Source organism: Paenibacillus mucilaginosus 3016 (assembly GCF_000250655.1).
GTDB classification, from domain to species: domain Bacteria; phylum Bacillota; class Bacilli; order Paenibacillales; family NBRC-103111; genus Paenibacillus_G; species Paenibacillus_G mucilaginosus.
Genome location: NC_016935.1, coordinates 5,296,203 through 5,353,873 on the forward strand (window position 1 = coordinate 5,296,203; position 57,671 = coordinate 5,353,873).

The 57,671-nt window shown below is 64.0% G+C and carries 24 protein-coding genes and 1 pseudogene (2 of these 25 cut by a window edge); 2 read left to right on the forward strand and 23 right to left on the reverse strand.

All coding sequences use genetic code 11. From position 1 onward, the window contains the following. The 16 genes and pseudogenes from PM3016_RS21945 to PM3016_RS22005 all read right to left on the reverse strand — a co-directional run. Positions 1-779, reverse strand: partial view of a cell division protein FtsX gene (locus PM3016_RS21945; protein WP_014370976.1) — the 5' portion only. The gene continues 97 nt to the left of window position 1, outside the view; 779 of the gene's 876 nt are visible here — the first part of the coding sequence; it begins with the start codon at positions 777-779; its stop codon lies off the left edge, out of view. Further along, positions 745-1,416: a cell division ATP-binding protein FtsE gene (locus PM3016_RS21950; protein WP_014370977.1), complete on the reverse strand. Its 672-nt coding sequence runs from the start codon at positions 1,414-1,416 to the stop codon at positions 745-747. The genes PM3016_RS21945 and PM3016_RS21950 overlap by 35 nt, the downstream gene beginning before the upstream one ends. Then, positions 1,413-8,459 carry a non-ribosomal peptide synthetase gene (locus tag PM3016_RS36800; protein WP_014370978.1) on the reverse strand — a complete coding sequence of 2,349 codons (7,047 nt, stop codon included), beginning with the start codon at positions 8,457-8,459 and terminating at the stop codon, positions 1,413-1,415. The genes PM3016_RS21950 and PM3016_RS36800 overlap by 4 nt, the downstream gene beginning before the upstream one ends. Before the next feature lie 57 nt (positions 8,460-8,516). Further along, positions 8,517-14,513 (reverse strand): non-ribosomal peptide synthetase, encoded by a 5,997-nt coding sequence (locus tag PM3016_RS40030; protein ID WP_014370979.1) that lies wholly within the window; start codon positions 14,511-14,513, stop codon positions 8,517-8,519. A gap of 49 nt (positions 14,514-14,562) precedes the next feature. Continuing rightward, positions 14,563-16,329: a condensation domain-containing protein gene (locus PM3016_RS40880; protein WP_014370980.1), complete on the reverse strand. Its 1,767-nt coding sequence runs from the start codon at positions 16,327-16,329 to the stop codon at positions 14,563-14,565. 45 nt (positions 16,330-16,374) lie between these two features. Beyond that, a complete protein-coding gene (locus PM3016_RS21965; RefSeq protein ID WP_238540631.1) occupies positions 16,375-17,757 on the reverse strand; it encodes an alpha/beta hydrolase family protein in 1,383 nt (460 codons plus the stop codon). A gap of 10 nt (positions 17,758-17,767) precedes the next feature. After that, positions 17,768-18,442, reverse strand: coding sequence for a serine O-acetyltransferase (gene cysE, locus PM3016_RS21970; RefSeq protein WP_014370982.1), 675 nt, complete (start codon positions 18,440-18,442; stop codon positions 17,768-17,770). A 210-nt stretch (positions 18,443-18,652) separates the two neighbouring features. Then, on the reverse strand, positions 18,653-19,918 hold the full coding sequence (locus PM3016_RS21975) for an MFS transporter (protein WP_014370983.1): 1,266 nt from the start codon (positions 19,916-19,918) through the stop codon (positions 18,653-18,655). 1 nt (position 19,919) lies between these two features. Continuing rightward, a complete protein-coding gene (locus PM3016_RS21980) occupies positions 19,920-20,348 on the reverse strand; it encodes a hypothetical protein (RefSeq protein ID WP_014370984.1) in 429 nt (142 codons plus the stop codon). 141 nt (positions 20,349-20,489) lie between these two features. Further along, positions 20,490-21,461, reverse strand: a complete 972-nt coding sequence (locus tag PM3016_RS21985; protein ID WP_014370985.1) for an ornithine cyclodeaminase — start codon at positions 21,459-21,461, stop codon at positions 20,490-20,492. Positions 21,462-21,577: 116 nt separating this feature from the next. Further along, positions 21,578-22,546, reverse strand: a complete 969-nt coding sequence (gene sbnA, locus PM3016_RS21990) for a 2,3-diaminopropionate biosynthesis protein SbnA (RefSeq protein WP_014651734.1) — start codon at positions 22,544-22,546, stop codon at positions 21,578-21,580. Between the two features lie 193 nt (positions 22,547-22,739). Further along, entirely contained in the window at positions 22,740-41,513 is an 18,774-nt protein-coding gene (locus tag PM3016_RS21995; protein WP_081484341.1) for a non-ribosomal peptide synthase/polyketide synthase, read from the reverse strand. Continuing rightward, complete coding sequence (locus tag PM3016_RS36810; RefSeq protein WP_081484342.1) at positions 41,395-43,482, reverse strand: condensation domain-containing protein; 2,088 nt, start codon at positions 43,480-43,482, stop codon at positions 41,395-41,397. The genes PM3016_RS21995 and PM3016_RS36810 overlap by 119 nt, the downstream gene beginning before the upstream one ends. Then, entirely contained in the window at positions 43,379-43,765 is a 387-nt protein-coding gene (locus tag PM3016_RS41465; RefSeq protein WP_420798973.1) for an AMP-binding protein, read from the reverse strand. Before PM3016_RS41465 ends, PM3016_RS36810 begins: the two co-directional genes overlap by 104 nt. Further along, positions 43,761-49,136, reverse strand: a pseudogene (locus PM3016_RS22000) (amino acid adenylation domain-containing protein); the annotation flags it as partial. The gene PM3016_RS41465 and the pseudogene PM3016_RS22000, both read right to left, overlap by 5 nt. Positions 49,137-49,157: 21 nt before the next feature. After that, positions 49,158-49,619 (reverse strand): hypothetical protein, encoded by a 462-nt coding sequence (locus PM3016_RS22005; protein WP_013918748.1) that lies wholly within the window; start codon positions 49,617-49,619, stop codon positions 49,158-49,160. Positions 49,620-49,910: 291 nt separating this feature from the next. Here PM3016_RS22005 and PM3016_RS22010 point away from each other — a divergent pair, with 291 nt between their 5' ends. Continuing rightward, the gene (locus tag PM3016_RS22010; protein ID WP_236628525.1) at positions 49,911-50,486 is read left to right on the forward strand and encodes a response regulator transcription factor; all 576 of its coding nucleotides are present in this window, start codon (positions 49,911-49,913) and stop codon (positions 50,484-50,486) included. Between the two features lie 193 nt (positions 50,487-50,679). Then, positions 50,680-51,777, forward strand: a complete 1,098-nt coding sequence (gene rfbG / locus PM3016_RS22015) for a CDP-glucose 4,6-dehydratase (protein WP_014370987.1) — start codon at positions 50,680-50,682, stop codon at positions 51,775-51,777. 68 nt (positions 51,778-51,845) lie between these two features. On the opposite strand, the gene PM3016_RS22020 is transcribed toward rfbG, so the two are convergent. The 7 genes in view from PM3016_RS22020 to PM3016_RS22050 are tightly spaced (at most 19 nt apart) and all read right to left on the reverse strand, a layout consistent with a single transcriptional unit that may run on beyond the window. Beyond that, positions 51,846-53,009, reverse strand: coding sequence for a cysteine peptidase family C39 domain-containing protein (locus PM3016_RS22020; protein ID WP_014370988.1), 1,164 nt, complete (start codon positions 53,007-53,009; stop codon positions 51,846-51,848). Positions 53,010-53,024: 15 nt separating this feature from the next. Beyond that, complete coding sequence (locus PM3016_RS22025) at positions 53,025-53,279, reverse strand: acyl carrier protein (protein ID WP_014370989.1); 255 nt, start codon at positions 53,277-53,279, stop codon at positions 53,025-53,027. Positions 53,280-53,281: 2 nt separating this feature from the next. Further along, a complete protein-coding gene (locus PM3016_RS22030; protein WP_014370990.1) occupies positions 53,282-54,670 on the reverse strand; it encodes a peptide ligase PGM1-related protein in 1,389 nt (462 codons plus the stop codon). Continuing rightward, entirely contained in the window at positions 54,636-55,904 is a 1,269-nt protein-coding gene (locus PM3016_RS22035; protein WP_014370991.1) for a type III PLP-dependent enzyme, read from the reverse strand. The genes PM3016_RS22030 and PM3016_RS22035 overlap by 35 nt, the downstream gene beginning before the upstream one ends. Then, on the reverse strand, positions 55,895-56,716 hold the full coding sequence (gene rfbF / locus PM3016_RS22040; protein WP_013918754.1) for a glucose-1-phosphate cytidylyltransferase: 822 nt from the start codon (positions 56,714-56,716) through the stop codon (positions 55,895-55,897). The genes PM3016_RS22035 and rfbF overlap by 10 nt, the downstream gene beginning before the upstream one ends. 19 nt (positions 56,717-56,735) lie before the next feature. Further along, positions 56,736-57,548 carry an ABC transporter permease gene (locus PM3016_RS22045; RefSeq protein WP_013918755.1) on the reverse strand — a complete coding sequence of 271 codons (813 nt, stop codon included), beginning with the start codon at positions 57,546-57,548 and terminating at the stop codon, positions 56,736-56,738. A gap of 3 nt (positions 57,549-57,551) precedes the next feature. Beyond that, positions 57,552-57,671, reverse strand: partial view of an ABC transporter permease gene (locus PM3016_RS22050; RefSeq protein WP_014370992.1) — the final stretch only. The gene runs 687 nt beyond the window's last position; 120 of the gene's 807 nt are visible here — the last part of the coding sequence; its start codon lies beyond the right edge, outside the window — the gene reads right to left on this strand; its stop codon occupies positions 57,552-57,554.

Here is a 57,671-nt window from a genome sequence, read left to right on the forward strand (position 1 = left end):
CCCTGCCGGTAGGTGAAGATCCCCCCATAGGACAGCTGCAGCCTGGTATAGGCCAGGTCATAGAAGAAGTACACGGCCAGGCTGGCCAGAATGCCGCCGAAGAGGCCGAGCAGGCCCCCTTCGAAGAGGAACTGCCCGCGCACATGGCTCTCCTTCGCCCCGATGAGGAGCTTCACCCGGATCTCCTTCTCCCTGCGGAACATCGCCAGCTGCACGGCGATCGTAACGGTCAGCACGGAAACTATGAGCAGCACGAGCAGGAAGCCGAGGCCGTAGCGTTCGGAACGTTCGGACCAGATCAGCACGGATTCCGCATATTTCTGGGAGAAGATCACCTCCGTAACCCCCTTCATCCCCTCCAGCTCTTTCGCAGCAAGCGGCGCCATGGCCGGTTCCGCAAGCTCCAGTGTAATGAGATCGGGCAGCGAGTTGCTGTGCTCAAAGGCGCGGAACAGGTGCTCTTTGCCGTCAAACAGCTTCTGCAGCCGCTGCAGGCTCATCTCCTTCGTCTCGATCTCCGCCGAACGCACCCAGGAGCGGCCGCGGAGCAGCTCCGCCATCGGCTCGGCATCCGCGGCCGGGTCGATCATCAGCTTGATCTTCACCTGGGATTCCAGGTAGCCGATGACCTCCTGTACGCCGCTTCGCAGCAGGAACAGGGTGCCGGCGGCCGTCAGCGTAATGGTAATGAGCAGAACGGCCGCAAGAGAGGCGCCGGGGCTGCGGCGGAAGCCGTCGCGCGCGTCACGAAGATAATATCTCGCAAGGTTCCACCGCATCGAGACGCCCCCCATTCATATGCAGTGTTCGGGAAGGCATGGCCCGGACCAGCTCCGTGGAGTGCGTCACCATCAGGACCGTGGTTCCCTCGCTCCGGTTCAGCTCCCACAGCAGCTCCAGAATGCGGAAGGCATTCTCCCCGTCCAGGTTGCCGGTAGGTTCGTCGGCCAGCAGGATGGGCGGCCTGTTCAGCAGGGCCCGGGCGATGGCGGTCCGCTGCATCTCCCCCCCGGAGAGCTGGCGGGGGAAGTGGTCTTCTTTCCCCTCCATGCCCACCTTGTGAAGAAACTCCTGTGCTTTGGCCCGGACAGCCGCCGGGTCTGCCCCCAGCACCTCGCCGGCCAAAGCGACATTCTCCAGCACCGTCTTCCGGTCGATAAGCTCAAAGCCCTGATGGATCGTGGCCATCAGCCGGCGGGCTTCGAACCGCGGAAGGCTTCGGAGCGGCCGCCCCTGAATCCGCACCTCACCCTCATAAGATTCGATCTGACGGTTCAGTACACGAAGGAGGGTGCTTTTGCCCGAGCCGGAAGGCCCCTGCAGATACACGAATTCTCCCGGAGCGAGGGAGAGCTCGAGGTCTCTGAGCACCGTTCGGCCCCCGTACCCGAGAGTCAATCCCTGCACCCCGATCATGAAGGATCACCCGCCTGCACCAGCATGGCATCCCGCGGAGCCTGAAGCGCGGCCAGGATCACGCCGGCATTGCGGGCCGCATAGTCCGTACTGAGCATCTCGAGGTGAGCCCCGGCCCCCTCGTATTCCGTCACGAAGCCATAGGTGGACAGCGACCAGGGGATAACAGCCGCCGCCTCCAGGCTTCGGTTCTCCGAACGGATGCAGTGAAGATCGGCCCGGAGGCAGTCTTCATGCACCAGCCCGTCCAGATACTCCGCGTAAGCCCGGATGCGCCCGCGGCATTCCGCGAGGAAGCTTTCCTCCAGCTTGCCGCTGCTCCGCTCCACTTCCTGGAGCATGACGCGGACTTCTTCTTCAAGGCTTAGTTCTGACGGAGAGAAACCTGTCTCGAGATGCACGGAGTCGATCAGCACAAGATCGCTGACCACAAGCCCGCGGCGTTCGAGCTCGGCGGCGACTTCAAAGGCCAGGTTCCCGCCCGCCGAATACCCGAGGAGACGGTAGGGCCCCTCGCCCTGCAGGCTCACGATCTCATCGGCATAGCGGACAATCCGGTCCCCCGCGGGAAGGAAGTCGAAGGCATAGAGCGTGAACTCTCCCTGCAGGCATGCCGCCAGCGTCTGGAACACCATGCCATAGCCCAGCAGCGGAGGAAAGCTGAACAGGTTCGGGCTGCCGGCTTCATTCCAGAGCACCGCGCTGCCCGCTTCCGCCGCATCCTCGAAGAGAGCCGAGGCAAGCCCCCGGATCGTCGGGTGCCGCATGACGGTCCGCAGCGGGACTTCGACCCCGAAGGCCGCGGAAGCCAGCGATGCCATACGGGCCGCTTTGAGAGAGCTGCCGCCGAGGGAGAAGAAATCATCGTGCATGCCGATGCGATCCGCCTCAAGCACCTCCGCCCATATGTCCTGCAGACGCTTCTCCGTACCGCTGCGTGCGGGCTCGTATACGGTGGCGGCCATTCCCCTCCGAAGCTCCCCTTGCCCGGGGAGGGAACGCCGGTCGATTTTGCCGTTGGAAGTCAGCGGCAGCTGCTCCAGGACCACATAGAAGGCAGGGATCATCACTTCGGGCAGCCGCTGCTTCAGGTGCTCCCGAAGCTCGGCGAGGTCCAGGGGACCGGATGCCGCCAGGTAGGCGCACAGCTCCTTCTCCCCTTTCTCCTCCGCCTCCATCACGGCGGCCTGCCGGATCCGTTCATGCTGCAGGAGGGCCGATTCGATCTCGCCGGGCTCCACCCGGAACCCGCGGATCTTCACCTGCTGATCCGCCCGGCCGAGGAATTCCACGCAGCCATCCGGCGTCCATCTCGCCAGATCCCCGGTACGGTACATGCGTCCGCCGGGCGTGAACGGATCGGTCACGAACCTGTCCCCGGTAAGCTCCGGCAGCCGGTGATATCCGCGCGCTATGCCCGCTCCCCCGATACAGAGCTCCCCCGTCACGCCGACCGGCTGCAGCTGCATCGAGGCGCTGACAACGTACATTTTCATATTCGGAAAAGGCCGGCCGATCGGAACGACCCCCGTACCCGCGAAGTCCTCCGCCGGCACTTCATAGCAGCTCGACTCGATACAGCCCTCGGTCACCCCATAGCAGTTCACAATGCGCAGACGGGAGCCGAAGCGCTGGAGCAGCTTCCGGTACTCTTCCGCCGGACAGCTGTCGGAGCCGATGATGAGCAGCCGGAGCGCGCCGGTATCGAGCCCCCTCTCATGGATATACTCCATCAGGGGAACCGCCAGCGAAGGCGTCGCATCCAGCACTGTAATCTGATGAAGCCTCAGTTCTTCATACAGACGGGCCGGATCAGGCCGGGCCTCCTCCGGGCAGAGCACTAGCTCGCCCCCGAAGGCCAAGGTCCGGGCGAGATCCGCCAGAAAGACGTCGAAGGAGAAGCTGGCGATCTGCAGCAGCCGCACCGGGAACGAATCGAAGGCAAAGCGCTCACGGTAAGCCAGGATCGTATTGGCGTAGCTGCCGTGCTCGACGAGTACGCCCTTGGGCCTGCCGGTCGTTCCGGACGTATAAATCATATAGGCCAGCCGGGAGGGATCCGCCGCAGGGAGCTCCCCCCCAGCCGGCTCCCTCCCGTACGATCCTTCGTCATCCAGCAGCACGGTTTCCCCGGTCCAGCCCGGCGCCGTTCCGATCAGTGAGCGCTGGGTGAGCAGCAGCTCGGCCCCGCTGTCCTCCAGCATATAGGCAATGCGATCCCCAGGATAGACCGGATCGATGGGCACATAGGCCCCGCCGGCCTTGAAGACGGCGAGTACGGCAACAACCCAGTCCACCGACCGCTCGGCGAGGATCGCCACCATGCTCTCCGGCCGGATGCCCCGGGCGGCAAGCCCGGCCGCCAGGCGCCCCGAGCGTTCGTCAAGCTCGCGGTACGTGAGCAGCCGGTCCAGGCAGCGCACGGCGGGACGGTCCGGCGCCGCCTCGGCCTGCTGCCGGAACAGAGGTAGAAACTGAGCGTCCTCTGGCACCTGCTTGGCCTGCGGGTTGAAGCAGTGGAGAATTTGGCGCTCCTCCGCTTCGGTCAGCAGCTTCAGCTGCGCCAGGCTTGCCGAAGGGTCCGATACGATATGCTGAAGCAGCTCCCGGTAATGGCCGGCCATCCGGCGGATCGTCTCGGGACCGTACAAGTCCGTACAGTACTCGATATCGAAGATGAGCGTATCCTTCTTCAGGGCTCCCTCGAACGTCAGATCGAACTGTGCCGCCTTGTTCGGGATCTCAAGCGTCTGGAATGCCAGGCCGCTGGCCGCAAGGTCCGCCGTCTGGGTCTGGAGGGTGAACATCGTATCGAACAGCGGGTTGCGGCTGATGTCCCTTGCCGCACCGCAGCGGTCGACGAGCAGCTCGAACGGATAATCCGCATGCTCATAGGCGGAGAGAGCCGTCTCCCGGACCGCAGCCAGAAACTGCAGGAACGGAAGGCTTCTCCCCGGCCGGCTCCGGAGGGCAAGCGTATTGACGAACAGCCCGACCAGATTCGCCGTATCCGGGTGCGAGCGACCGCTGACCGGCGTGCCGACCACGATGTCCTCCTGCCCGGTATACTTGTGGAGCATCACCTTGTAAGCTGCGAGCGTCAGCATGAACAGGGTCGTCCCCGTCTCCCTTGCAAGCTGCTGCAGACGGGAGGTCAGCTCCGGCTCCAGCCGGAAGCGGAAGGTGTCTCCCGCATGGCTACGCTCGGCGGGCCGGGGGGCGTCTGCAGGCAATTGCAGCAGCGGAGGCGCCTCGCTGAACTGCGCGAGCCAGTAGTCTTCATGCCGGCGGAACGGCTCCGAGTCGAGCAGCGCCTGCTGCCATACCGCATAATCCTTGTAGTCCACTGGGCTGGGGGGAAGCGCCCCGCCCGCGTAGAGCCGGGTGAATTCTTCCGCGAGAATCCGGACCGACTCCCCGTCCGAGACGATATGGTGCATATTGAACAAGAGCACATGCCGGTCCGGCGCCGTCGTGATCAGCCCGACCCGGAGCAGCGGGGCCTGGGACAGGTCGAAGGGCCTCAGGAAAGCGGCCAGCAGCGATGGCAGCTGCGCCTCGTCCGCTGCCGTGTATTCGACGCGGAAATCAACGGCCTGGTGTACCCGCTGGAGGATCTCCCCGCCCGAGAGCTCGAAGGATGTGCGCAGAGCCGCGTGGCGTTCGATCAGCTGCTGCCACGCCCGCTCGAAGCGGTACAGATCCACATGGCCCTCCACGGCAAACATGCCGGGAATCTGATAGCCGGTCCCCTCCCCTTCGAGCTGCTGCAGAACGAACATCCGGCGCTGGGCGGAGGACACCCGGTACGCTGCGGCGGGTGCAGCCGCCGGAATCGGCGGCAGGCGGTCCCCCTCGGGCTCCTGCAGATGCCGGGCCATCGCTTCGACCGTGCCAAGCTGGAATACGCTGCGGATCGGCAGGGATACGCCCGTGATCTTGTGGATCCGGGCGATCAGAGCCGTCGCCTTGATCGAATGGCCTCCGAGCTCTATGAAGTGGTCCTGCACCCCGACCTCGCGCTGAAGCACCTCGCGCCAGATCTCAGCCAGCTTCGCCTCCGTCTCATTGCGGGGAGCCACATACGCCGTGCCGCTGCCGATGCTCCCGTCCGGCTCCGGCAGGCTCCGGCGGTCGAGCTTCCCGTTAGCGGTGACCGGCATCGCCGGCAGCCGGACGAAGTGCGCCGGGATCATGTACTCCGGCAGCGACGCGCCGAGAAACTCCCGCAGCCGGCCTACCGTCAGCTCCTCCTCCGTCACCAGATACGCGCACAGGTATTTCTCCCCGCCCGCATCCTGACGGTCGATCACCACCGCTTCCTTCACCGCCGGGTGCTTCGCCAGCTGCGCCTGGATCTCGCCCGGCTCGATCCGGTAGCCGCGGATCTTCACCTGGTGGTCGATCCTGCCGAGGAACTCGATGTTGCCGTCCGCCATCCATCTCGCCCGGTCACCCGTGCGGTACATGCGCCCGCCCTCCCGCAGGCTGTAAGGGTCGGGCAGGAACCGGGCCGCCGTCAGGGCCGGGTCGTCATAGCCGGCCGCGAGGCACTCCCCGCCGATGAACAGCTCCCCGGGAACGCCGATCGGACACGGCGCCAGGCCGCTGTCCAGAATATAGTAGCGTGCGTTCTGGATCGGCCGGCCGTACGGGATGCTTGCCCAGTTCGGATCGACCTCCCCGACCTCAAAGACGTTCGACCACACGGTCGCTTCCGTCGCGCCGCCCATCGCCAGCACCCGCACGCCAGGGAACGCCCGCTGCAGCACCCCCGGCAGCTTCAGCGGAATCCAGTCTCCGCTGAGCAGCACATGGCGCAGCGAGACGGACACCGGCTGCGGATGGGACTCGATCAGCGGGGCGAGCTGCTGCAGCGCCGCCGGCGCCGAGTTCCAGCAGGTGACCGGCTCGTCCCTCAGCAGCTCCAGCAGCCGCTCCGGCCGGCGGATGTCCTCCGCCTCCACGAGCCGGATCGTGCCGCCTGCCGTCAGCATGCCGAACACGTCATAGACCGACAGGTCGAAGGTCGGCGAAGTGACGAACAGGACGCGGTCCTCCGGGCCCATGCCGGTCGTGCGGTTCACCCAGTCGATCAGGTTGGACACGCTGCGGTGGTGGACGATGACGCCCTTCGGCACTCCCGTGGAGCCGGAGGTGAAGATCGCGTATGCCGGGTCATGGGGCCCGGCGGCCGGGACCCCGGCTTCCGCAGCGGAAGCCCTCTCCTCCGCTCCGGCCGCATCCGCGTCCTGATCCACGCAGTGAATGTTCGCAAGCTGCGGGCAGGCCGCCGGCAGCTCCTCCCACAGCGGGGACAGCGCCGACTCGCTGACCAGATGAGCCGCGCCGAGCGTATTCAGGATGCGCTCGATGCGCGCCACCGGATAGCTTGCCTCCATCGGCACATAGGCGCCGCCCGCCTTGGCGATGCCAAGCATCGCTACGATCAGGCGGTCCGAGCGGTTCAGCAGCAGGCCCACATAGGAGCCGGGTCCGACACCGGCCGACCGCAGGCGGCGGGCCAGCCGGCCGGCGCGCTCGTCCAGCTGGGCATAGGTCAGCGTTCCGCTGTCCGTCACCACCGCCGGATGATGAGGCCGCAGGCGCACCTGCTCCTCGAAGCCGTGGTGAATCAGCCGCTCCTCCGGGAACGCCCTCGCCGTGTCATTGAACTCGTGCAGCAGCTGCTCCCGCTCGCCATCGGTCAGCAGCATCAGCTTCCCGATCTCCCGGCCCGGGTCCGCCGTCACCGCTGCGGCAAGCTCCTTCAGATGACCTTCTAGCCGGGTGAAGAAAGCTGCGTCGAAGCGGGCTTCATTGTACAGGAACTTGACCGTCAGCCGGTCCCCCGGGACGAACAGCACCGTGAGATCGTAGTTCGTCTGCTCGAAGGCTTCGACCGTGCCGGGTACGAACCCGAGCCGCCGCCGAAGGAGAACCTCATCCTGGGCTTCAACCGGGAAATTCTCGAACACCAGAATATGATCGATCAACCCTGTCTTCAACAGGCTGTCGGCCTGGATTTCGTACAGCGGATAGAACTCATGGGCCGCCGAGCGGTGCTCCGAGCGGCGGGCTTCGGCCAGCAGCTCGGAGAACGGCAGCTCCGCCCGCATCCGCATTCTCACGGGAACCGTGTTGATGAAGAGCCCGATCATCGACTCGATGCCCGGCACTTCGGCCGGACGCCCCGAGACGACGGCGCCGAACATGACATCCTCCAGCTGCGTATACTTGTGGAGCAGAACGCTCCACAGTGCCTGCATCAGGGTGCTGACCGTCACGCCGGCGGTCATGCTGAGCGACAGCAGCGCCCGGGTTTCGGCTTCACCGAAAGCGAAGTCCCCTTCCTTCCGCAGATACCGGGCGGCATTCTTCACACCCGGCAAGGAAGGAAGCGCCGCCAGCTGGCCGTAGCCGTGCACATAGTCCGACCAGTATGCCTCAGCCGCTTTCCGGTCCTGCTTCTCCAGCCATTTCATGTACGTGCTGTACTGCGGCGGGGCTTCCAGGCGGACCGGCTCCTTGTGCCTCCAGGCGCCGTAGATCTGGAACAATTCCTTCATCAGAATGCCGAGGCACCAGCCGTCCAGAATGATATGGTGGAAGTTCCACAGAAGCAGGTACTCCTCCGGTGCCGTGCGGATGACCGTGGCCCGGAGCAGGGAATCCTCGCTGAGCCGGAACCCCTTCTCCAGCTCCGCGGCCTTCCATTCCCCGATCCGCTCCCTGCGCTCGGCGCTGCCGAGGGCGGACAGGTCCTCATAGGCAATCGGAGGAAAGCTTCGCTGTTTCAGGACGACCTGCATCGGCTTGTTCACTCCGTCGTGAACAAACACCGTCCGGAGCACGTCATGCCGGTCCACCAGCACCTGGAAGCTCATCTGCAGGTAGGCCAGATCAAGCGATCCTTTCAGCTCCACGGCGATCTGTTCCCGGTAGGTCAGCGATTCTTCATCCATGAGATAGTGAAACAGCATCCCCTGCTGCATGGGGGACAGCAGATAGACATCCTTGATTTGATCCTTGGTCCACTTCACGTCGCTCTACACCTCATCTCATCTCTCCAAAAGTAGGCGAAGCCTCCCCGGATCCGCTCAGCCAAGCAGGCTGAACAGATCCTCCAGGTCCTCCTGTGTCACCTGGGAGGAGCTGACATCGCTGCCCGTCAGCTCGGATTCCCGTTTGTTCACGCAGTGGTCGATCAGCTCCAGCAGATGGCGGCGGTAAGCTTCGGCTAGGTGCTGTATTCTGTCACCGCTGCAGGTCAGGGGAAGATAATCGATCTTCGCCGTCAGCCTTCCCTGCCGTATCATGGCATTGATCCCGATCCCGCTGATCCGCTCAGCCTTCGGGCTGATCTGCTCTCCCATCGGCTCCTCCGACAGGACGAAGCCGGCACCCGTTTCCTCATCCATCCGCCCCAGGTAGTTGAAGCTGATCTCCGGCTCCAGCCCGATCGCCTCCTGAAGCCCGGCGGAGTCAGCCGCCAGATAACGGAGCACCCCGTAGCCGACCCCTTTGGACGGTACGGCGCGAAGCTGCTCCTTGACCGCTATGACCGGATGCCTCGGTCCGTCCACATCGAGCAGGACCGGATACTGGCTCGTAAACCAGCCTACGGTGCGCGAGATATCGAGCTCCGGGAACAGCGCTTCCCGGCCGTGTCCCTCCAGGAGAATCAGCGAGCGGCCGCTGCCGGTCCACTCGCGCAGGGCCAGAGCCAGGGCCGCCAGCAGAAGATCGTTGATCTCGGTGCGGTAGGCCTGATGCGTGCGCTGCAGCAGATCTTCCGTCTCTTCTTCGGTGAGGCTGACCGTACAGATCCCGGCTTCGGCGGCCGTATCCCTTGCCGGCTCCGGACAAGGCGGAAGCAGCGGAGGCAGCCCGGCGGCCCGGTCTTTCTGCCCCTTCCAGAAGAAGAGTTCCTCCCGCAGCGCTTCACTGTCCGCATATGCCGTCAACCGGCGGGTCCATGCCTGGTAGGCGTCCGTTTTGGACCCGAACGCCGGGGTCTGTCCCTGGACTGCCTGTTCATAGCCGGCCGCCAGGTCTTCGAGGAGAATGCGCCAGGACACCCCGTCCACCACCAGATGATGGATGACGAGCAGCAGATAGGCGCCCTCCTCCCCCGCTTCGAACAGCCGGGCCCGGAAGAGCGGGCCTTCGCCGAGATCAAGTCTGCCCTGCACTTCATCCGCCTGACAGCGGACCGCCTCCCGGGCGGCCTGCACGGATGCGGACCGGATGACCTCCAGCGTGAAGACCGTATCTTCACTGCCGCCGGCAGGTCCCCGGTTGAACTGGCGCACGCCGTCCTCACCCTGCCCGAAGACCATGCGCAGGGCGTCGTGGTGCTCCGTCAGCCGGGAGAGCGTGCGGCGCAGCGGCTCCTCCTGCCAGCCGGTCTGCGAGTAGAGCAGCACCGACTGGTTGAAGTGATGCCGGTCCGTAAACCCTCGTTCGAAGAACCACCGCTGCACCGGTCCGAGCGGCACCTCGCCTTCTACCGGCTCCTGGGGAGCGTGACGCTTCACCGTCTGCACATGCGGAGCCAGCTCCGCAATGGTCGGATAAGCGAGAAACTCCCGTGTCCCCACCTTGTATCCGCACTGAAGCATGCGGGATGCCGCCTGGATCGCCTTGATGGAATCCCCTCCAAGGTGGAAGAAATGATCGTGAATGCCGATCCGTTCGATGCCGAGAAGCGATTCCCAGATCCCGGCGAGCACCTTCTCGACACCATCGGAAGGCGCGGTGTAGTCTGCCGAGAGGGCAGCGGCCGCATCCGGTTCAGGCAGCGCCTTCCGGTCCACTTTGCCGCTGGCGGTCAGCGGAATCCGTTCCACCGTCACAAAATAGCGCGGGATCATGTAATCGGGCAGGCTGCGTCCGAGGGCGGCGCGCAGACCGGCCGCAGTCCAGGTCTCATCCGATACGACATAAGCGCAGAGATAGGCGGAGCCGCCTTCCTCCCGGCCTGCCGTCACGACGGCCTCTTTCACCGCCTCCAGCTCCAGCAGCCGGTTCTCGACTTCGCCGAGCTCGATGCGGAAGCCCCGGATTTTGACCTGCTGGTCCATCCGGTCGATATACTCCACCCGGCCGTCCGGACGCCATTTCGCCAGGTCGCCCGTCCGGTACATCAGCCCGCCCGGTTCGAACGGGCACGGGACGAATTTGGCGGCCGTCAGGTCCGGCCGGTTCAGGTAGCCGCGCGATACGCCCTGTCCGGCGATGCAGAGCTCTCCCGGCACGCCGACGGGCTGAAGCCGGTCGTGCTTGTCGACGATGTACAGCCGCGTGTTGGCGACCGGCCGCCCGATCGGCAGGGCTGCGGCGTCCTCCGGCAGCTCCGTCACATCATGGACGGTGACGAATACCGTCGTCTCCGTCGGTCCGTAGCAGTTGACCAGCCGGCCCGGCCCCAGAAGCTCCAAGGCCTTGCGGACGTGAGGGACGGATGCTTTTTCCCCGCCGAACAGCACTTTCCTGACCCCCCGGAGGCATTCCGGCCGTTCGTCGATCAGCGTATTCAGGAGGGCTGTGGTGAGGAAGAAGACCGTGATTCCGCGCTTCTCGATGCAATCCGCCAGGAGAGCCATGTCTGTGGCGGTATCCTCTTCGGCCAGAACGAGCTCCGCCCCGTTCATCAGCGCGCCGAAGATATCAATCACCGAACCGTCGAACACGGCGTTCGAGAGCTGCAGCATCTTGTCCCCGGAATGCAGTCCCATCGTTGTCATATCATGGACGAGCCGCCCCAAGTTCGCATGGGTCGTCATATTGCCTTTCGGCTTCCCTGTGGTACCCGAGGTGTAGATAACATAGGCGAGATGCTCCGGCAGGCAGCGCTCGGGCAGACGGGATGCCTCCGTCTCATAGAGAGCCGGGTCCTCCAGGTGCAGCACCCTGCCCTGATACCCGCCCGGGGACTCAAGCCCGCTCTGTGTCAGCAGGACCTCGGCTCCGCTGTCTTCGAGCATGTAGGCCAGGCGGTCTTCGGGATAATTCGGGTCCAGCGGCACGTAGGCACCGCCGGCCTTGAGAATGCCGAGGATGCCGACCATGAGGTCGATCGAGCGCTTCGCCATCAGACCGACCGCCAAGCCCGGGCCGACCCCGCAGCCGATCAAGGTGCGTGCCAGGCGGCTCGCGCGCTCGTCCAGCTCGCGGTAGGTCAGCCGCTCCCCCCCATGGCTCAGTGCGATCCGGTCCGGTGCAGCGAGCACCACATCCTCAAAGATGGAGGTGAGCGTCCGCTCATGGATGCCCTCCACATGGGCGCCGGTCCCGTAATCCAGGAGGTCCGCCTCCTCGGCTGCGGTGACCAGGCTCAGCTCGGACAGCTTCATGTGGGAATTCTCCGTCAGCTGCTCCAGCAGGTGGAGATAATGTCCCGCAAATCGTTCCATGGTGGCCGCGTCGAACAACCGGCTGCGGTATTCGAGGGAGAACGCCAGCTCTTCCTTGCCGGGGTAGGCTTCCAGCAGAAGATCGAATTTGGCCGTTCCGCTGTCCACCGGCTCGGGAAGGAAACGTACGCCTCCGCGCTCCAGGCCTTCCACATCCAGATTCTGCAGGGCGAAGACCGTGTCGAACAGCGAGCTGCGGCTGGCCTCCTTCCGGATCTCAAGGCGGCGGACGAGTTCTTCGAACGGATAGTTCTCGTACTCGAAGGCGTCAAGCGACAGGGCTTTCACCTCCTGCAGGAAATCGCTGAAGCGCTTGTTCGGCTCGGGACGGGCCCGCAGGCAGATCATATTGACGAACATGCCGAGCACGCCCTGCAGATCGGCATGGGGCCTTCCGGCAACCGGGCTGCCGACGATCACATCCTCCTGCCCGCTGTACTTGGCCAGCAGCACCTGATAAGCGGCCAGCAGCACCATATACAGCGTGGTGTCCGTCCATTCCGTCAATGCGAGCAGACGGCCGGTCAGCCCTTCTCCGGCACGGAACGCGAGACGCGCCCCTCCATAGCTCTGTACCGCAGGCCTTGGGCGGTCTGTCGGCAGCTCCAGCACGGGAAGCTCGCCGGCGAACTGCTCCAGCCAGTACGCTTCCTCCCGTCCCAGGCTGCCCGACTGCAGCTGCTCCTGCTGCCAGAGGGCATAATCCTTGTACTCCGCCTGCAGCTCCGGCAGCCCGCCGTCCGCATACAGCTCGGCAAGCTCCCGCATCAGCACGTTCATCGACACACCGTCGGAGATCAGGTGGTGCATATCGAACAGCAGCGCCCCGTGTCCGGGAGCCGCCTTGACCAGTGAAGCCCGCATGAGGGGCGGCCGGGTCAGGTCGAACGGCCGGATGAACGAGGAGACCCGCTTCCGCAGCTCCTCCGCTCCCCCTTCGTCCGATTCCAGGGTAAAAGGCGCCTCATCGTGAATCCGCTGCACAGGCTCCCCGTCATGGAGCTCGAAACCGGTTCTAAGCGCCTCATGGCGCCGGATCAGAGCGTCGAAGGCGTGACGAAGCCTGCCCTCGTCGAGCTCCCCCTTCAGATGCAGCAGGCCCGGCATGTGATAGGCTGCCTCCGTGCCCTCCATCTGACATGCAATATAGAGCCTCCGCTGGGCGGAAGAGAGCGGGTACACTTCCCGCAGACCTGCGGACGGGAGGTGTCCCGCTGCGGCTCCCCGCTGCTGCCCGAGCCAGTCGGCCAGCCCCTCCACCGTGCGTGCGGCGAACAAGGTCCGCAGCGCCATGTCGGTTCCGAATTCCTGACGGATGCGCGAGGCCATGACAGCCGCCTGCAGGGAGTGCCCTCCGAGCCGGAAGAAATCGTCCTGCACCCCGACCTCGCGCTGAAGCACCTCACGCCAGATCTCAGCCAGCTTCGCCTCCGTCTCATTGCGGGGCGCCACATACGCCGTGCCGCTGCCGATGCTCCCGTCCGGCTCCGGCAGGCTCCGGCGGTCGAGCTTCCCGTTCGCGGTGACCGGCATCGCCGGCAGCCGGACGAAGTGCGCCGGGATCATGTACTCCGGCAGCGACGCGCCGAGGAACTCCCGCAGCCGGCCTACCGTCAGCTCCTCCTCCGTCACCAGATACGCGCACAGGTATTTCTCCCCGCCCGCATCCTGACGGTCGATCACCACCGCTTCCTTCACCGCCGGGTGCTTCGCCAGCTGCGCCTGGATCTCGCCCGGCTCGATCCGGTAGCCGCGGATCTTCACCTGGTGGTCGATCCTGCCGAGGAACTCGATGTTGCCGTCCGCCATCCATCTCGCCCGGTCACCCGTGCGGTACATGCGCCCGCCCTCCCGCAGGCTGTAAGGGTCGGGCAGGAACCGGGCCGCCGTCAGGGCCGGGTCGTCATAGCCGGCCGCGAGGCACTCCCCGCCGATGAACAGCTCCCCGGGAACGCCGATCGGACACGGCGCCAGGCCGCTGTCCAGAATATAGTAGCGTGCGTTCTGGATCGGCCGGCCGTACGGGATGCTTGCCCAGTTCGGATCGACCTCCCCGACCTCAAAGACGTTCGACCACACGGTCGCTTCCGTCGCGCCGCCCATCGCCAGCACCCGCACGCCAGGGAACGCCCGCTGCAGCACCCCCGGCAGCTTCAGCGGAATCCAGTCTCCGCTGAGCAGCACATGGCGCAGCGAGACGGACACCGGCTGCGGATGGGACTCGATCAGCGGGGCGAGCTGCTGCAGCGCCGCCGGCGCCGAGTTCCAGCAGGTAACCGGTTCGTCCCTCAGCAGCTCCAGCAGCCGCTCCGGCCGGCGGATGTCCTCCGCCTCCACGAGCCGGATCGTGCCGCCTGCCGTCAGCATGCCGAACACGTCATAGACCGACAGGTCGAAGGTCGGCGAAGTGACGAACAGGACGCGGTCCTCCGGGCCCATGCCGGTCGTGCGGTTCACCCAGTCGATCAGGTTGGACACGCTGCGGTGGTGGACGATGACGCCCTTCGGCACTCCCGTGGAGCCGGAGGTGAAGATCGCGTATGCCGGGTCATGGGGCCCGGCGGCCGGGACCCCGGCTTCCGCAGCGGAAGCCCTCTCCTCCGCTCCGGCCGCATCCGCGTCCTGATCCACGCAGTGAATGTTCGCAAGCTGGGGCAGGCCGCCGGCAGCTCCTCCCACAGCGGGGACAGCGCCGACTCGCTGACCAGATGAGCCGCGCCGAGCGTATTCAGGATGCGCTCGATGCGCGCCACCGGATAGCTTGCCTCCATCGGCACATAGGCGCCGCCCGCCTTGGCGATGCCAGCATCGCTACGATGAGACGGTCCGAGCGGTTCAGCAGCAGGCCCACATAGGAGCCGGGTCCGACACCGGCCGACCGCAGGCGGCGGGCCAGCCGGCCGGCGCGCTCGTCCAGCTGCGCATAGGTCAGCGTTCCGCTGTCCGTCACCACCGCCGGATGATGAGGCCGCAGGCGCACCTGCTCCTCGAAGCCGTGGTGAATCAGCCGATCCTCCGGGAACGCCCTCGCCGTGTCATTAAACTCGTGCAGCACCCTCCGGCTTTCCTGCTCGTCCAGGAGGCGCAGAGCGGCCAGCGGCTTGTCCGGATGAGCCACCGCGTCTTGAACGAGGCACAGAAGCCGGCTGCACAGCTGCTCGATCTCTTCCCGGCTGTAGACCTCGCTTCGATAGTCAAAATCCAGGTGAAGGCTGTCCGTTTCGAGCCGCTCCTTGATATGCAGCACGAGATCCAGGGCTTCCGCCCCGGCGAAGAAGGCTTCGATCTGGGAGGAGAGCCCGGGCTTCAGGACAAAGTCCATCGCCTGGTATTCGACCAGGATATGGAACAACCGCTCGAGGGAGCTGCTGCGCTCCTTCAGCTCCGTGAACAGGAGATCGAACGGATAGCGCTGGTGCCGGATCAGGCCCGCCTGCTCCTTCGACAGCAGCCTCAGCCACTCGCCGAAGGTCATCTGCGGATCGACTTTCATCCGGACCGGAATCGTGCTCGTGAACATCCCGAGCGTCATCTTTTCTCTTGCATTCGTCCGGTTCAAATAATTCGTGCCAAGCACCAGATCCTCTTGGGCCGTCACTTTATACAGGTACAGATAGAAGCAGGCCAGCAGCAGCGAGAACAGGTTCGTTTGGTGGTCGGCGCAGAACTGCCGCAGCTCGCGGAACAGCTCATCCGGCACACGGCGGCTGTACCGGGCCGCTTCCGTACCGGTCGTGTAGAGATCATAAGGCCTCAGGGTCGTCGGCTCGGGCAGGTCCGCGAATTTCTCCATCCAGAACCGGCGGTCTTTCTCGAACCGTGTGGAGCGGAGGTATTCCTGCTCCGCGCGGATGAACTCCGAGTAGGATGGGGGAGCCTCCTGAGAGGCCGCCGCCCCTCCCTCCTGCAGCTGCAGGTAGTGGTCGAGAATCCGGTTCACCGTCAGCACCATCGAATGGCCGTCCGAGATCAGGTGATGCTGCTTGAGCAGCAGCCACAGCTCATCGGGACCGAGCAGACAGATGCCGAAGGCGCACATCGGGCTGTTCTCCAGCGGCATCGGCAGGCGGAACTGCTCTTCGGCCCACGCTCTGGCCGCTTCCGCCCCCTCCCCGCGGAAATCCATCCGGGCCACTTCAACCGTCCCGCCGTCCAGGACCGACTGGCGGGGCATGCCGTCCTGCTCGGCGAACCGGAGCCTCAGCGCCTCATTGCTGCGGACCAGCTCCCGGATCGCTTCTTCGAACCGGTCCGGATCGACGCCCTCCGCCTGAACCTTGACGATCCCCCCCACATTGGCGAGGGGGGTGCCGGCGAACGTTTTTTCGGTGAACCAAATGCGCATCTGAGGGTGAGTCAGTTCATACGTCAGTTCATAGGTCCGCTCCCCTGTTTCATGGTTCTCTACCTGGTTCTCTACCTGGTTCTCTATCAGAGTCTCTACCTGGTTCTCTTTCCGGGTCCGTCCTTGGTCATGAATGATCATGGTTGTCATCAAGCCTTTCCCTTTTGGATAATAATGGACTGCCTTCCGTGTCAATCACTCCGCCGCACGCTTCTCGAATCGCACTCCGGTGCCGTGCGGGCCGCCTTGCTCCAGCAGCGGGGAAGGAATCTGAAGCAGATACCGGTCGAAGAATGCCAGCGTGTACCGGTTAATCTCGGCATGAGCCTCCTTCGCCGGCCGGCCTCCGGCCAGCACGGGAGAGAACAGCACCGCATCGCTGAAGCTGAAGTGGTGTGTATCCGGCAGGGTCACCCGGTAGGCATCACTGCGGCTGCCGGTATAGACCTGCTCCACATGACGGACATACCTGCGGTAATACTCCGACAAGGGGCCCGTCTGCCCCGTCTTCGCGGCCTCCGCCTGCATGCCCTGCCACGTCTGAGACGCCATAAGGAACATCACCGGCCTGGATACTCCGCTCTCCACCACCCGGCCGTACGCCGTGCCGTCCATATTCAGCCCGGCCTTGAAGCGGCTGTCCGCCGCCAAGGCCTCGAGCGCGGTGGAACCGCCGTCCGAATGGCCGAGCACGCCGGCGCGCACGAGATCCAGCCGGTCTTTCCAGAACCCGCTGTCCGTCTGATTCCACCGGGTAAGCTCATCGAGGACCGAGCTGACATCCGCCGCACGGATCCCGATCAGCTCTGCGCTCTCCCCGGCGCTGAGCAGCGCCTGGTTTCCCGGGTCCCGGGCGATGCTCCCGTCAGGGAACCGCGTCTCGGCGGCCATGTAGGAATGATCCGGAGCGGCGACGATATATCCGCGGCTTGCCAGCTCCTCCAGCTGGAACAGGCTCTGATACCTTGAAGCTCCGGCTCCGTGGGAGTACACGAGGACCGGATAGCTCTTCTGCTGCGAAGCCAGAGGCGCACCGGATACCGCATGGGTGCGGACCGCATCCCAGTGCCCCGCGAGCCAGGCGGGCACGCCGGTGTTCAGGGAGAGCACCTGCTTCATCTCCTGAGGGTACGGCTCGAACGCCGCGCCCTCCGCCGCTTCAGCCGGATACCACAGCCGTACGACCAGCCGTCTCTTATCCGAGGGGTCCGTTGTCGCGCTCTCCTCCCTGCCGGTATCGATGACCCGCTCCATCGTGCCGACCGCATACGGGCCGCCCGGCTTCGGCAGCTCGAATACCGGGAGCAGCAGCGGGAACAGGGAGCTGACGAAGAGCCCGGATAGGCCCGCGATTCCCTGCATGGCAGCCCCGGCCTTCTTCCGGCCCTGCAGCCGGGTACCCAGCGCCCGGAAGCCCAGGAAGATCAGAAGACACAGGAGCACCCCTGCGGCAAGGGTCACGGGATGGTTGTAGCCGCGGGCGATCCATACCGCTGTCGTCAAGGCGGCCAGCAGCAGGATCAGGGGCAAACGATACGTGCGGCTCTGCGCGGCGGCAGCCGTATTCGTGCTGTTCATCCTGCTCACCCTACCTCACCTTCTCCAGGCGGCTCTCGGCCTCCAGCCGGAGCAGCTGCTGCTCCAGATGCTCGATCTGCCTCGCCATCCGCTTCAGCTGTTCCTGCAGCGGATCGGGCAGCTTCACCTGGTCGAGATCGACGCTCTTCCCCGCTTCACGGAGATGATCGCCCCGCCGGCGCACGATTTTCCCTGGAATCCCGACCACCGTACTGTGCGGCGGGACCTCCTGAAGCACGACCGAGCCGGCGCCGATCTTGGAATAATCGCCTACGGTGAACGGGCCGAGCACCTTGGCCCCCGAGCTGATCACGACGTTGCTGCCGATGGTGGGATGACGTTTGCCGGTGTCCTTGCCCGTTCCCCCCAGCGTCACCCCTTGATAGATTGTGACATCCCTGCCGATCTCGACCGTTTCGCCGATCACCACGCCCATGCCGTGGTCGATGAACAGCCCTTCGCCGATCACCGCGCTCGGGTGGATCTCTATGCCTGTCAGCGAGCGGCTGACCGCGGCAACGATCCGTGCGGCGAGTCGGAATTTGCGGCGCATGAGCGCGTGGGCGACCCGGTGCAGCACAAGCGCATGGAATCCGGGGTAGACGAGGATGACCTCCCAGGCGGAACCGGCGGCCGGATCCCGGCTCAGGGCGGCCTGAATATCTTTCTTGATCGTGCTGAACATAGGGCCTCCTCTCATAAGGTCGACGACTTGTATCACAAGAACAAGCTTACTTCATTGGGTAAAACGGCGGGCGATGTCCTCGGCCGGCTGTTCCGTTATCCCAACATATGCCGAAGGGCCGGCGGTCACGCGGGCCGGGGAAGCCCATCTCCGCGCGCAGAGATGGAGCCGAAGCCGCAGCGCTCCTCCGCCTGCCTCCAAGCCGGCCCGTCAGACGGACAGCTCTGCGGCCTCTCCCTTGGGGAGTTCGGTGTCCCGGACCGAGAAGCTGCGGACGGACTTCAGGCACAGCATCACCGCACCGCAGATCACAATCAGGATGCCGGCCAGCAGGAACAGCTCGTCCACCTGCAGGCGCAGGGCCAGCGAGCCGCCGATGATGCTGCCGAGCGGGATCGCCAGATTGGACAGGGACGTCACGGAGGCCATGACCCGCCCCATCATTCTCTCTTCCGTCAGCAGCTGGATAAACGACATCTGCAGCACATTGACGACGCCGGAGCAGAGCCCGAACAGCACAATGGCCAGCACCTTCCAGCCGATCGCCTGCGGCAGCAGGAAGAACAGCAGCAGGGAGAAGCCGCTCCCGATCCAGAACATGGAGATCCACAGGCCGGTCTTGGGCAGCGCGCTGGCCGACACGGCGCCGAGGATCATGCCGAAGAAGAACGCCACGTAGATCCCGCTGTAATACAACGCGGAACCGTAAGATTCCCCCAGGGAAGGCAGCGCGATCACCAGCAGGGAAACGGAGAAGTTGGCCACGACATTGAGGATCATGAGCACCCGCAGGAAAGACTGGCTCCACAGGAACTCCAGCCCTTCCTTCAGCTCGGCCAAGTACCTGCCGGGGCTGCCGCCCGTGCCGGCGCCCTCCGGCCGGGGCTGTGCCGGAGACTTCTTCAGCCGCCGGGACAGCCCCCAGAACAGGAGAGCCCCCGTAAAGCAGGCGGCCGAAGCGACGTAGAACGAAACGCCGGCGCCGAGCCACGCCACCAGGGTGCCGCCGAGCAGGAACCCGATCAGGTTGATGAGCTGGTCGGAAGACGAGGTCAAGGCATTGCCCTGAACCAGCAGCTCCTTATCCTCCAGGATTTGCGGCAGCAGGGTCATGTTGGCCGGATAGAAGAGTGCGGAGAAGACCGACGCCAGCAGGACCAGGACCAGGATCAGCGTGAAGGACAGGATGCCCGGTCCGGCCAGCATCGGGATGAACAGCAGGATGACGCCCTGGGCCAGCATGGCTATGCACGATAAGGCGGAAGCCGAGAAACGGTCGATAACGGGTCCGAACGCGAAGCTGAAGACGGCGGCGACGGACAAGGCCGTGAACGTAAATCCGGTAAAGGCCGGTGAGTGAAATGTGGTCTGGACCACCCAGAGAAGCGCTATGAAATAAATGCTGTCCGCAAAGTTGGCCAGGGTGCGCGAGCTGAAAAAGGAAACGAAGTTCCCGTGCTTCAACAGGGTCAGCATGCTACTTCATGCCTTTCTCGGCCGTCATCGGAGGGCCCGATTTGTTCCGGAAGCGGTGAACGGCCGCCGCGATAAACGCACAGATCGTGAACAGCACCATGAACAGCAGGCCGAAGTTCAGGGCGAGGTGAGGGGGCGCCAGCGGTCCGGGTTCAATCCCGCGCAGGTGATAGAAGAAGTTGTCCCAGACCCAGCCGATCGTCTGCAGCACGGCTCCGGCCATGATGCCGTAGTAAGGCCAGAGGGTCCCCTTTCCTTTTCTCAGCAGCAGCAGTGCCGTAATAAAGAGCAATGGCGCTCCGACGAGATCCAGATAATGGGCCGGCGGAATAAAATAAAGCTCATCGTACCCGTATTTCTCGTGATACAGTGTGTCCCAGACAATGCCGGTAATTTCGATGCCCACACCCAGGGCCAGAAGCCATCTCATAGATAATCCTCCCAATGTATATAGATCGTTTGCCGAACAGGTACACCTACATGGACCCATCCCCTGCTTGCCGTGCAGCTTCACTCACACGGTGAGCTGCCGTCAGGCTTTGCCGCACCTTCGCTCCGGACAGGAGCGATCTTAGGCAGGCAGAAGCTGCCCGATGTTCGCGGCCAGCGCCTTGTCCGCATAATACCGTCCCATCGCTACGTCGAACACGGCCATGCCCATGGGATTGAACATGACAGGCTCTTCCGGCGGGAGCGTATCCATCCAGTCCCCCAGGAGCAGATCGACCAGCGTATGCGTCATTTCCTTCTGCAGGCCTTCCTGCAGGTGAAGCCGCTCGATATCCGTATTCTGGCGGCAGACCTCTTCCCACTCGTCCACGACGATCCCGGAGCGTACATGAGGATAGATGTCGTTCTTGAAATCCCGCAGCGAAATATTCAGCAGAAGAGCGCCTCCCTTGGGCGGAAGGTCGATATAGGGCTCGGAGGCCACGGTACACGTCAGGAACAGATCGGCGCCGAGGTACGCGTCCTGCCAGCGGTCCACCGTCTCGATCCGGCTCCGGTACGCTTCCGGAAGGAACTGGAGGTCCACTGGCCGCGGATCATACAGCTTCACGGTGCCGATGCGGTCGCCCCACATGGACAAAGCCATCGAGAGATGCGCCCTGCCGATCGGCCCAAAGCCGGTCATGCCGAGGGTATAGCTCTCGCGCGGGCGGTGCTCCATATAGCGCTTGATCACGCTGCCGGTGACCGAAGCCGTACGGATACAGCTGAGCAGCGCCGTATTGATGATCGCCTGGGGTTCGCCCGTCTCCGCATTGTTGAGGATAACGACACTGCTCGCGCGGGGCAGGTTCCTGTCGATGTTGCCGGGGAAGCTCGCAATCCATTTGATGCCGGCCGTGTAGATGTCTCCGCCGACAAAGGCGGGCATTGCAATAATGCGGTTGGCCGGGTTGTGATATCTCAGGTAAGGCTTGATCGGCTGGACGAACTCCCCGCTCTCCAGACAGCGGACCACCTCTTCGATCACGGCAATCGTCTCTACCCAGGGAATTCCCACCTCGTTCAGATGGCTCTCGTTCAAATAAATCATCTCTCTCAGCTCCTTAGGGTGGGTTGGCGGACCGCCATTCCCGATTTCACCGCGTCCGCCCCCCTCTTCGTCTTTTACATCCGGTCGATCTTGAGAATCCAACGATTATCCGATGCTTATCCGATGTTCAGGGCATGCACCTGATCCTGAATCATGGCGCACCAGTCCGGGTTATAGATCGTACTCGCATACCGCTCTCCCCGGTCCGGAAAGACCATCACGATATTCGGCTTTCCTTCGAACCGCCGGCCCGCAATAAACTTCCGCACCGCGGCATAGACCGAGCCGGAGGAGCCACCGACATACATGTAATGCCTGCCGAGCAGCCTGTGGCAGTGCTCGATCGTCTCCTTCTCGTCCACCAGGATAACGTCATCGTAACGGGCATACTGCAGAATGCCCGGAACCATGCTGGAGCCGATCCCCGGGATGTACCTCTTGCGCGGTGCCCCGCCGAAAATCACGGAACCGCACATATCCACCGCCACGACGCGGGCCTCAGGGAACCGCTCCTTCACCATCAGGGACGTCCCCGTAATCGTGCCGCCGGAACTGACGCCCATGAAGAGATAATCGACGGACTCCACCTCGTCGCAGATTTCCCGGCCCAGGGAATGATAATAAGCCTCGGCGTTGAGCGGGTTCGCATACTGGTTGATCCAGTAGCAGTTCGGCATCGTCTGCAGCACCTGCTGGACGGTCGCGATCCGGCTGAGCAGATACCCTCCGCTGTGATCGGGCTCGGTGACCTTGATCAGATTCTCGCTGAGCTCGCGGATGATCATCTCGTTCTCCGGCGTAATGTTGGGGTCGACCACGCACCAGAAGCGCAGACCGTAGCTTTTGCAGTAAGAGGACAGGGCCACGCCGAAATTGCCTGAGGACGACTCGATGATCACGGTGTCCCGGTTGATCCGCCCGCTGCGGAGAAGCTCCTCCAGGATATAAGCCGCGCTCCGGTCTTTGACGCTGCCTGTCGGATTGAAGCCTTCCATCTTGGCATACAGGTTGACATGGCTCAGCTCTTCTTCCTGCATATGAATCAGGGGGGTATTGCCTACTTTCTCCAAAATGGTCTGATACACGATATGCTTCGCCTCATTTCCGCAGTGTTCTGCAGTGTTCCGGCACGCCATCAGGTCAGCCGGCCTTAGAATTCCGAATTGCCACGCCTGTGCGATACACGCTGTTCCTTCCCGGGTATCCGATCGGATTCCGGGTAGAAGGAGGTGCGGAGAAGGCCATGGGCCCTCCCCGCCCTTCCCCCGGACCGGCTCATCATCCCCGGAAGTCTCCGCTTCCGAGCGGCACGGCGGAAGCCTCCGCTTCAGGCAGCTCGGAGAGCGGGCTGCCTGGGCTGCTTACCGTCAGCTTCAGCAGTTGAACGAAGCCGTTCATTAGCCTATCAAGCTCGTACGGCTTGAAGACGCCGCCGGCGTATTCGAAGAGGAGCTCAATCCCGCCGCTGCCGAGGTCCACAGCCCCGGCGGACAGGAGGGCCATCCGTTCGCCGTTCCTCTCCGCATACGGAGTCAAGAGGAGATCCCGGGTTCGCAGCCCGTCACCCGGCTGGTTCTGTACCTGGAACGAAAGATCGAACCGGGGTCTTCCGGAGGGGATCCATTCCCCGGCTTCCAGCTTGGGCAGCAGCTCCTGGAACGGATAGTCCTGGTGCTCGAAGGCCGCAAGCGCCGTCTCCCTCACCTCTTCCAGCAGGCTGAGCAGCGTTTGCCCGGCATCCGGACGCACCCGCATGGCCAGCGTGCCGCCGAGCGGTGCGATCCAGTCCGCAGTTCCCGGATGACTGCGTCCCCCGCTTGGGGCCGGGATGACGAAGTCCGTCTGGCCGGTCATCTTGTACAGCAGCGCGCTGAACGCGGTCAGCAGCACCATGTATAAGGTGGCCCCCCGGGACGCCGCGAGCTCCCTCAGCTGCATCGCAAGCTCCGGATCGAGCCGCGCGGTCAACCGGCCGTCCTCCTCCGGACCGGCCGGGTCATCGGCGCCGGCGGTCAGGGAAGTCACCGGCACGGCGTCCGCCAGCTGCTCCAGCCAGTAGGCTTCCTGGCGCAGCCACTCGGGCGACCGCACCGCGGACTGCTGCCATACCACGTAGTCCTTGTACTGCAGATGCAGCTCGGGAAGCTCCTCTCCCGCGTAGAACCGCAGCAGCTCGGAGACCAGCACACCGGTGGACAGTCCGTCGGCAATGGTGCGGTGCAGATCGATCAGAAGCAGGCTGCTGTCCGGTCCGGTCCATACCAGATCGGCCCGGATCAGCGGCGCCTTCTCCAGCCGGAACGGCCGGAGGAAGGACCGGATGACCGCGTCGAGCGCTTCCGGGGAAGCAGCCGATTCCGCCAGCTCAAAGTCCACTTCTTCGTGAATCCGCTGCACCCATGTGCCGTCCTGCCGCTCGAAGGAGGTTCGCAGCGTCTCATGACGGGCGATCACTCGGCGGAAGGCCGTCTGGAGCCGCCCGGCATCCGGCGTCCCTTCGATCCGCAGGGCCCGCATCAGATGTGTACGGGAACCCAGCGGGTCCGCCTCGTGAAGTCTGAGCTGTTCGGCCTGAGCTGCGGACACCGGATAGGTATCCCTGGCCGCTGCACGGGTCAGGGCACGATAGAAGCTGTCTCCGGCATGGCTTGCGGCCAGGTAAGCGGCCATCTCCCGCACCGTCGTGTGGGTGAATACGGCTCTCAGCGGAAGATCCGCCAGGAGCTCCCGGCCCACCGCCTCCTTGAGCTGGATGGCCTTCAAGGAATGGCCGCCCAGGTCGAAGAAGCTGCCGTCCATTCCGAAGTCGTCCGAGCCGAGCACATCGTGCCAGACCCGGAGCAGCTTCGCCTCCAGTCCCGTCTGCGGCGCCGACCATTCGGCCCGGACACCCGGCACGACCTCCTCCGGCAGCGGCAGCGCCTTGCGGTCGATCTTGCCGTTGGCCGTGACCGGCATGCTCTCCAGCCGCACGAAGTGCGACGGGATCATGTAGTGCGGCAGGCTGCCCGCAAGGTACGCGGCCAGCTCCGCCGGCTCCGGCGCCTGCGTCCCCGTATAGTAGGCGCAGAGGCGGGATTCTCCGGCACCGTTCGTCAGCGCCGTCACAACCGCCTCGGTAACCTCCGGATGGTCCGCGAGCTTGTTGTCGATCTCCCCAAGCTCGATCCGGTACCCCCGGACCTTCACCTGGTGGTCCCGGCGCCCGAAGAATTCGATCACGCCTCCCTCGCGCCAGCAGCCCAGGTCCCCCGTCCGGTACAGCCGTCTTCCCGGCTCCGGCCAGAACGGATCTTCGCCGAAGGCCAGCGCCGTCCGCTCCCCATCGTTCAGGTACCCGCGGCCTACGCCGATGCCGGATACCCAGATCTCGCCCTTGACGCCCAGCGGGCACGGCTGCCCATAGGCATCCACGATATAGATCCGGAAGCCCCGCACCGGCCGCCCGACCGGAATGGACTCCATGTCCGGCGTGCGGTCCATGATGTAGTGGGTGATGTCGTCGGAGGCTTCCGTCGGCCCGTACGCATTGACGACCGGAATCGCCGGATACAGGCGGAACCAGCGCTGCACCACATTGCGCTTGAGCGCCTCACCCGTCGCCACCAGATAGGCCAGCGAGGTCAGGGACGGACGCTCCGCCTCCAGCCGGTCCAGCAGCACGGCCAGATACGAAGGCACGGTCTCGAGAATCGTCACCCCGTCGCCCATGACCTGTCCGAGAAAGACCTCCGGCTCCAGGATCACGTCGTTCGGGTAGATCACCGTCGTCCCGCCCTGCGTCAGGGCCGAGAAGAACTGCCACACCGAGATATCGAAGCAGTGGGACGCATTCTGCGCCACGACGCTCCGCTCCGTGATCTGCAATTCCTCAATCTTGGCCAGAAGGTGGTTCATCATGCCGCGGTGCTCGACCATGGCGCCCTTCGGCCTGCCGGTCGACCCCGACGTATAGATCACGTAAGCGAGGGCGTCCGGATCATGCGGCAGCGATGCGGCCGTTTCTTCCGGAGCGGACCGCTCTTCCAGCCGGTCGAGCTCCAGCACGGTGCAGCCGAGCTCCCGCCTCAGCTCCTCGCTGAGGTGCGCGGATTCGGTCAGCAGCACGGCGGCTTCGGCATCCGCCAGCATGCCCGCGGTCCGGGCGGCCGGATACTCCGGATCGACCGGGATATACGCCCCGCCGGCCTTCCAGACGGCGAGGATGCACTCGACCATGCGCGGCGAGCGGTGCATCAGGATGCCGACCCGCGCCTCCCTGCGGAGGCCGAGCCCGGCCAGCACGCGGGCCAGCCGGTCCGCCCGCTCGTTCAGCTCACGGTAGGTCACCCGCTCTTCGCCGAAGATGACGGCGGTGCGGTCCGGATGCTCCCCGGCCCGCGCTTCGATCAGCCCGTGGATCGACTGCTCCACGGCCGGATCTCCCGGCCGCTCGTCGAACCAGGCCCCGAGCATCTCGGCCCGCTCCGCTTCCGTCAGCAGGCAGATGCTGCCGACCGTCCGCTCCGGCTCCGCGGTCATCTGCCCGAGCACTTCGAGATAGTGCCCGGCCATCCGCTCCACGGTCTCCCGGTCGAACAGACTCGTCCGGTAGCCCCAGGTGAAGCGCAGGCCTTCCGGCGTGTCCGAGGCTTCCAGCGTCAGATCGAACTGGGCGGCACGCTCCTCCATCTCATAAGGGGCGAACGTGCTGCCCTCCAGCTCGAACTCCCTGTCTTCCATGCCGCCGCCCATATTCTGGTAAGCAAACATGACGTCGAACAGCGGGCTCCGGCTCAGGCTGCGCTCCAGCCGGAGCTCATCGACCAGCTCCTCGAACGGGTAGTCCTGATGCTCGAAGGCTTCCAGTGAGTCTCTGCGGACCTCGGAGAGCAGCTCCATAACCCGCTTGCCGCCCTCCGGCGCCATCCGCAGCGCCAGCGTTCCGACGAACATGCCGACGACCTCCTGAAGTTCAGGTGCCGACCTGCCCGCCACCGGCGTGCCGACGACGAGATCCTCCTGCCCGGAGTATTTGGAGAGCAGGATGCCGTAAGCGGCCTGCAGCACCATATAGACCGTCGTGCCGCTCTTGGCGGCGAGCGCCGAGATCCGGCGGGTCAGCTCCTCCGTGCCTGCCGCCGCGAGCAGCGCTCCTTCAGCATCCTGCACGGCAGGCCGCGGACGGTCCAGGGGCAGCTCCAGGACCGGCAGCTCGCCCGAGAACCGCTCCAGCCAATACCCCCGCTGGCTGCGGATCCGCTCCTGCTCGCTGCGGCTTCCCTGCCACTGGCTGTAGTCCTTGTACTGCCGCGCCGGCTCCGGCAGCCCGGCGCCGGCGTAGAGCGCCTGCAGCTCCCGGATGATCATCTGTACGGACATGCCGTCCGCAATGATATGGTGAATGTCAAAGAGCAGAAGGGTCTCTTCCCCGCAGCGGATCAGGCCTGCCCGCAGCAGCGGGGCCGTTCCCAGATCGAAGGGCCGGATGAAAGCCTTCACGGCCTCCTTGGGTGCGTTAGCGCCAGCGCCTGACGGCACTTCCGCCTGCTCCAGCTCGAATGGAACCTCGGCATGGACCCGCTGAACGGGTTCGCCGCCGGAAAGCTCGAACGAGGTACGGAGCGCTTCGTGTCTGCGGATCAGCTCACGGAAGGCACTTTCAAGCCGCTGCGCATCCAGTCGGCCCTCCATCTTCAGGACGGTCGGCAGGTTGTAGCTCGTCTGCTCCTTGTCCATCTCGTGCAGGATGAAGAGCCGCTTTTGGGCAAAGGAAGCCCTGTACGTCTCCTGCGGTGCCGCCCTGGGAACCGGTACATACGTCCCCTTCGCGCTATCTTCCAGCAGAGCGGCCAGCTCCCGGATCGTCGGCCGTTCGAAGACGGCCCTTACCGGCAGCTCGGTGCCGTTCTCCCTGTGGATACGCGAGGCGAGCTGTGCCGCTTTGAGCGAGTGCCCTCCGAGATCGAAGAAGGAATCGTCGATGCCTACCGCCTCCGCTTCCCTGCCGAGCACCTCGCTCCACAAGCGGACGAGCAGGCGTTCGCTTTCCTTCTCCGGAGCTGCGTAAGGCGCGGAACCGGGCCGGCTGTCCGGCTCCGGCAGGGCCCTCCGGTCAATCTTCCCGTTGGGGGTCAGGGGCAGCTTGTCCATCGCGACGAAGGCCGCCGGAATCATATAGTCCGGCAGGCTCGCCGCCAAATGGGCCCGCAGCTCCGCCGTGTCCGGCACCTCGCCGGGGTGTCCGCTCCAGTAGGCGCACAGGCTGAGGAGTCCGCCCTCATCCCTGCGGTCCACCACGACCGCTTCCCTCACGCCCGGGTGCTGCAGCAGCACGGATTCGATCTCGCCCAGCTCGATCCGGTACCCCCGGATCTTCACCTGGTGGTCGATCCGGCCGAGATATTCCAGCTGCCCGTCCGGCAGCCAGCGGGCCAGGTCTCCCGTGCGGTAGATGCGTCCGCCGGGCACATCCGGACGGCTGACGAACTTCTCCGCCGTCAGCTCCGGCCTGTGCAGGTAGCCGTCCGCCAGCCCTGTGCCCGAGATGCACAGCTCGCCCGCAGCACCCGGAGGAACCCGGTTCAGGTCACGGTCCAGCAGATGGACCTGCATCCCGGCGACCGGCCGGCCGATCGGAACGGGAGAGGCGGCAGTGCGCGCGTCTCCCTCCTGCGGCCGCCACAGGGTGGTAATGATGCTGGCCTCCGTCGGCCCGTAGGCGTTCACGTACGTGAGGTGACGGCTCCATTCGTCCACCTGCTCGGCAGGGGCTTCGGAGCCTCCCGTCACCAGCAGCCTGAGGGAAGCCAGGCGGGGGATCGGCAGCTGCAGCGCATAGGCCGGAGGCAGAAGCGCCACCGTAATGCCCTGCTCCCCGAATAACCGTTCCAGCCGCACCGGGTGGTGGAGCACCTCCTTCGGAGCGAGCACCAGCGCGGCTCCGCTGAGCAGCGCGGTCCAGATCTCCCATACGGAAGCGTCGAAGGACAGGCTGGCAAACTGCAGCATCCGGTCCTCAGGACCGACGCCGTATTCCTGACGGAAGGTCTCGAGCAGGTTGGTTACGCCGCGGTGCGGCACCGGTACTCCTTTGGGCCGCCCCGTCGTTCCGGACGTGTAGATGACATAAGCGGTGTCATCCGGATCCCCTTCCGCAAAGCCGTCAGGGTTCGCCTCTCCGGACGTATCTCCGAAAGGCTCCACGTCTCCGTGCCCGATCAGCCCCCCGTCGATCCGGAGCAGGCAGCCCGCAAACCGCAGACTGTCCGGCAGCTCCTTCTCCGTCAGCAGGAACCCGGTCCCGCTGTCATCCAGGATGTACTGGATGCGGTCCGCCGGATATTCCGGATCGATCGGCAGGTAGGCTCCCCCGGCCTGGAGAATCGCAAGCAGGGAGACGACCATCTCGGCCGAGCGTTCGGCGAGCACGGCCACCAGCGTATGCCGTCCGACTCCGCGGGCCTTCAATGCGGCGGCCATCGCTGCGGCTCTCGCCTGCAGCACGGCATAGGTCAGCTTCTCACCGCCCAGCAGTACCGCCGGCGCTTCCGCATGGCCGGCAGCCGTCTCCGCGAAGACATGATGGATGAGACGCCGGCTTGCCTGCTCCGCGTCCCCCGCGCTGCCGGTGCCGCCCTGTCCCTGCCAGCCCGCCAGCAGGCGCTCTTCCCGCTCCGTCACGATCTCCAGCTCACGAACCGGTCTATGCGGGTTCTCCGTTACCAGATCGATCAGCCGTTCCAGATGTCCCGGCAGGGAGACCAGGATGCGCTCCTCATACACACCCTCCCGGAAGCTCAGCTTCACGGTCAGGTCCGCTCTCGGCGCCACGGTAACGGAGAGCGGGTAATGCGTCTGTTCGAAGACGCCGGCGCCGGTGATCCGGTACCCCAGGTTGAAGGTCTCCCCGATCGCGTCCGCTTCCTGCTCCAGCGGGTAGTTCTCGAAGGCGACAATATGATCGAGCAGATGCTGCTGAAGGCCGCTCTGCGCCTGAATTTCATAGAGCGGGTACGTATCGTGCTCCCTGGCGTTCAGGGCATCCAGCGCCGCCGACTTCAGCACACCCGCGAAGGAATCTCCGTCTCCCGTGCGGATCCGCACCGGAATCGTGTTGATAAACAGGCCGACCATCCGCTCGATGCCCTCGATTTCGGGCGGCCGTCCGGAGACGACGGCGCCGAACAGGACATCCGGGGTGTTGTTGTATTTTTGAAGCAGAATGCCCCACAGGGTCTGAAAGACGGTATTCAGGGTGACCCCTTCGGCTCTTGCGAGCTCCTGGAGTTTCGAAGTCCGCTGCTCGTCGATCACGAAGATCCGTTCCTTCTGCCGGAGCTCCTGCTCCGCGCGGCTTCGGAAGCCGGCCTTCGGCAGACCGGTCTGCATCTCGAACCCGCCCAGATAGGCGGACCAGTAAGCGGCGGCGTCCTGCCCGCTGCGCTGCTCCATCCAAGCGGCGTACCTTCCATACGCCGGGGCAGGCTCGGCGGCCGGGAGCTGATCTTCACGCAGCAGAGCGTACGTCTCGAACCACTCCTGCAGCACAATCCCGAGGCACCAGCCGTCCATCAGGATATGGTGGAAGCTCCACACGAGCTCGTACCGCTGCGGTTCCAGCTTCACCAAAGCCGCACGCATCGGTGTCGAACGGCTCCAGTCGAAGCCCCGCTTGCGCTCCCGGTCGGCGAATTCGGCGAACGCCGCCTGGCGTGCCCCTTCGGGCAGTGCAGTGAGATCCAGCACCGTCAGGGGCTCCAGCGTGCTCTCCCGCAGCACCACCTGCACCGGCTGCTCCAGCGAGCTGAAGAGGAACACGGTGCGGAACATATCGTACCGCCCGGCAAGATGATCCAGGCTCCGCTGCAGGAGCTCCGCTTCCGGCGCCCCCTGCAGCGTCAGCGTCAGCTGCTGGAAGTAGGCCTGCGAGGCGGGGTCGTACATCCGCTGGAACATCAGCCCCTGCTGCAGCGGGGTCAGGGTATACACATCCTGAATGCCGAGGCCGGGTCCGATGAGACGGTACACCTGCTCCAGCTCGTGAAGCGGGATCCGGTTCGAGCTGATGTCGCTCGGCGTCAGCTCCCTCTCCCCCTTCTGCCGGCAGTGCTCGATGAGCTGCTTCAGCTGGGTCTCGAAGCGTCCGGCCCAGCCGGCCGCCGCCTCCGCGGCGAACTCGGCCGGATCGTAATCGATCACAAGCGTCAGCCTGCCGTCACGGATCCATCCGTTGATGTCCAGGGGATAGCGGCGCTCCAGCCTTGGGCTGACCTCGCGCCCCGTTTCATACTTCGAGAAGGCGAAGGAGCCGCCGTCCGCCGTGCCGTCCAGATCTCCCAGGTAGTTGAAGCCGATCTCCGGCCGTCTCGCGTTCCAGGAACCCGAGCCGGTCAGGGAGCCTTCGGTCATATACTTCAGGATGCCGTAACCAATGCCTTTGTTCGGCACCTGGCGCAGGGCTTCCTTGACCTTCTTCAGCCGGGTGCCTGCCGGCTCTCCAGAGCCGGCAGGGAGCACCAGCGGATACAAAGACGTAAACCAGCCTACCGTGCGGGAGATATTCAATCCTTCCGCAGCCGGGAAGGCTTCACGGCCGTGCCCCTCGAGCCAGACGCCGAAGCGGTCGCCGCCGGTCCATTCACTGAGAGAAGAGCCGAGGGCGGTCAGCAGCACATCGTTCATCTCGGTGTTGTAAGCCTGGTGCACCTCGGCGGTCAGCGCCGCCGTCTCCTCCACAGACAGCGTGATCCGCAGCTGTGCGGTGCCTGCCGCAGCAGTCCCATCCCCTGCGGGGACACCGGCTTCCGTCTCCTGTGCCGATCTCGGCAGAGGAGCGGGCTGCGCCTCCTCCATGCTTCTCCAATAGTCGAGTTCCCCGTCTGAACCCTGCTCCGCATAGCGGATCTGGGCCTCGGCCCAATCCCGGACGGAGTGTGTTTTGGGCGGAAGCTCCAGGGTCTTCCCCTGATCTCCCTGCCCGTACAGCTGCATGAAGTCCTCCAGAAGAATGCGCCACGAAATGCCGTCGATGACCAGGTGATGGGCGGTGAGAAAGAGGTGATCCCCCTCCGGTGTCCGGAACCAGGCCAGCTTGAGCAGCGGGCCTTCCTCGAGGCACATGCTCTCCTGGATGGTCTGCGTTACGCTGAGAATCCGTCCAGCCGTCTCTTCCTCCCGGACGATGTCGATCACCTGCAGCGTATAGAGAGACTCATTCAAGCCGCGCACACGCTGGTACGTTCTCCGGCCGCGCACGGGATAGCTGCTCCGCAGCGCATCGTGGTGGGTGACCAGCAGGTTCAGTACGCGTTCCAGCAGCGCTGCGTCCAGGCCGTCTCTGCGGTACAGCAGGACGGATTGATTGAAGTGATGACGATCCGTAAAATCCTGCTCCAGGAACCACCGCTGCATCGGCAGCATAGGTACTTCACCGGTAACCGGCGTCTGATCCGCCCGCCGTTCGACGGCGCGGACCAGAGGACTCAGCGTACGGATGGTCGGATGAAGGAACAGCTGCTTCATCTCAACCTGCAGCCCCGCCGCCAGCAGTCTGGCCGACACCTGGATCGCCTTGATGGAATCGCCGCCGGCATGGAAGAAGTGATCGTCGATCCCGATCTTCCTTCCGAGCAGGGCGCTCCAGACTTCGGCCAGCTTCCGCTCCATTTCCGTGGCGGGCGGCGTGAAGCCCGGCTGCGTGCCGTCCGTCTCCTCCGGCAGCGGCAGCGCCTTGCGGTCGATCTTGCCGTTGGCCGTAACCGGCATGCTCTCCAGCCGCACGAAGTGAGACGGGATCATGTAGTGCGGCAGGCTGCCCGCAAGGTACGCGGCCAGCTCCGCCGGCTCCGGCGCCTGCATCCCCGTATAGTAGGCGCACAGGCGGGATTCTCCGGCACCGTTCGTCAGCGCCGTCACAACCGCCTCGGTAACCTCCGGATGGTCCGCGAGCTTGTTGTCGATCTCCCCAAGCTCGATCCGGTACCCCCGGACCTTCACCTGGTGGTCCCGGCGCCCGAAGAATTCGATCACGCCTCCCTCGCGCCAGCAGCCCAGGTCCCCCGTCCGGTACAGCCGTCTTCCCGGCTCCGGCCAGAACGGATCTTCGCCGAAGGCCAGCGCCGTCCGCTCCCCATCGTTCAGGTACCCGCGGCCTACGCCGATGCCGGATACCCAGATCTCGCCCTTGACGCCCAGCGGGCACGGCTGCCCATAGGCATCCACGATATAGATCCGGAAGCCCCGCACCGGCCGCCCGACCGGAATGGACTCCATGTCCGGCGTGCGGTCCATGATGTAGTGGGTGATGTCGTCGGAGGCTTCCGTCGGCCCGTACGCATTGACGACCGGAATCGCCGGATACAGGCGGAACCAGCGCTGCACCACATTGCGCTTGAGCGCCTCACCCGTCGCCACCAGATAGGCCAGCGAGGTCAGGGACGGACGCTCCGCCTCCAGCCGGTCCAGCAGCACGGCCAGATACGAAGGCACGGTCTCGAGAATCGTCACCCCGTCGCCCATGACCTGTCCGAGAAAGACCTCCGGCTCCAGGATCACGTCGTTCGGGTAGATCACCGTCATCCCGCCCTGCGTCAGGGCCGAGAAGAACTGCCACACCGAGATATCGAAGCAGTGGGACGCATTCTGCGCCACGACGCTCCGCTCCGTGATCTGCAATTCCTCAATCTTGGCCAGAAGGTGGTTCATCATGCCGCGGTGCTCGACCATGGCGCCCTTCGGCCTGCCGGTCGACCCCGACGTATAAATCACGTAAGCGAGGGCGTCCGGATCATGCGGCAGCGATGCGGCCGTTTCTTCCGGAGCGGACCGCTCTTCCAGCCGGTCGAGCTCCAGCACGGTGCAGCCGAGCTCCCGCCTCAGCTCCTCGCTGAGGTGCGCGGATTCGGTCAGCAGCACGGCGGCTTCGGCATCCGCCAGCATGCCCGCGGTCCGGGCGGCCGGATACTCCGGATCGACCGGGATATACGCCCCGCCGGCCTTCCAGACGGCGAGGATGCACTCGACCATGCGCGGCGAGCGGTGCATCAGGATGCCGACCCGCGCTTCCCTGCGGAGGCTGTGCCCGGCCAGCACGCGGGCCAGCCGGTCCGCCCGCTCGTTGAGCTCACGGTAGGTCACCCGCTCTTCGCCGAAGATGACGGCGGTGCGGTCCGGATGCTCCCCGGCCCGCGCTTCGATCAGCCCGTGGATCGACTGCTCCACGGCCAGGTCTCCCGGCCGCTCGTCGAACCAGGCCCCGAGCATCGCGGCCCGCTCCGCTTCGGTCAGCAGGCAGATGCTGCCGACCGTCCGCTCCGGCTCCGCGGTCATCTGCCCGAGCACTTCGAGATAGTGCCCGGCCATCCGCTCCACGGTCTCCCGCTCGAACAGACTCGTGCGGAATTCCCAGAGGAACCGGAAGCAGCCGCCATCCGGCTCCTGTGAAGCTTCCAGCGTGAGATCCAGCTTCGCAGCCCGGTGCTCGAATTCAGCCTCCGTGATGCGCACGCCTTCCAGCTCCAGCTCGGTACGGTCCATGTTCTGATATACAAACATGACATCGAACAGCGGATTGCGCCTCACATCACGCTCCAGCTGAAGGTCTTCGACCAGCTTCTCGAACGGATAGGCTCCGTTCTCCAGCGCGTTCAACGCTTCCTCCTTCACCTCGTTCAAATAAGCGCGCACGGATTTGTCTCCCTGAGGCTTCCCGCGCAGAGCCAGAGTGCCGACGAACATCCCGACGACCGCTTCCAGCTCTGCCGAGGTCCGACCCGCTGCCGGCGTTCCGATAATGAGATCCTCCTGTCCCGAATACTTCGAGAGCAGGATCTGGTACGCGGCGAGCAGCACCATGTAGACGGTCGTTCCCGTACGCTCCGCCAGGAGCGTGATCCCCTCGGACAGGCTCCTGTCTGCGGATTGCACCAGGGCGCTGCCTGCAAAATCCTGCGCCGCCGGCCGGCTGCGGTCGGTGGGCAGCTCGAGGACCGGAAGCTCGCCTGCGAAGCGCTCCAGCCAGTAGGACTTCATCTTCAGAAGGCTCTCCTGCTGCCCGGCCGATCTCTGCCACTCGCTGTAATCCCGGTACTGCAGCGGAAGCTCCGGAAGCGGCTCTCCCCGGTACAGCGCCTGCAGTTCAGCGAGCAGGATCTGAACCGAAATCCCGTCCGAGATGATGTGATGCATATCGAAGAAGAGAAGCTGCTCAGCCCGAGCCGTAACCAGACTTACCCGCATGAGCGGAGCCCTCGTCAGATCAAAGGGCTTGATCCAGGAAGCGGCCGGTTCGTCCGGCCGGCTCATCGTCTCTTGGTCCGCTGACAGGAGCTCCAGGGCAAAGGACACCTCGTCGTGAATGCGCTGCACCGGCTCCCCGTCCAGCAGCTCGAAGGAGGTGCGGAGGGACTCGTGCCGCCGGATCAGCGCCCGGAACGCCTCATTCAGCCGATGAAGATCCAGATGTCCTTCCACCCGGTAGACGGACGGCAGGTTATATCCCGTCTGGCCGGATTCCAGCTGCTCCAGCACATAGATGCGCTGCTGGCCTGGAGATAACGGATACACCTCCCGTTTCTCCGAGCGCGGTACGATCGGGTTGGTCCGTGCCGCCCGCCCGCCGACGGCCTCGGCCAGTCCGCGGATTGTCGGCGACTCGAAGACGGCCTTGAGCGGCAAATCGACTCCGAAGTCCCGCTGAATCCGGCTGACGAGCTGTGCAGCCTTCAAGGAATGGCCGCCGGCCAGGAAGAAATCATCGTCAATGCCGATGCTCTCCGGACTCCGGCCCAAGAGCTCGCTCCACAGCTGGACGAAGAGGCGTTCATCTTCTCCCCTCGGAGCCGCGTAGGCCGCATGCCCGGCAGCCGGTGCGCTTGGCTCCGGCAGGGCTTTGCGGTCGACCTTCCCGTTCGGAGTCAGCGGCAGCTGCTCCATGGACACGAAGGCCGAAGGAACCATATAATCCGGCAGTGCCTGCAGCAGCGCCTGGCGCAGCTCCTGCGGCGCAAGCTCATCGCCGCTGAAGGTGCAGTAGGCGCAGAGGTACTTCGTCCCGCCGGCATCCAGACGGTCTATGACCACCGCTTCGCGCACCGGGCGGATTTGCAGCAGTGCCGCTTCAATCTCGCCCAGCTCGATCCGGAAGCCGCGGATTTTGACCTGGTGGTCGATCCGGCCCAGATACTCGAGCTGGCCGTCCGGCAGCCAGCGCGCCAGGTCGCCGGTCCGGTACATGAACCGGTCCGGCTCATAAGGATGCGGCACGAATTTCTCCGCCGTGAGCTCCGCTCGGTGGAGGTAGCCGTCCGCAAGCCCGATCCCTGCAATGCACAGCTCTCCGCTGATGCCCGGCACGGCCGGCTTCAAGTGACGGTCGACCACCTGAATTTCCGTCCCCGGGATCGGCCTGCCGATCGGAATCAGGGACGCCCCTGCGTCCTTTCCGCCCGGGGCTTCCCAGAACGTGGCGCAGACCGTCGATTCCGTCGGGCCGTACGCGTTGATGTAGCGCATGTGACGCCGCCATTTCCCGACCAGCTCACCGGAGGCTTCCGAGCCTGCCGTAACCACAAGCCGCATCGATTGAAGCTCTTCCGGCTGGAGATGCACCGCAAAGGTCGGCGGCAGGGTTGCGGCCGTTATCCCGTGATCAGCCATGAAAGCCTGCAGCCGGACGGGATGGTGAAGCACTTCCTTCGGTGCCAGGTACAGGGCGGCGCCTGTCAGGAGGCCCATGCCCATCTCCCATACCGAAGCGTCAAAGGAGAGGCTGGCGAACAGCAGCACCCGGTCTCCCGGTCCCATGCCGTAATGATCGATGAACGTCGCATGAAGTCCGGCGATCCCGCGGTGCGGAACCCTCACACCCTTCGGTCTGCCTGTCGTCCCTGACGTATAGATGACGTACGCCGGATCCGCTGCGGACACGGCCGGCAGCTCAGGCTGGCCAGCCTGAGGGAGCACGGCGTCATCATCGAGCGGGATCACCCGGCCCTCGAACGGAATCCCTCCCCTGCGGAACCCTTCGGTGAGCAGCAGCTTCACCCCGCTGTCCGTCAGGAGGTAGCGGATCCGCTCTTCGGGGTAATCCGGATCCACCGGAAGGTAGGCACCGCCGGCCTTCAGGATGCCGAGGAGGGCCGAGACCGTCTCCGGTGAGCGGTCGGCCATCACACCGACAAGCTCTCCCCGCTGCAGCCCTTCGCTGAGGAGCAGACCGGCGATCCGGTTGGCTCTCTCGTCCAGCTCGCGGTAGCTTAAAGTCGTCTGCCCGCCGATCAGGGCAAGGGCATCGGGGGTCCGGCGGACCTGAGCTTCAAACAGACCGTGGAACGTGGAGCCAAGTGCCGGGACGCTTCCGTTTGGCCGGTTAAACCCGGCCAGGATCGCCTGCTCTGCCTCGGTCACGATATCAATCTGGGCGACCTCCACCTCTGGGTTTTCCGTTACTTGATCGATCAGCCGGCGCAGATGTCCGGGCAAAGCTTCCAGCACCCTGGCATCGTAGGTATCCATGCGGTATCCGATGCGCAGGGTCAGCTCCTCTCCCGGGAAGACCGACACCGCCATCGGGTAATGGCTGCGCTCGAATACGTCCGCCCCGGTAACCTGCCAGCCGTGAGTCAGCTTCTGCGCTGCGCCGCCTGCCTGCTCGTCCAGCGGGTAATTCTCGAACGCCACGACATGGTCGAACAGATGCTGGCTGAGGGCGCTCCTCTTCTGGATGTCCGAGAGCGGATAGAAGTCGTGCATACGGGACTTCAGCGCCTCCTCCGCCAGGTGCCGCAGCGCCTGCGAGAACGTCCGGCCGTCCGGAATGCGCACCCGTACCGGTACCGTATTGATGAACAGGCCGACCATGCCCTCGATGCCCTCGATCTCCGGCGGGCGGCCGGATACCACCGAGCCGAAGACCGCATCGTCCGTGTTGTTATACTTGTGAAGCAGAATGCCCCACAGCACCTGGAATACGGTGCTGAGCGTCACGCCGTGGGCCACGGCCAGCGCCTGCAGACGGGCCGTCGCGTCGGCTCCGAGTCCGAAGCTCAGCTCCCGGTACTCTCCTTCTTGTCCGGGAAGAGAGATGCCTGCCCGGGGCAAGCCGGTCTGCGTCTCGTAACCGGCCAGCACTTCGCTCCAATAGGCTTCGGCCGCACGGAGATCCTGCTTCTCCAGCCAGTGGATGAAGGTGCCGTAGTCCGCACCCTTCCCTACTTCGGCGGCCTGCCCCCGGCTGCGTGCTGCGTAAGCATCCGCCCACTGCCGGAACACGATGCCGAGGCACCAGCCATCCATGAGCAGGTGGTGGAAGCTCCACACCAGCCTGGAAGTCCGTTCGCCGGTGCGGATCAGTCCGAGACGCATCGGCGTGGCCAGGCTCAAGTCGAATCCTCGCTCACGCTCGGCCTCTTCATAACGCTTCACGGCAGAGCCGAACGCCTCCTCATCCAGCGCGCGGAGATCCAGCAGCTGCATCCGCGGCATAGTGCGGTGTGCAAGCACGGCCTGCAGCGGCCGCTCCAGCGACTCGTAGAGGAAGACCGTACGGAACATATCATGCCTTGCGGCGAGATCGGCGAAGCTGAGCTCCAGGAGCTCCGGATCGACGTCTCCCTCCAGGGTGAGGGTGAGCTGTTGAAAATACGCCGGCGACGACGGTTCCTTCCGCGCATGGAAGAGCAGTCCTTCCTGCATCGGAGAGAGCGGGTACACATCCTGCAGCTCCATACCCGCAGGAATCATGCGGTAGACGGCTTCCAGCTCACGGCTTCCGATTCCTCCGGACCGGAGATCGCTTGGCGTCAGCTCCGTTCCCCCTCTTGCATGGCAGTGCTCCGTCAGGCGGACGAGGTGATACTGAAGACGCTCGGCGAACGTCCGCACCTCCCCACCCTCCAGCTCGGACGGATGATAATCGACCACGAACGTAAGTTCGCCATCCGTGATCCAACCGTTGATATCAAGCGGATGTCTCCGCTCCATCCCGGAGCTGATCTCGAGGCCCGTACCGAAGCGGGACCGGGTAAAGAGCCCCCCGTCCAGCGCCCCGTCCAGGTCGCCCATATAGTTGAATCCGATCTCCGGCCGGGCTCCAGTATGCAGATGACCATCCTCCCGCTTCGGAGCCAAGTACTTCAGTATGCCGTACCCGGCCCCTCTGCGCGGGACTGAGCGGAGAGCCTCCTTGACGGCCTTGATCAGCCTTCCCTCCTCCGCTTCCGCTTCGACGGGAAGAACCACCGGGTAGAGCGACGTGAACCAGCCGACCGTCCGGGACAGTTCGAGTCCGGCGGTATCATCCCGGCCGTGTCCTTCCAGCCATACGCCGATCCGGTCTCCGCCCGTCCACTCCTGTACGGCGCAGCCGAGCGCCGCCAGCAGCAGGTCATTCATCTCCGTCCGGTAAGCCCGGTGGGCACCGGACGTCAGGCGCTGCGTCTGCTCCCGCGTCAGGGAGACGCTCACCTGTTCACTGCCCCCGGTCAGCAGGGATTCCGTCTGCTTCTTCACCGGAAGAGCTGCGAATCCTCCCTCCAGCTTGGCCTGCCAATAAGCCTGCTCCTGCTGCAGCTGCTCCCCTTCCGCCTCTTTCTCCAGCGTGAGGACCCAGTCGCGGTAGGCATGCGTTTTGGACGGGAGTTCCAGCTCTTGTCCCTCCAGGCTTTGTCCGAGAAGCGCCGTGAAATCCTCGATCAGAATGCGCCAGGATACGCCGTCTACCACCAGGTGGTGAATGGCGATCAGGAGATGATCTCCTTCCTGCGTCCGGAACAAGCCCATACGGACCAGCGGGCCCTGTACCGGATCCATGCCGGACTGCAGCGCTTCCGCCCTCCGCCGGATCTCCTCCTCCGGCGCTTCGAGGGAGCGGAGATCCGCCGTTTCGAGCACGAACGCCTTCGCGTCCGTACCGCGTACACGCGATCTGCCTTCCGTCCATTCGGGGAACACGCTTCTCAGCACATCATGATGCTCTGTCAGCATGGACCAGATGAGATCGAGCTGACCTTCGTCGAAGCCTTCCCTGCGGTACAGCATGACCGACTGGTTAAAATGATGGGCATCCGTAAACCCGCTTCCGACAAACCAGCGCTGGATCGGGCTCAGCGGGACGTCCCCTGTAACGGCTCCCTGCTTGATGTTCATCTGAAGCTGCTTCACATGGGGAGCCAGCTGACGGATCGTCGGACTGACGAACAGCTGCTTCATCTCGAGCTGCAGCCCCGCCTTATGAAGCCGTGCGGACACTTGAATCCCCTTGATCGAATCCCCTCCCAAGTGGAAGAAGTGATCGTCGATCCCGACGGCGGTCCCGAGCAGGGCCGACCAGATCTCGGCAAGCTTGCGCTCGACGGCCGTGCGGGGCTCGGCATACTCCGTGCCCCGGCCGGCAGCAGCCGACGGTGCCGGCAGCGCTCTGCGGTCCAGCTTGCCGTTCGCCGTCACAGGAAGCCGGTCCAGCTGAACGAAGTACTGCGGGATCATGTAATCCGGCAGATGGGTTCCTGCATACTCGCGCAGCTCCGGGATGCTCCAGGTGCGCTCCGAGACCAGGTATGCGCAGAGGTACGTATGCCCTCCCTCATCCTTGCCGGCTGTAACTATAGCCTCGCGGATATCGTCATGGGCCAGCAGCCGGTTCTCAATCTCGCTGAGCTCGATACGGTGACCCCGGATTTTGACCTGCTGGTCCATCCGCTCCAGATACTCCAGCGTGCCGTCCGGCAGCCAGCGGACCAGGTCGCCGGTCCGGTACATCTTGGCCCCTTCGAGGAAAGGGCACGGCACGAATTTCTCCGCCGTGAGCCCGGGGCGGTGCAGATAGCCGGCCGAGAGTCCACGGCCCGCGATGCACAACTCGCCGGGAACCAGCGCAGGCTGGAGGGTGCCCTCCGGGCTGACCACGAACAGCTGCATCCCGCGTACCGGCATGCCGATCGGTACCGATGATGCTGCAGGGTCCAGCCGGTCCACCGGATAGAATGCAGCCAGCACCGTCGTCTCCGTAGGCCCGTAGGCATTGATGAGCCTTCCGGGCCCGAGCTGCTCGAGCGCACGCCGGACGTGGGAGAGCGATGCTTTTTCCCCGCCGAACAGAATCTTCCGCATGCCCCGCAGGCAGTCGATGTCCTCATCCACCAAGGCATGGAACAGCGCCGTTGTTATCAGGCCTACCGTCACGTTCTCTTCCCTGATCCGTGTCGAAAGCAGACTCAGGTCGCGGACCGCGTCGCTGTCGACAAGCAGAAGTCTGGCCCCGTTCAGCAGCGCCCCGAAGATGTCGAAGACCGAGCCGTCGAAGGCGTAGTTGGAGAACTGCAGCACGGTATCCCGCTCGTGGATATCATGATAATTCGTATTCCTGGCGATATGATCGACATTGTCGTGGGTCATGCGGGTCCCCTTGGGCTGTCCCGTCGTACCCGACGTGTAGATGACGTAGGCGGTATCGCTTCCTCCGTTCACCGGCACCAGGTTGGAGCCGTCCGCGTGATACGTCTCTTCGCGGTCGAGGAACAGCCGGAGACCGCCGAAGCTCTCCACCGCTTCACCCGCTGTGCCGCTGCCCATCAGCAGCACACCCGTGCCGCTGTCCTGCAGCATATAGGCGATCCGCTCTTCGGGGTACTGCGGATCGATCGGCAGGTAGGCGCCGCCGGCCTTCAGGATGCCGAGGATGCCGACGATCATGTGGACGGAGCGCCCTGTGAGCAGGGCCACCAGGGTATCCGGCTTCACACCCCGCTCGCGCAGGGTCCGGGCGAGACGGTTGGCCCGCTCGTTCAGCTCCCGGTAGGTGAAGCTGACCGGGCCATGTGTCAAGGCCGGCCGATCCGGGTACAGGGCGGCCTGCTCTTCGAAGATCACCGCGACGCTCCGGGAAGGCTCGACGGCTGCGGAAGGCCGGCACAGGAAGGCCAGCATCTCCGCTTTCTCGGCTTCGGTGATGAGCTCATAGCTGCCGAGAAGCGCTTCGGGCTGATCGGCGATCTGAACCAGGAGATGCAGGTAGTGACCTGCCAGCCGCACGGCGGACTCCTTCTTGAACAAGGCTGAAGCATATTCGAGCACGAAGCGGATTCCCTCCGTCTCCGGGAACGCTTCGAAGCGTCAGATCGAACTTGGCCTTCCGGCTTGGGGCCGCATACGGAGTCACCTGAAGACCGCCCGCCCGGACGGGCTCCATCTCCATATTCTGCATGGCAAAAGCGGCGTCGAACAGCGGATTGCGGCTGGCGTCGCGCTCAAGGCGGAGCCTGTCGATCAGTTCTTCGAGCGGATAGTCCTGATGGTCGTAAGCACCAAGCGCCGTTTCCTTCACTTCCGCCAGATAGCCCATGAACGTCTTGGCGGCCTCGGGACGCGTCCGCAGAGGCAGCATGTTGACGAACATGCCGATGATCGGCTGCAGATCGGCATGCGGCCGTCCGGCGATCGGCGAGCCGGCGACGATGTCGTCCGAGCCCGTATATTTGGCAAGCAGCAGGTGGTAGGCGGCGGTCAGGACCATGTTCAAGGTCGCTCCCGCACGGGCGGCGAGCTCCGTCAGCCGGGTCTGCAGTTTCCCGTCTGCCCGGAATTCCCATTCCCCGCCTTCAAAGCTGCGGAACGCGGGACGCGGATAATCCGTCGGCAGATTCAGCACCGGGATCGTGCCCTGGAACCGGCTCAGCCAGTAGTCGGCCTGCTCCCCCATCCTGCCGTCCTGGAGCAGGTGGTTCTGCCATGCCGCGTAGTCCTTGTATTGGACCGGCAGCGGAGCCGACAGACGCCCTTCATAGCCCTCGGCGATCTCCCGCAGCGCATGGGAGACGGATACCCCATCCGAAATGATATGGTGCATGTCGACGAGGAGCAGATGCTTCCGTTCATGGATGCGGATCAACGCAAACCGCACGAGCGGGGCGGCGGACAGATCGAACGGCTCGGTGAAGCCAAGAAGCGCAGCCTCGATTTCCTCTTCCGCAAGCTCAAGCACCGCCAGCGGACTCACGGCAGGTTCATGTACGCACTGCACCGGAATGCCGTCCACCAGATGGAACGACGTCCGGAGCGATTCATGCCGGCTCATCAGCGATTGGAGCGAAGCCTCCAGCCGCCCGCGATCAAGCTCCCCTTCCAGAAGCAGCGCGCCCGGCATGTTGTATGCCGTGCTCTTCTTATCCATCTCGTGGATCATATACAGGCGCCGCTGGGCCGGGGAAAGCTCGTAATGCTCCTTCAGCCTCACCGCCGGAATTCGGACCGCGCCCGACTGGTCCAGGGTCCCGAGGTAGGCGGCCAGCTCCCGGACCGTCGGCCGGCGCAGCAGCTCCCGCAGCGGCACCTCAGTCCCAAAGGCCTGGTGAATGCGCAGGGCAAGCAGCTGGGCCTTCAGTGAATGGCCCCCGAGCTCCAGGAACGAGTCCAGCACACCCACCGGCCGGACATCAAGCAGCTCCTCCCAGATCCCGGTGAGTATGTTCTCCGTATTATTGGCCGGCGCTTCATAAGCGGTGCCCGGGCGGATGAAACCCGCAGGCTCCGGCAGCGCCTTCCGGTCGAGCTTTCCGTTGGCCGTCACCGGCAGGGCGTCCAGCTGAACGAAATAAGACGGGATCATGTACGATGGAAGCTGGGCGGACAGATGGTCTCGCAGCTCGGCCGGCGGCACTTCCCGGTCCGCCGCAAAGTAGGCGCACAGCACCTGGTGTCCCTGCCCATCCTTCCTGTCCAGTACCACCGCTTCCCGGACCGCCTCATGCGCCTGCAGCTGCACCTGAATCTCGCCGAGCTCAATGCGGTACCCGCGGATTTTGACCTGGTGATCCACCCGGCCGAGGAACTCGATCACGCCGTCTTCCATAAAACGGGCACGGTCCCCCGTCTTGTAGATGCGCGCCCCGGGGCTGTCCACGAACGGATTCGGAAGGAAGCTGGCCCGCGTCAGCTCCGGATCATGGTAGCCGTCGGCGAGACAGTCCCCCGCCGATGTAGAGCTCTCCGGCCACCCCGATCGGGCAAGGCTCCAGCTGCCCGTCGAGAATATAGTAGTACGCATTCTGGATCGGCCTGCCGTAAGGGATGCTCGTCCAGGCCGGATCGATCCCTCCGATATCGAAGGAATTCGACCAGACGGCGGCTTCCGTGGCCCCGCCCAGCGAGACGATGTTCGCGCTCGGGAAGGCAGACTTCATCGCCGGCGGGAGGGTCAGCGGAATCCAGTCCCCGCTCTGGAACACGAGCCGCAGGCGGCTGTCCGGCTGGGCCGGCAGGGCTCTGCAGATGAGGCAGCAGCTGCGAAAGGGCGGCAGGCGCCGAATCCCAGAACGTGATCTGCTCATCCCGCAGCAGCTCTACGAGACGGCCCGGATCGCGCACATCCCCTTCGGAAGCGATATGAACGGAGCCCCCGGCTGCCAGCAGCCCGAAGATATCGAAGACGGACAGGTCGAAGCAGACGGAGGTCACGAAGAGCACCCGGTCCGACGGTCCGAAGCCATAGGTGCGGTGCGCCCAATCGATCAGGTTGATCACCGGCCGGTGACGCACCAGCACCCCCTTCGGGGTACCGGTGGAACCGGACGTGAAGATGGCATAGGCGTATTCTCCGGATCCCCCGGCATGCGGAAGATTCGGCACCTCCTCCGCCGGAAGGTCCGGGGAATCGAGCCGTGTGACGGCGAACCCGCAGCCCGCTTCCAGTCCCACGGACTCCACAAGCGGAGTCAGGGACGACTGGGTCACCATATGACGGATATCCAGCAGACGCGTGATGCCCGCGATCCGGTTCACGGGGAACCCGGGCTCGAACGGCACATAGGCTCCGCCGGCCTTCAAGATGCCCAGCAGGCCGGCGATCAGCTCCGGCGACCGTTCCATGACGATGCCGACGAATGTGCCGGGGCCCACTCCCTGGCTTCGCAGCCTCAGCGCCAGCCGGTTGGCCAGCAGGTTCAGTTCCCGGTAGGTCAGCGTGCGGCCTTCTTGTACGAGAGCCGCCGCATCGGGACGGGCTGCGGCCTGTTCCTCGAAGAGGCCGTGCAGCGTCTTCTCCGCGGGATAAGGACGGTTCGTCTCATTGAACGCGTACAGCAGCGCTTCCCGCTCCGCCGCATCCGTGAGTCTCACCTCCGAGAGGCGCACGGACGGAACGGCAGCCATCTGTTCCAAGATATGCTGCCAATGCCTGCCAAGACGCTTTATAACTCCATGCTCATAAGCAAGCGCATTGTAATTGAACTTGATCCGCAGCTCCTCGCCCGGAATGAGAATGACGTTGAGGTCATAGTTCGTCTGCTCGAAGGATTGAAAGTCACTCAGCGTAAAGCCGATCTCCGGAAGTCCGAACATCCGCTCAACAGCGGTTTGGTCCGCCTGGAACTGCTCGAGCACGAGGATATGGTCGATCAAGCCCTGCCCCATGGGTGTCAGTGCCTGGATGTCCGTCAGCGGTTCATTGTCATATCTGCCTCCCGACTCGACGGATTGGTCTCGGACCTGGTGCAGCAGCGCCTGCAGGGTCGGGTTCTCTTCCATCCGGATGCGTACCGGCACGGTATTGATGAACAAACCGACCATGCGTTCCACGCCGGAGAGCTCGGCCGGCCGCCCGGAGACGACATGGCCGTAGACTACGTCCTGAACCGAATTGTATTTGGCAAGCAGTACGCCCCAGGTCGTCTGAAGCAGATGATGCAGGGTCGCTCTCTGAGAACGGGCCAGCTTGTCCAGTCTTGCGGTCAGGTCCGCCGGCAGCCTCCACTCCGTCTCCATCGCCTCGTAGCCTTCCGTACCGGTATAGCCCGAACGCTTGGGCACGCCCGTCTGCTGCTCGAAGCCCTGCAGCTTCTCCCGCCAGTATGCGGCCGCTTCCGCCGGATTCTGGGAGTACAGCCAGTCGATAAAACGTTCGTAAGGCTGTTCCGGAGCGAGATCCAGCTCCACCCCCCGCGTCAGGCTGCGGTAGCATGCCAGCAGATCCTGCAGGAGCAGGCTGACGCACCAGCCGTCCATGATGATGTGATGGTGGGTCCAAGCGATCGTCCACGTGTCCTCTCCGGTCCGGATGGCCGTGTACCGCAGGAGCAGGTCGCGCTTCAGGTCGAAGCCCCGGGCGCGGTCCTCGCGGATCAGCTCGTCGGCTGCGCGCCGGCGCTCTTCCCCGGGGAGATGGGTGAGATCCATATCGAAGCCCTCGGCTTTCCTGCGGGCCGTCACGATCTGCAGAGGACGGGTCTCCGCGTCGAGGAAGACAGTTCGCAGCACGCTGTAACGGTCGATCAGCATCTGTACGCTCGCGTGGAAGGCTTCCGGGTCAAAGGTGCCGGTAACCGTGAATACAAGCTGCTCCGTATACATCTCGGAGTGCGGATGCAGCTTCTTGTAGAACAGCATCGCCTCTTGGAGCGGAGTCATCGGGTACACTCTCTGCACCTCGGCTCCCGGCAGCCCTTCCTTCAGAAGGGTGCTAAGGCGGGCAACCTCCTCAGGGCGGAGTCCGTGTTCGGCCAAAGGAGCCTGCGTCTGTCCGCCTTCCGTGCCCTTTCCGCTTTCCTCCCGGGTCATGTGTGAAGCCAGCAGTCCGATGGTCGGATACTGGAACAGATCCTTCATCCCGACCTTCCAGCCCGTCTGCTGCAGCCGGGAGACGATCTTCAGCGCCTGGATGGAATCCCCGCCGAGCTCGAAGAAATGGGCCTCCGCCGAGAGCTCCGGCAGTCCGAGGATATCCGACCAGATGCCGGAGAGCACCTTCTCCTGCTCGGTCCTCAGCGGAGTCCGAACCCCGCCGGTCTCTCCTTCCTGTGCGGAAACCGGTCTCGGGAGTGCCTTCCGGTCGATTTTGCCGTTCGGCGTGACCGGCATCTCCTCCAGCCGGATGAAATGCGAGGGCACCATATAATAAGGCAGCTTCCCGGACAAAAAGGCCTTAAGTGCCGATGCGTCGGTTTCTTCCGGCGAGGTGTAATATGCGCACAGGAACGTACGCCCGGTGCTGTCCGTCAGGTCCAGCGTCACCGCCTCCGAGACCGACGGGTGATTGGCCAGCGCGTTGTCGATCTCACCGAGCTCGATGCGGTAGCCCCGTACTTTCACCTGATGGTCCTTGCGGCCGAAGAATTCGATCGCTCCCTCGGGAAGCCATCTGCCGAGGTCCCCCGTCTTGTACAGCCGTCTGCCCGGCTCCCCGGCGAAGGGGTCCTCCATGAATGCGGCTTCCGTCCGCTGAGGGTCGAATAGGTACCCTCTTCCCACGCCAATGCCGGATACCCAGATCTCTCCCTTGGCTCCCGCCGGGCATAAGCGTCCCTGAGGGTCGGTGATATAAATGCGGAACCCGCGCAGCGGAAAGCCCACAGGGACCGTATCGTACGGAGGCGTCTCCCGCATGAGGTAGTGGGTGATGTCATCCGAAGCCTCGGTAGGTCCGTAGGCATTCATCACCGGAATGTCCGGGTACAGCCGGAACCAGCGCTCCGCCACATTGCGCTTCAGGGCTTCGCCCGTGGAAAGGAGAATGCGCAGAGCGGGAAGCTCCCTCTCCGCCCCTTCCAGGGCATCCAGCATCACGGCGAGATAAGAGGGGACGACCTCGAGCACGGTAATGCCATCGTGTACCACGGCATCCAGGAAGCCGTGCGGGTTCAGCACTTCCTCGCTGCCGTAGATCACCGTCCGGCCGCCCGTGCACAGCGCCACGAAAAACTGCCATACGGAGATGTCGAAGCAGTGCGAGGCGTTCTGCGCCACCACACTGTGCTCGTCGATCCCCACATCTTCAATCTTCGCCAGCATATGGTTCATCATGCCGAGGTGCTCCACCATGGCCCCTTTCGGTTTCCCTGTGGAGCCTGAGGTGAAGATCACGTAGGCAAGCCGGTTGATGTCGGAAGGCAGGCCCGGATTCGCCTCGGAGCAGGACGCCAGGGTCTCATCCATCCGGTCCAGCTCCAGAACGGCGGTGCCCTCCAGGGCTTCCCGAAGCTCCTCTGTTAGCGCATCCGATTCCGTCAAAAGCACCTCAGCCCTCGCATCGCCCATAATCTGCAGGATCCGTCCGGCAGGATAATACCGGTCCAGGGGAATATAGGCTCCGCCCGCCTTCCAGACCGCGAGGATCGAGGCCGCCATCAGCGGGCTTCGGCTCATGAGGATGCCGACCAGTCCCTCCGTCTGCAGGCCGCTGACCAGCAGCAGGTGTGCAATCCGGTTGGCGGCCGAGTTCAGTTCCCCATAAGTCCACGACCGGCCCTGATAAACGAGGGCGGTATGATGCGGCATCTCCCGGGCCATCCGCTCGAAGCGTTCAGGAAAAGTCATACCGACCTCTTCCTGCAGCTTGTGCGGCTGCAGTGCGGTCAGCGTCCCGCGCTCCTCAGCGTCGCAGAGCTCCAGGGCGGTAAGCGGCTGCGTATCGTCCCTCAGGATCTGGGCAAGCAGATTCGACGTGCGGCGGTGGATGAGCCGGATCTCTTCCTCCCCGAACACATCGGTGCGGAATTCGTAGTTGATATCCATCTCGCCCGATTCCTGCCACTCCTTGATGTTGATCACGAGATCGTCCGTTTCGTGGCCGGAGAAGACATAATCGGTCCGGTTCCCGAGCAGGTCGTAGCGCGCCACGTCAATGGCCTGGTATTGAAGCGAGATCGAGAAGATCCGGTTCAGGTCGGGATCCTTCTCCCGGATGAGCTGCATGATCAGATTGAACGGGAACCGCTGGTGACGGATCACGCTCATCTGCTGCAGGTGCACCTCGTTCAGGAACGTATGGAAATCCGCATGGGTCGGTACATCGATCCGGATGGGCGTCGTGCTGGTGAACATCCCCATCGTTTTCTTCTCTTTGGCATTGGTGCGGTTGGTAAAGTTCGTGCCGATCACGACGGTTTCATTCGAGGTCATATGATGAATATGCAGGCTGAACAGGGCCAGGAATACCGTAAACAGACTCCGGCTGCGGCTGCGCCCGTACTCCTTCAGCGCCTCCCGCAGCTCCGGCTCCAGACGGTAGCGGATCTGCCGGGCCGCCGTGCTTCCGGCGAACGGACGGTAGGGCTTGAGATCCGACGGATCCGGCAGGGTGCCGAAGGTCTCCGCCCAATACTGCCGGTCTTTACGGAAGCGGCTCGAGAGCTCGTATTCTTTTTCCGAGGTGATGTAATCGATATAGGAAGGCCTCATCTCTAGCTGCCGGTCAGGTTCCGCATGCAGGAGAGTATAGGTTTCGAGGATGTCGTTGGTCGTCATGGCCAGGGAGTAGCCGTCGGTGATCAGGTGATGGATCTTGCAGATCAGCCAGCTCTCCTCATCCGAGAGGCGCAGCAGCGTGAAGGCATACAGGGGAGTATCAAATAAAGGGAAGCATTCGTTCACGTGGGCTTCGAGCCATTGCTCGGCCGCTTCCTGCGCATGGTCATACCCGCGAAAATCGACCGCTTGCAGCTCGCAGGGCTCGGGGGGTGCGGCGTACTGCGCCGGTTCGCCGGATTCACCGGAGAGAAACCGGATGCGCAGCGCCTCATTGGCTTCGATGACGGAGCTGACCGACCGGGCGAACAGCCCTTCCTGGATGGCAGAGGTGATCACGGATTTGGAAATGAGATTGGCAATCGGGGAATCGGGGGACATCTGCGTGGAATACCAAATTCTTCTTTGCGCATAAGTCAAAGGGTACGTCAAAGGGGAATTCATGAAGTAAGCAACCTCCATTGGAATGGTCTATTTGCTTGCTCAATCAGCCGTAGGGCTTGAGGATCTATTCATTTGTTCATTTCTTCGGGAGGAAACGGTGTCTTCTCCCCTGTGTTTGCTCCTGCCCGTCACACGGAGGACCGTTATGACAATCAAGAGAACCAGCCAGCCGAGGCCGCCGGCCGCTTCCATGGTATGGGGGATCTCCTGAATCGGAGCCCCGTAGATGCCCCGCGTATGGTACAGCAGATTATCCCAGAGGGACCCTGCCAGTCCGATCATCAGCAGAATGCACCCCGCCACCCATCCTCCCCTGCGGCTGCCGGACGATCTACTCGCCATACGGAAGCATGCGAAGAGCGATAGGAGCAGTCCCGCTGCGGAGATGCCATGCGGGTAAGGAATGCCTTCGTCGGAGGGAAACCCGTAGGCTTGATGCCAGAGCGTATCGGCCGTTGTACCGGTGAGCAGGAGTGCCAGTCCGAGCCAGGCCCAAGTCATATCATTACTGCACCTCTCTCCTAATTCTTGACAACAACTTATCAGCAAAAGTTGAACTAAATGTGAACACATGACTGATTTTGCAATTTCTTAACTAATCCCCTGCCAGAGCCTATGGTAAGATATAAAGGGGTTTCATCCAGGAACTATGTAGAATGAGAGGGAATGTTTGCCATGTGCTTGGTCCTGCTCTTATTGAACAACCCGGCAACCAGACGTACCATGAAGGCTTTACTGGAAAAGGAAGGCCACAAGGCTGTTGAACGCGGTTCCCTGGAAGAAGCGGTGGAAATGGCAGGAGTGTACAGGGGCGCCCCGATTGATCTCATCCTGGTCGACATCCGTCTGCTGAGCGTCGAAAGCAACTGTGAAGATCTCCGGGGGATCGGCGAAATCCCGATTATGGTTACCGGCAGCGGGGACGATATGATTCAGGGCTTCCTGCTCGGAGCCGACGATTTCGTGGCCGAGCCGGTGGCACCCGCCGAATTTCTGCTCCGCATGCGGGCCGTACTCCGCCGGTATCAGAAGACGGCCTCCGATACCCTGGTCTTCGCGAATGTGGTGTTGAACCGAAAGAACCAGGAAGTGCGCATTGACAACAAAAGCGTCATTCTACCCCAAAAGGAATTCGAGCTGCTGTTCAAGCTGGCCCGTCATCCGAAGCAAACCCTGACGCGGATCCAGCTCATCGAACAGATCTGGGGCCCCGAATATGAAGGGGATTACAGAACGGTCGACGTTCATATCAAACGACTCAGATACCGCTTCTCCGGCGTGACGGACAGCTTCCGGATCGTCACACAGTGGGGCAACGGATACAAACTCGAGATCGACAGCAGCCTTCAGCGCAAGACCAAGATTTGACCTCCGTCCGCAGGCAGCTCTGTTCTTCCCATTGTTCATCCTTCCCAGGCCCTTCTCCCCGCCGCCCATGACTTGACCCATGACGACCCGAAAAACCGTCACCCCGTCCGAAATCCGGAGCCTTATCCCACCCCTCTGCAAGGAAGTAAAATATTCCCATATGGAATGTTTTCCGGAAGGTGGAGAGTAGGGAATGAATCAGGAGTTCTGGAAGGGACGCAAGGTCTGGCTCACCGGGCATACGGGGTTTAAAGGAACATGGCTCAGCATCTGGCTGCATGCCATGGGAGCGGAGGTCACCGGCTTCTCTCTGGAGCCGCCCACGGACCCTAGCCTGTTCCGTCTGAGCGGGATGGCCGGACGGATGAACAGCATCTTCGGTGATGTGCGCGATGGAGTGCAGCTGCGCTGCGCTATGGAGAAAGCGCTTCCCGAAGTCGTCCTGCATCTGGCTGCCCAGCCTCTTGTCAGGGAATCGTATCGCCGTCCGCAAGACACGTATGCCACCAACGTGATGGGCACCGTGAATGTGCTCGAAGCGGTCCGCTCCCTGCATGCCGCCGGGCATAACGTGAGCTCCGTCGTGATGGTTACGACCGACAAGGTCTACGAAAACCGGGAATGGCTGTGGGGCTACCGGGAGGACGAGCCGCTCGGCGGGTACGATCCTTACTCGAGCAGCAAAGCCTGCGCGGAGCTGGTCACCGCCGCCTACCGCAGCTCCTACTTCCCGCCCGAGCGTTATGCGGAGCATGGAGTCGCCATCGCCACCGCCCGGGCGGGCAATGTCATCGGCGGCGGCGACTGGGCGGCCGACCGGCTGCTTCCCGACTGCTTCCGCGCACTGGAGCGGGGCGTGGAGATCGTCATCCGCCGCCCCGGCGCCACGCGGCCGTGGCAGCATGTGCTGGAGCCGCTGGCCGGCTATCTCCGCCTCGCTGAACTGCTCCGCTACCGGGGTGCGGCCTATGCCGAGGCCTGGAACTTCGGCCCCCGGGAGGAAGACGCGCGTACCGTGGAGTCGATCGTGCGGCAGGTGTGCCGGCAGTGGGGCGAAGGCGCCGGCTACCGCGTGGAGGAGGACCTCTCGCTGCATGAGCATCATCTGCTGCGCCTAGACTGCTCCAAGGCCTGGAGCCGCCTGGGCCTGCGCCCGCGGTGGAACGCCGAAGAATCGGTCGCAGCCGTGCTGGACTGGGTGCAGGCTTACCGCGGAGGCGCAGACCCTTACGAGCTTTGCCTGCGGCAGATTAAGGCGTATGAGGGAGTCCGCCCGCTCTCTATGACTTAAAGCGCAGACATCCGGCCCACAGCAAGCGGTAAGAAGGACCGGAGCCGCAGCAAAAAACCGCCGGGAGCTTAGTCCTGACGGTTCTTTGCTGCGCGGTGCGAGGCGGTATCCAGCTCCGCCGCCAAGGTCCGCAGCATACCGGAGAGCCGGAGCATCCGCTCTCCTCCCCTCTCCAGCAGGGGCTTCCACTGCTCCTTCTGCAGCTTGAGGCCGATCTTGTACAGCTGCAGGAGATACTTCCTCCAGTTCAGTTCCTCCTCCTCCAAATCTCGAATCCATTCCTTCCCCGTCTCCGCGAACGCTTCGGGATGCTCGCAGACGAGCCCCTTCAGATAGAGCAGCATATGCATGACGCCTCCGATCCGCAGGCTGTAGTACACTTCCCTGCACGTTTGGGCGAACTCCGCGTCCGGCAGCTCAGCAGCTTCCCGCAGCACTTCGAAGAAACGGAGATAGGCTGCTTCGCCCGAATACCTGAGGGCTTCGTCCGGTGCCGACGCCGGGATCGGTACCGGCGCCTCCAGGTATTCCCTGATCCGTGAGGCCGCCAGCCTCAGGCTGCCCTCCCGATCGGAAGGTCTGCGGCCAGCGGTGGCCAGGGCACCTGCGGCTGAACGGGCAGAATCCTCTCCCGCAGCCGTCTCCCTTCCGGCTCGGGGAAGGACCGTCTCGCTTCGCCCGGCGGACGGGGGCCTCCCGGCAAAGCCGGCCCCGTAAATCCCGCCCAGCAGCCGGCGGAGCGGGACCGGCCCCTGGTAGGTCAGCGCCTGACCGGACATGTCGAGCAGGAACGAGTCGCCGATATAGGCGGTGTCCGCCGCACGGTCCAGCCCGTAAAGGCAGATGACATGCGGCCGGCTCGGATGGTCCCGGTACACTTCGTGACAGCAATCCAGACATCCGCTGTGGACGAAGAGGAGTACGGGCTCGCCGCGCACGAGAGCCTCCTCCACCGCCGGCAGAAGCCGCGCTTCCTGCAGCTCTTCCGGCTCGAAGGTATAGGTGAGCGGCCCGTCCCCATGCTTCGCCAGCTCCTCCATCATGGCCTCTCCGGGGCGCCCGATCCGGTAAGGCTGTGCGCTGCTGTGCTCGACGAGCATGCCGCCGCAGCGAAAATACAGCTCCGTTTCGGTTACCGTTTGGCCCAAGGCTTCGCAGATGGTGCGCACGCTGGCGAAGAGACAATGCTTCCCCGGCTGCAGCTCCGGCATGGGCGCCGTTAGAGTCTTCATGAACCCGCCCACCCTTCAGTCCGAGACATAGCGGTTGACCAGAGCTTCCAGCCGGGCCAGTGTGCACACATTTTCGATGAGCAGCTCCTCTTCGGGGACCGTAATTCCGTAGTGCTCCTCCAGTGCAATGATCAGCTCGATGGCTGTAATGGAGCTGAGGTTATGGCTGCGCAGGTCCGTCTCGGGCCTAAGAGCCATCTGCACTTCTAAGGGCAGGCCCAAGGCGGCGCCGGCTAACTGCTGCAGCTCGGTAAGTTGTGCCGTTGTCATCGTCATTCTCCTTCCAGTTGTATGCGGTTCAGCAATGACTCGAGTCCGGACTCCAGCCCGGACAGGCGCTCCCTCGACGCTGCGGCGATCAGGACGAAGACCCGCCCTATGCAGCGGCCGCTCCCGCCTTCCGCCGCTTGGGGAAGCGTGCCGGACGTATAGACCAGAACCCCTTCCCCGCTGTCCGGCCGGTAGATCAGTCCCTCCGGCTCAAGCCGCGCTTTCAGAGCCGGATAGGTCAGCGGCGTCCGGGTTACAAGACGGAAATACCGGGATACGAGCGCGGCTGCAGGTGCAAGCACATCCGTTACGAAGCTCAGGTACGTTGAGAGGGTGAAGCGTCCGTTGACCTCGATCAGCGGGATCAGCGTCCCGTCCGCCGCCCGGATCGCATCCACCCCCGCCATCCCTTGGTAGCCGAGCGAGTACAGCGCTTTGCCGATCCGCTGCCCGGATTCCCGGAAGGGAGCCGGGAGATCAGCTCCCCGGTCCGCCTCGAGATGAGATCCCCGGTAGACGGTCCCCTCCAGCAGCTGTCCCTTCAGTGAGAACACTTCAATCTCCCCGTCCTCCCGGATGAACAGCTGGTAGTTGTAATCCCCGCTCTTCTCGATCCATTCTTCCAGAATCCAGCTCGTCTCGGACCCCCGGCGGCCAAAGCGCATGAGCCGCTTCACGAGTCCCCTCATCCGCTCCGGGCTCTCCACCAGATGCAGCCCCCTGCCCGAAGCCGAATACGGGTCCTTGACAATGAACCTGGCGCCCGGCGAGTAGAGCTCCTCATATGCCTGCAGCAGCTCCGCCGCCGAACGGCAGACTGTCCCCCTGCAGACGGGCAGACCGAGCATCTGCGCCATGGCCCGGTTCGCCGCCTTGTTGTTGATGCCCGCGGCGGCCCGGGAGGAGGGACCGATGATCCGCAGTCCCGTCCTCACCGCAATCTCCTCTTCCCGCTCCGTCACAGCATACGGGAGGAAGTACACATCCGGCCCGGCCAGCGCAGCCAGCTCCCGGAGCAGCTCTTCATCCTTCAGGACCAGTTCGGCAATCGGGGTGTAAGGGTCCGCCCCCGCAGGACACAGGATGCGCGGAATCTCGAAGCCGAGCGCCTCGAGGTCCGTCAGGAACTCCGCGTCAGGCATGTCGCGGAGGAGGAGCACATCCTGCCGGCGGCACAGCAGCAGGTTCATCTCCTCCATCCGGTTGACCGCGCGGTCCTCCTCCCGGTCCGTGATACCGCCGGTCACCGGGTGCCAGATCTGCTCCGCTCCGATATTGCAGAGCCACACCAGGGTATCCCGCCGCCGGTCCGCCGTCATCGCCCCGACAAAGGACCATCCCTCTCCGGGGGCCGCATCAATCCAGCGGCAGCTGTCCTCGGATAACGTCATGCACCCGCCCCCTTTCTCTCAGCACATACTCGCCGCCATCATGAAGCAGCACCTCAGCCGGCAGCGCATGGCTCAGGAACAGGACGGGGCTGTGCGTCAGGCCGTAGGCGCCCGATTTGTCCACACAGATCACGTCTCCAACAGCTGCGGCCGGCAGCTCCACTTTCTGCCCGAGCACATCCGTCGCCGTACAAAGCGGTCCCGTCACGGTTACCGGCTCGGAGGGTCCGCTGCGGCCCAGCACCCGCATCGGGAAGTTGTGGCGGATGTACCGGCCGAGGAACGCCGACGAGGCATGCTGGTTCGAGCCGCCGTCGCACACCAGATAGGTGCTGCCCTTGCTCACTTTGCGGTACAGCACCTTCGTGAGGAATACCCCGGCTTCCGCGAGCAGGAACCGTCCGCTCTCCACCGCGATCCGCGTGCCCCGGAGCCTGCCGGCATACCGCAACCACAGCTCTGCGATGCCTGCGCGCAGCCGGTCCAGCTCGAGCGCCGCTTCATGGGCAAAGTACGGCACGCCCCAGCCGCCGCCGATATCCAGGAACTGAAGCGGAGTTCCGGAGCCCTCCGCATACCGGAGCGCGAGCTCGAAGGTATCCTCAAGCTGGGCCAGCAGCGCGTCCGCCGACAGAATCTGGGTGCCGAAATAGACGTGGAACCCGATGAGCCGGACGCTCTGCAGCCGGGGCAGCTCGGCCAGCACCCCGGACAGCTCCTCCTCGTCGATCCCGAACTGGGAGGAGACGCCGCTCATCCGGATGCCCGCCGTCTTCTGCTCGAGGTTCGGGTTAACGCGGATGGCTATATCCGCCACGCGTCCCCTGGCAGCCGCAATCCGGTCGATCCGGCGGATTTCCTCCAAACTCTCTGCATTGATGGAGCAAATGCCGAGATCCACGGCCCACTCCAGCTCCTCCGCGGTCTTTCCGGGACTCGTGAACAGAATGTCCGCAGGCGGATATCCCGCCTCCAGAACGGCCGCCAGCTCGCCGGCCGAAGCCACCTCGACCCGGCAGCCTTCCCTTCGAAGAAGCTGGGCGATGCCGAGGAGCGGATTGCATTTCATCGAATAGTACACCTCCACCCCCGCCTCGGCCGGAAACAGGCTGCGGAGGGTCTCCAGCTGCCGGCGGATCACGGCACCGTCATAGACATACAGCGGCGTTCCGTACTTCTCCGACAGGCCGGCCAGACGGACTTCATCCAGGAGGCTGTCCACCGTCAGTTCCATCGCGCCGCCTCCCCGCCCGCCGCCACAGCAGCCGCAGACGCTTCCTCCACCACCCACGGCGGGGAGCCGCTGTCCCACAGCTCCTCCAGGTACCGTTTGTCCCTCAGGGTATCCATGCATTCCCAGAAGCCCCGGTGCTTATAGGCGGCGAGCTGTCCGTCCCGGGCCAGTCTGCCGAGCACCTCGCCTTCCAGCTCGGTGCGGTCGTCTTCCAGGTAATCCAGGACCCCCGGCTCGAACACGAAGAAGCCTCCGTTGATCCAGCTCTCTTCCGCCGGCTCCTTTTCCTTGAAGCCGGTCACCCGCTCGCCCTCGAACGTCAGGGTGCCGAACCGCCCCCTCGGCCGAACCGCCGTCACGGTGGCCAGCTTTCCCTGCGCATAGTGATAGTCGAGCAGGGCCCGGAGGTTCACGGAGCTGACCCCGTCGCCGTAGCTCATCAGGAACGTGCCGCCGCGCAGCCGGTCCCGCAGCCGGTACAGCCTTCCTCCGGTTGTCGTATGCAGACCGGTATCCCGCAGATGCACGGTCCAATCGCTGCCCCGGGACTCCGTCACCTGGACGTGTCCCTCGCCCAGCCGGACGGTAACGTCGCTCTGCAGATAAGGATAATTCAGAAAGAACTGCTTGATGCAGTCCCCTTTGTACCCGAGCGCCACATAAAATTCCTTCATGCCGTACCGGCTGTAATGTTCCATGATATGACAGAGAATCGGACGGCCGCCGATCTCCACAAGCGGCTTGGGCTTCAGGGCCGTCTCCTCGCTGAGCCGGGTGCCGAAGCCGCCGGCCAGCAGTACCACTGGGAGCATCAAATCATCTTCCTTTCTCTTAGGAGCTCGCGCTGGTGTAACCCCGGATCGCGATCCGCCAGAGGAGCCGGGTCATCAGCAGGAACAGCAGCGGAGCCGCACAGCCCCACACCCAGTAGACGGGAGTCATTCTCCCGAGGATATAGAGCGGCGACAGGTTGCTGATCAGAAAGACCGGCAGCAGGAACGTGCCTGCCCGCTGGATCGCGGTATGATAGATCGCCATCGGCATCTGGTTGAAGTCGAACAGCGCGTTCGATACCTCGTTGACCCCGCCCGTCTTGACCGTCCAGAAGGCCAGCAGCTGGGGCAGGAGAAATATCGCATAGGTCAGCATCACGCCGATGAGGATGAAGCCGATGAAGCCGGCCACATGGGCGGCCGTCACCGGAATGCCGCTCTGCCGCCAGCCGTACACGATCATGAGCACGCCCCCGATCAGATTCGGGATCGAATACCCGATATCGATGCTGCGCAGCGTGGCCATGAACTGCAGGGACACCGGACGGGTCATCATGATATCGAGCGAGCCGGTGCGGATATGCTCCGGCAGCTGGATGAAGTTGCCGTAGAAGAAGGTGGAGTACAGACCGGCCATCACGGTGTACACGCCGGTGAAGAGCAGGATCTGGTCCGGCGAGAAGCCGCGGATGTCCACCCCGATCCGGTAGATCACATAGACATAAGACAGCTTGATGCACAAGTAAGCGAGCTCGATCAGGATGCCGAAGACAAAATTAACCCGGTATTCCATCATCGAGATGACGCTGTTCTTGGCGAATAATCCGTAGATCCGTGCGTAACGGAGGCACTCCCTCCATACTGCGGTCATGACTCACCCTCCCACCGACTCGTATTTGCGGAGGCCAGTTCGCCACAGCAGCATGGACACCAGGGTCAGCACGAGGATCCAGAGCAGCTGCACCGAGACGCTCGCGAGCATGTCGCCGGAAGG

Excerpts from the sequence above, each read along its gene's own strand:
- PM3016_RS21950 (WP_014370977.1), bottom strand. The coding sequence starts at position 1,416 with ATGATCGGGGTGCAGGGATTGACTCTCGGGTACGGGGGCCGAACGGTG.
- PM3016_RS40880 (WP_014370980.1), bottom strand. The coding sequence starts at position 16,329 with ATGACAACCATGATCATTCATGACCAAGGACGGACCCGGAAAGAGAAC.
- PM3016_RS21965 (WP_238540631.1), bottom strand. The coding sequence starts at position 17,757 with ATGAACAGCACGAATACGGCTGCCGCCGCGCAGAGCCGCACGTATCGT.
- cysE (WP_014370982.1), bottom strand. The coding sequence starts at position 18,442 with ATGTTCAGCACGATCAAGAAAGATATTCAGGCCGCCCTGAGCCGGGAT.
- PM3016_RS21975 (WP_014370983.1), bottom strand. The coding sequence starts at position 19,918 with ATGCTGACCCTGTTGAAGCACGGGAACTTCGTTTCCTTTTTCAGCTCG.
- PM3016_RS21980 (WP_014370984.1), bottom strand. The coding sequence starts at position 20,348 with ATGAGATGGCTTCTGGCCCTGGGTGTGGGCATCGAAATTACCGGCATT.
- PM3016_RS21985 (WP_014370985.1), bottom strand. The coding sequence starts at position 21,461 with ATGATTTATTTGAACGAGAGCCATCTGAACGAGGTGGGAATTCCCTGG.
- PM3016_RS36810 (WP_081484342.1), bottom strand. The coding sequence starts at position 43,482 with ATGCGTACTACTATATTCTCGACGGGCAGCTGGAGCCTTGCCCGATCG.
- PM3016_RS41465 (WP_420798973.1), bottom strand. The coding sequence starts at position 43,765 with ATGAGCAGATCACGTTCTGGGATTCGGCGCCTGCCGCCCTTTCGCAGC.
- PM3016_RS22005 (WP_013918748.1), bottom strand. The coding sequence starts at position 49,619 with ATGACTTGGGCCTGGCTCGGACTGGCACTCCTGCTCACCGGTACAACG.
- PM3016_RS22010 (WP_236628525.1), top strand. The coding sequence starts at position 49,911 with ATGGCAGGAGTGTACAGGGGCGCCCCGATTGATCTCATCCTGGTCGAC.
- rfbG (WP_014370987.1), top strand. The coding sequence starts at position 50,680 with ATGAATCAGGAGTTCTGGAAGGGACGCAAGGTCTGGCTCACCGGGCAT.
- PM3016_RS22020 (WP_014370988.1), bottom strand. The coding sequence starts at position 53,009 with ATGAAGACTCTAACGGCGCCCATGCCGGAGCTGCAGCCGGGGAAGCAT.
- PM3016_RS22025 (WP_014370989.1), bottom strand. The coding sequence starts at position 53,279 with ATGACAACGGCACAACTTACCGAGCTGCAGCAGTTAGCCGGCGCCGCC.
- PM3016_RS22030 (WP_014370990.1), bottom strand. The coding sequence starts at position 54,670 with ATGACGTTATCCGAGGACAGCTGCCGCTGGATTGATGCGGCCCCCGGA.
- PM3016_RS22035 (WP_014370991.1), bottom strand. The coding sequence starts at position 55,904 with ATGGAACTGACGGTGGACAGCCTCCTGGATGAAGTCCGTCTGGCCGGC.
- rfbF (WP_013918754.1), bottom strand. The coding sequence starts at position 56,716 with ATGCTCCCAGTGGTACTGCTGGCCGGCGGCTTCGGCACCCGGCTCAGC.
- PM3016_RS22045 (WP_013918755.1), bottom strand. The coding sequence starts at position 57,548 with ATGACCGCAGTATGGAGGGAGTGCCTCCGTTACGCACGGATCTACGGA.